Genomic DNA, 43,739 nt, shown 5'->3' on the forward strand with positions numbered 1-43,739 from the left:
AACCACATCGTATTCTTGGACTGACCTTCAGTAAAGCGGCAGCTCGCGAGATGGCGGATCGATTTTATCATTTATTCCATGAACTAATCGGAACAACAGCGGCTTTTTCGACAATCCACAGTTTTGCTTTTCAAGTCGTCCGGGACCATACGTCTCAACAACGCCTCTCCTATACGATCATCGAAGGACCGATGGATCAACGACATCCGAATGCGCCACATAAACGGATGTTACTGCGCCGTATTTTCCAGGAAATTAATCGGAGTGTCATTACCGATGATCAAATGGATGATTTGTTACGGATGATTTCCTTTGTCAAAAATCGCCTTCTTTCTTTAAAAGAAATCAAGGCAGTACCGACGACGATCAAACACTTTCCTGACATCTATGTCGCATATGAACAATTCAAGTCTCGTGATCCTGTACATCCGTTACTTGATTTCGATGATATGTTGACATATGCTAATACGATTTTGGAACAAGACCGTCGTCTATTGCAACATTACCAACGTCGCTTCGATTATATTCTGACAGATGAGAGTCAAGATACATCACTCGTTCAACATCAACTGGTTGAAAAGTTAGCCTTACCCCATAATCGCCTTTGTGTCGTCGCGGACGATGACCAGACGCTTTACAGTTGGCGTGGCGCAGATGCATCCAAGATTCTCCACTTCAAGGATACGTATCCGAATGCGACGATTCTTTACATGGAACAAAATTATCGCTCATCAAAGGACATCGTCTCAGTCGCCAATCAATTCATCCAACGTAATAAAGCACGTTATCCGAAACAGATGTTCACGGAGAATGCTGCGGTTCGTCCAATTATCTTAGAGACGCTACCGACTTATGAAGATCAGACTCGTTATTTATTGAATCAGTTACGGACGGAAACGAATTACCGCGAAGTCGCCATCTTATATCGCAACAATGCTTCTTCGATCAACGTCATGAATGCGTTAGATCAAGCAAACATTCCTTTTTACATTAAGGATGTTGATCATAAATTCTTCAGTCATTGGATTTTGAAGGATATTTTAAATTTCATGACATTCGCACAAGATCCAACAGATATCGAGGTTCTAGCAACCATCCATACGAAGTTCGCCGGATATATCTCGAAAGCTCAACTGGCTCAATTGCAACAGTTTGGTTCGGGTGAATCTGTATTTGATCTACTCATAAACAAAATCGAAATGAAGTTTTATCAAAAGAAACAACTTCAACAAATGAAGCGCACATTCGCTTCCATTCAGACCGTTCGACCGTCTGCTGCCCTCTCTTTGATTCGTCATGAACTGGGCTACGAAAAGAATTTGCGGAAAATGAGTGAGAGTCTCGGTTTTAGTCTCGACCACCTGCTTGAGACATTAAATACGATCGATAACATCGCAAGTGATGTACCGACGTTACTCGCCTTTCGTGAGCGGATCGCGCATCTCGAACAGTTGATGCGTGATGCGAAACAAAACAAAAATCAAAATGCGGTCACTCTTTCGACCTTTCACAGTGCAAAGGGACTTGAATTTGATCGCGTCTTTATGATTGATCTCGTTGCTGGTATTCTTCCATCGGCTGACACGATCAAGGCGTACAAGAATGGACAACTCGATGATATGGAAGAAGCAGCACGCTTGTTTTACGTCGGGATGACACGGGCACGACACGAACTGCATCTCCTGTCTTATCGTTTTAAATCGAAATCGTTCGATGTCTCACCATTCGTCGAAGACGTTCATCGTCTTGTTACACCGGATTCCGCAAAAAGAAAAATAGAACGCCAACGTCCTGCCATTGCAGCGCGAGCTAAAGTTCCTCCACTTCCGATCACTGAGAACATGCGTGTATCGCATACAGCATTTGGTCCCGGAACCGTCTTGCACCTGGTTGATGATGTGCTAGAAATTTCATTTGATCAAGGAATGAAAAAACAGTTTTCGTTACAAGTCTGCTCCGAAAATGCATTACTCGAAATTTTATGAGACAAAAAAGAGGCTGACTCAAAAGTCAGTCTCTACAAAGATAAGGGGGACAGATCATCAATCTGTCCCCCTTATCTCATAATAAAAAGAATGACGCGTCACACGCCACTCCTACAGGAAAAACGCATTTGTGCGTTGTCAGAGACGAACAAGACCCGCTTTCCTGTTTCAAGGAAGCAGGAAAACTGGCTTGTGTCTCGCCTGAGGAAAGGGCGTGAAAAGACGCGTCATTCTTTTTTTGAGTCAGCCCCTTTTGGTATATATCAGTTTTTAGGTGATGACTCATTTTGACGAATCAAGGCATCTCTGATTTCTGTCAATAGTTTTTCTTCTGTCGTTGGTACCGCTTCTTCTTCGACGACTTCTTCCTTCTTCCGGAACGAAGTGATTCCTTTGACGAAGATGAACAAAGCAAAGGCAATCAATAAGAATTCGATACTCGCCTGAAGGAACTGACCGTACTGTAATTTTGCATTTCCGACCATGATTGATAATCCTTTGACATCAATACCACCGATGATGATACCGATCAACGGCATGAAGACGCTGTCGACGAGTGATTTGATAATCCCGCTGAACGCAGCACCGAGAATGACTCCGACCGCTAAATCGATCACATTGCCTCGAAAAGCAAACTCCTTAAATGCCTTAAACATGAAAAATCCCCCTTACCAAGCACGGGACGCCAATTGCTGAATCGCATATCCGACGCCGTGCTCATCGTTTGTTTTCGTTACGTGATGCGCAATCGCTTTTGCTTCATCATGACCATTCCCCATCGCGATCGCCTTTCCAGCAACCTTAAACATGGGAAGATCGTTCAAATTATCACCGATGACAGCGACTTGTTCGATCGGCACACCAAGGTGGTCCGCGAGGATTTTAACTGCCGTTCCTTTATCGGCACCGACTGCCATGACTTCGATGTTATCGTGTCCTGACGACGTGACATAGACACCCTCGACTTTCTGCTCGATTTCCTGCCAGATTGTTTTCATCAATTCTTGATCAAATGAGAACGAAATGAACTTGAATACTTTTCCCGCTTGATTACGAATGTATGACCGGAATCCATCAATCATCTTGACGTCTTCGTGGACATAATAGCGATCGTGGAAGAAATCAAGCACTTGTTTTGCCCGATCACTTTCTTCACTTAATTCTTTTAACGAATCGTAGGCTGCATCAATCGTCGCTCCTTGCGCTGTCACGAGTCCTTGATCACAGAACATCTCGAAGAAGACTTCGTACTGGCTAATGATGCCGTAAATTTGCTGTGCTTGTTCTGTCGTCAGAGTCGTCGCACTCAACTCTTCTCCATCGACGGTCATCACACGTGCCCCGTTTGAAGCAATGATCGGACAATGAATTCCTGCGGCATCCGTCAATTCTTTAGCATTTAAGTAATTACGTCCTGTTGCAATTGCAAACTCGACACCTTGTTCGCGTGCTGCTTCAATTGCCTGAATCGTCTCCGGTTCTATTCGTTGTTTGCCCGAAAGAACGGTACCATCCATGTCTGATACGAGTAATTTAATTGGATTTGCCATCGTCTTCACTCTCCTCTTTTTCTATTTCCATACCACTATACCATTTTTCACATTTTGACTGGTCGTAAACACAGTTTACAAGATTGGTGACAACAAACGCGAAATACTTTCCTTGAATTTGATCATTCTTGAACGCGCAACATACGACTCGACCGTCATGAGCTTTGATACATCACAATCGGCTAAGAAGAGCCGTTCTAGTTCAATTGCTACTTCCTGATCATAGACGATTGTATTCATTTCGAAATTTAAACGGAAACTTCGTGCATCGATATTCGTCGTCCCGACTGAAGCAATCTCTCCATCAACAACAATCGTCTTCGCATGTAAAAATCCAGGTTCATACGTGTAGACTTTAGCTCCGTACGACAACAACTCTCCTACAGCAGCTGTCGTCGCCCAGTAAACGAATGGATGGTCCGGCTTATTCGGAATCATGATGCGCACCTCCACTCCAGACAGAAGGGCTGCCTTACATGCATCTAAATAACTCGTGTCTGGAATGAAATAAGGCGATTGAATGTAAATCGTCCGCCTTGCCTCATTGATCATCTTGATCAAAGCAAGCTTCAGATATTCTGAACGGGAATCCGGACCTGACGTGACGATCTGCATCGGTAATATATTCTGAACCCTGTGTGTCCCGTAGTAGAACAATGATTTTTCTGTATAGACGTCACTCGCTTGATTCCAGTCAAGAATAAAACGGTCGAGCTGATCGTGAACGACATCACCTTTCAAGCGAAAATGCGTATCCCGCCAGTAGCCGAACTTTTCGTCGATACCTAGATATTCCGTACCGACGTTAAATCCACCAATGTAGCCGATTCGACCGTCAATGATACAGGATTTACGGTGATTGCGGTTATTTAAGCGAAAATTAACGAAACCGATCGTCGACGGGAAAAAAGCGAACACTTCTCCCCCGTGTACCAGTAAATCTTTGAAATCCGTCCGTTTGAGACTACGTGATCCGACAGCATCGTATAATAGACGGACTTTGATTCCACGACGAGCACATTCGGTTAATGCATCGATCAACGCTAGCCCAAGGCGATCTTTCTGAATGATGTAGTATTGAATATTCACTTCATGTTCTGCCTGGCGGATATCTTGAATCATCCGATTGAATTTCTGTTCTCCATCCGAAAGAATCTGCAGTTGATTCGAGAGACTGAGTAACGAACCGTTCGACATCAGATTCATCCGAATCATATCCCGGTGCTTTTGAATCATCGGGTGCCGCCCCATCGTCACGAGTTCTTTTTTCTGTAAGGCAATCCGTCTATCGTGTTCTAGTTGTTCTTCTTCCGTAATACGATAAAAATTCGATTTTTTCAACAATCTTCCGAAAAACAGATAGACGAGAAACCCAACGAGTGGAACGAAATACAAGATGAACACCCATGCCCACGTCGCACCAATATCGCGCCGTTCGAGAAAAATAACCGTTAGGACCGCAAAGATATTCATGATGAGCAATCCGTAGACGATGATGATCGTGAACGTACTCCATACTTCCACCATACGATTCCCTCCCGTTTCAACGGTATTGTTCGATTTTGGTCCCTTGTCTCCTATTCCCGTTTCCTTCCGTGTCATTCTTTTGAAGACAAAAAAACCTTTTTAAAGCACGAATGGCTTCAAAAAGGTTTAGGTCTTTCATGATTCTTGACATGGTTCCGGTTGTTGTAACGCCATTTGTTCAAGTGTCGCTTTGACACCTGCTACACAGTCTGGCAATCCAACACCATCATAAGCAAGTCCGGCTAAATGAATGTGTGGATAGTGCGAAGCGATGGTTTCTCGCACTTCTTGAATCCGCTGTGCATGCCCTACCGTGTAGGCCGGTAAGCCGTCTAATAGACGACTGATGACGACACGTTCCGGTTGCAACGGACGACCACAGATGGCTTCAAGATCTTCTAAGACGACCCGTTCAATCATTTCGTCTGATTCACGAACGAGTGCATCTTTTCCGGGACGACCGATGAAGGCACGAAGCACGGTATGATTCGGTGCTGCATGATTCCACTTTTGATCAATCGCCGTACACGCCGTAATCGAATACGGTGCCTGACGGTTGACGATGAAACCTGTTCCATCGATCGGCAACGCTGTTTCCTTATCGAAAATCAACGTGACTGTCGCCGTCGAGTGTGTCGAGAGGTTCGCAAGCCCAGGCAGCGTCGCTTCTGGTAACAGGGACACGACTTGGCGATGCGGAATCGTCAACAAAATATCATCGGCATACTCTGGACCATGATCCGTTTCGAGACGATACCGCCCATCTTCTTCCCGTTTAATCGAGCGAAGTGGTGTCTCAAGACGAATTTCTGTCCGTTCAAGCACCTCTTCTAGCCGCTCGACGAGAGACTCGAGTCCAGTAGCGAGCGATAAAAATTGACCTGTCGCTTTGAGCGTCGGACCTTGTTCTTGGTCAAGCGGACGCATGAGACGCATTCCTTCAAACAAACTTCCTGCCTTTTGTTCATTTGCAACAAATTGTGGGTAGGTCGCAAACGTACTCATCCGGTCGATATCACCAGCATAAATGCCTGAAAGAAGCGGTTCGATCAGCTTCTCGACGAGCGCATCTCCAAGACGCGGACGCAAATACTCTCCTAGTGGGATATCTGTTTCTGGAATCGTCAAATCAGGAGCAGGGTGAAGCAATCGTTCTGACACTTCTGCTTTTTCTTCTTCCGTCAACAAAGAAGTCTTTGCAAATAACTCTAAATCCGTCGGGATACCCATGACGGCACCTTTTGGAATCGGGTGGAGACCTCGCGCATCCAATATATAGGCTTGCGACGTGTTATTACGAACGAGTTGCTCCCCTAATCCAATCTCTTCGATGAGATCCGTCAGTACGTGTTTTCGTGCGACATACGAATCTGGTCCCCGCTCGATCGTCAATCCTTCGTCCCGATATGTTGCCACCTTACCACCGAGACGACCTTCTGCCTCAAGTAACGTGATGTTCATTTCCGGAAACTGTTTCTCTGCATAATAGGCGGCCGCAAGTCCTGAAATACCGCCGCCCACGATGACGAGACGTTTACTGGACATAACTACCCACCTGTTTCGCGACGGCTTCCGTGACAGCTTTCATGAAAGCAGGATCCGCGTTTGGCATGACAGGTCGCGCATAATGGATTCCGAGTTCGTCGCAGACGACTTTACACTCATAGTCATTATCGAATAATACTTCTAGATGGTCCGCAACGAAGCCGACTGGCACGTAAACGAACGCTTCGTATCCTTTTTCTTCGTAAACATCACGTGTCAGATCCTGAACATCAGGGCCGAGCCATGGCTCAGGTGTTTGTCCAGCTGATTGCCAACCTGTGATCATATGCGGTACACCGGCACGTTGTGCAATCAATTCGGCAGTTTCTTTCAATTGCTCTGGGTACGGATCGCCGTTTGCGATGATTTTCTCAGGCAGACTGTGCGCCGAAACGACGAGAACGGCTTTTTCTTCAGGAACTGGTAAAGCGTCGAACGTCTTGCGGATTTCTTTCCCCCACCAATCGAGAAATGCTTCTTCTTTGTACCACGATTCAACGGATGCGAGACGAATACCGTGCTGATCTGCGACTTCCTTCGCACGACCATTATATGAACGAATACTGAACGTCGAATAGTGCGGTGCTAAAACGACCGTGACCGCTTCTGTGATGCCGTCTTTTGCCATTTGCTCGACAGCATCCTCAACGAATGGCTCGATGTGCTTTAGACCAAGATAAAGCTTAAACTCGATTTCACCGGCATATTTCTCAGACAATTGACGGTGCAGCTCTTCTGCCTGGTCAATCGTGACTTGTGCGAGTGGTGAGACTCCACCAATGGCTTCGTAGCGTTCCGTCAACTCTGCCAATGCTTCTGGAGACGGTTTGCGTCCGCGGCGGATATGCGTATAATACCGCTCGATATCTTCAGGTTTATACGGCGTACCATACGCCATGACAAGTAATCCTAACGTCTTCATTTTTCTACCTCCATTTTTTCTTTCGAATAATCATGGATAAATGCAGTCAAACGTTTCAATACTTCTGGATCAACTTCCGGGAAGATGCCGTGACCGAGGTTGAAGATGAACCCTGGTTGTTTCATTCCCATGTCGAGAATCTCCTTCGCTTTCGCTTCAAGGATATCCCATGGTGCTAACAGATAAGACGGATCGAGGTTCCCTTGGACGGGTTTCGTCAGCCCACGTTCACGTGCTTCATCGATCGATAAGCGCCAATCGAGTCCAACGACGTCTAACGGTAAGCTATGCCACTCTTCTGCCAAATGACTCGCCCCTACACCGAACATGATCATCGGCACGCCTGTATCTTTTAGTTCCGTGAAAATGCGTTCCATCGTCGGTTTGATGTAACGGACATAATCTTTCCGGCTTGTCGTTCCGACCCATGAATCAAAGATTTGGAACGCTTGAATCCCTGCATCTACTTGTGATTTGATGTAATCGATGACCATGTCACCTAGTTTCTCCATTAAGGCATGCCATACTTCAGGTTGTCCATACATCAATGCTTTCGTTTTATGGTATCCCTTTGAAGGTCCACCTTCAATCATATAGCTCGCAAGTGTAAATGGCGCCCCGGAAAAACCAATTAACGGCACTTCAAGTCGTTCCCGTAATAAACGAATTGTTTCATAAATGTACGGAATATCTTCACGGTTGAACGGTTGCAGTGCTTCGACATCTGCCATCGTGCGAATCGGATTCGCAATGACTGGACCAATGCCACTCTTGATTTCAACATCAACGCCCATCGACGGAAGTGGCGTCATGATATCTTTATATAGAATCGCTGCATCGACTCCTAGTTGTTTTACAGGTAGTTCTGTCACATATGCGCCTAGCTCCGAGTCATGCGTGATCTCGAAAAGCGTCCGTGTCTTCTTGATTTCACGATATTCCGCTTGATAACGACCTGCTTGTCGCATGTACCAGACGGGAACGTGATCAATCTGCTCGCCACGGATCGCCCGCAAAAACGTATCATTGAATTTCTTCATCATAACTACCCCTTTATACTCGTTCTAACGCCCCAAAAAACGTACGATAAGTTTGTGAACACAGAAACATTATATCTGAAATTAAGAAGTCTGTGCCAATAAATCGTTTACAAAATGACAGTTCTGTTACCAGTTCATGAAATGTTCACTGTTTCTTGTAAAGACCGAATGCAGCGTTTAACTGACCACGAATTAAGTCAGAACGTTGCTGTTCCGTTACCTTACGTTCTTTTTCTCGAATTTCGTGCGTGCGCCAACCATCCTCGATTTTTTCCGCGACTTCGACGAGTCGCTCGACATCCGTAAACGAATATTTTCGCGTCTTTCCATTTGTCCGTTCTGGAAAGATTAATTTCCGTTCCTCATAGTAACGAATCTGACGTTCTGACAAGCCGGTCAATTCACAGACGATTCCGATCGACATCACCTTTTTTTCGCGGTACTTCATCTCCGTCACTCCTTTCTACAAAAATACCATGTCAGATTTTCTGACACAACACGTTTCTTTTAAAGTATTTCCGTCTAAAGTAAACACATACTTTAAATGGATAAAGGAGGAACGATAATGAAACTGGAACAACTCGCAATTTCAGTCGATACGTTTTATGTCTTATTCGCAGCACTGCTCGTCTTTACGATGCAAATCGGATTCTTACTTCTGGAAACAGGGATGTTACGGGCAAAGAACGCGGGGCACGTCGCTGTTAAACAAATTATCAGCTTCTCAGTTGCCGCTCTAGCCTTTTGGGCTATCGGATTCGGATTGACGTTCGGTGATGGTAACTCCATTATCGGAACAGAAGGATTCTTCTTACATGGAGGATTCAGCAGTCTTGATTGGTCGAACATCACGATTGATGTAAAGTTCCTCTTCCAACTCTCGTTTGTCGCCGTCTCTCTCGCAATCGCTTGGGGCGGATTCGCAGAACGTGCTAAATTATCCGTTTACTTGTTGTTCGGAACGTTTTTCGTTGCTATCATCTATCCGATCATTGCTCGTTCCGTTTGGGCAGGTGGATTCCTTGGTTCGCTCGGAATGCAAGATTTCGCCGGGTCAACGGTCGTCCACTTACAAGGTGGGATTGCTGCACTTGTTGCTGCTTTACTGCTTAAGAAAAGAATCGGTGCTGAAAAAACACCGTTGCTTGGACACAATGTCATTTATTCTGTCGTCGGTGCCTTCATCCTCTGGTTATGTTGGTTCGGCTTCAACGCTGGTTCGACATTAACGATTGCCGACGGATTCTTTAGTTACGTTGCTTTGACGACGTTACTCGCGACTGCAGCAGGTGCCCTCGGCGCTCTTGCCATCTCGTTCTGGCACCGTCGCGTCGCAGATATTCCTTCGATCATCAACGGTGTATTAGCTGCACTCGTCGCCATTACTGCAGCCTGTGCCTTTGTGGAACCATGGGCAGCCGTCGTCATTGGTTTCCTTGCTGGTGTGATCACGTATGGAACGAGCATTCTTCTCGCAAGTCGCGTGGATGATCCACTTTGCGCCTTCTCCGTTCATGGCGTCGCTGGTATCTGGGGTACACTCGCAACTGGATTCTTCGCTTCACCACGACTCGTTGAAATCACAGGTATCGGACAAGCAGGACTCTTCTATGGGGGTGGCTTCACGCAACTCGGTGTTCAAGCTCTTGGTGTCGTCTTTGCTATCGTCATCGTCAGCGTCTTAAGTTATGCTTTCTTAAAAGTCCTCGACCTTACGATCGGACTTCGAATCACACGCGAAGATGAACTCCGTGGTCTTGACGTCGCGGAACATGGTCAAGCTTCTTACGATCTTCCTGCTCCTGTCAGCAAGGAATTGCATATGGTTGAAGAAGAAGATCTATCAAACGAACGTGTCAATTAATGGTTCATAACGAATAAGAGCCTATGCGATGAACATCCATCGCGTAGGCTCTTTCTTGTTTATTATTTTCGGGCATAGTATTCACCAATTACAAGTGCTATAGCTGCCCCACCAACGACATACATGGATCCACTTAAGAAGAATCCAAGTAGCGTCAAAACGATGCATTGACTGATTGCTGCGAAGCGGATGATTTTCCGTTTAGCATGTACGGCATTCCCAAATGGCAATAAGCGAGTCAACAGATGCTGATCGACTGCTTTCGTAAACGGCGCCAATTGAAAACTCGTTAATCCACCAAACGCAGGAATCGCAAGTGCCACGAACCAAACGTTACCGCTCGCCAACCACATGAACACAGCCCCGATCAGTGTTAAACGAACAATCAATCCGATGCCGTCCCCACTCCGGATGAACTGTTTGACATACAAATAATCGAATGTCGTCTGGGCTTGGTACGGAATCCGCTCGACCATGTTACTTAAGAGACGACGGTGTTTATACGTTGCCGATAGATGTGGGACATCGACGAACCAGTTGGCTAGTCGATAAAAACGATCACGTGATTCTCGTTCGAGCGCAATCCATTCACGTAATGGGAGATGATCCTGACGCTTCAGATGAAGGACGACCATTAACAGCAAGGCAACGACGATCGACATCCATGCCATATCGATGATGACGAGTAGTGCTGCTCCAAATGCATACAATAACACTGTTCGATGTGCGATGCCTTCAAGCTTGGATAAATTCGCAGCCGCTCCGAACAAAGCAAGTGCTGCTCCAAGTAAAACAAGTTCAAGTGGTGTCGTCTGTTCCGTTCGAACATAGAGAACAACGACAGCTAAAAACGGAATCACGGCACGGATGATACCAAAAATCGCATTATATGCGCGCACCTGTTGCATGAAACTGGATAACTTCGCTAACACGGGTAATAGAAACACTTGATCCGCCTCGACAAGAAACGTTCGACTTGTCCGGTAGAGCGGCAGAATCAGAAATAAGGCTGCCATGACGAATCGACCTGGAAACGATGGATCGAGTTGGTCGAGGAAACGACCGTAGACGACTAATGCGTATAAAATAACAAAGTAGACGGTGAATAACAGTCCACCATTCGCCATATATCGTGTATATTTCACTGTTTCCGTCATCGCCGCCTGATACCGTTCCTTCCATAAGGACTGGCTATTCATCGTTCTGCCTCCTCGATCGCAGCAACGTACAGATCATCCAGCGTTCCATCTTGTAGTCCATAACGAGCTCGTAAAGCAGCCGTTGTCCCTTCCGCTGCAATATGTCCTTCATGTAAGAGAACGAATCGGTTGCAGTGGCGCTCGGCTGTCTCCAGGATATGCGTTGACATTAAAATTCCTTTACCGTCCTGCTTCAGTTCACTAAAAATCTGAAGCAACTCTCGGATTGCCAGTGGATCAAGTCCAACGAATGGTTCATCAACGATCAACAATTCACTCCCCGTGACAAGGGCGCACAAGATCATTGCTTTTTGTTTCATCCCTTTTGAAAAGACACTCGGAAACCATTCGAGTTGTTTCGTCATTCGAAGTCGTTCAGCGTAATGTTGCGCGCGCTCTGTCGCAATCGTCTCTTCGACATCATATCCTTGCGCCATTAAACGAAGATGCTCCCGCAACGTTAACTGTTCATATAACATTGGCTGTTCCGGAATATATGCGACTTGACGACGATACTCGGTTTCATTCGTTGCTAAATCCAATCCATTGATTCGAACTGATCCCGTCTTGACTGGTAGTAATCCAAGGATGTGCTTGATCGTCGTCGATTTCCCCGCACCATTTAAACCAATTAAACCAACGAGTTCACCCCGATCGACTTCGATATTAATGTCATGAAGGACGGTTTTCGATCCATATCCGCCTGATAAACCTTTGATATCCAATAACATGTTTGCCACTCCCTTTAAGCTCATCGTAAGGTAGATCTTCTTAGACTTTCTAGCTTCGTGCCTCATTTTTTAAAATATAATGTTTTAATACTTGTTTTTTCGGCAATTACTCTAAGTGTAATCGTTACATCAATATATGAAAACGATTTACATGCAAATCGAAAGTGAAAACGATGAATCGTTCATTTAATCTCTATCAAGTGGTCTAATCTTCTAGTCCTTTCAATGAATGATTTCTTTTTTTTCACTTTCACACGTGTTTATAACTGCCTGAAAACAGGTAAAACTAATATGTAGAGGAGTTGTTTAAAAATGGGATTCTTATGGGCATTAATCGTTGGTGGTCTCATCGGTTGGATCGCAAGTTTAATCATTGGAAAAGATGTACCGGGCGGCATCATCGGTAACATCATCGCTGGTTTCATCGGTTCGATGATCGGTCAAGCCATCTTTGGTTCAATGGGACCAAAAATCGCTGGTTTCGCAGTCATTCCGGCTATTCTCGGAGCAGTCATCTTGATCTTCATCGTTTCACTTATTCTCCGGGCAGTACGCAAGTAATCATAAATTTTAAATTGAAAAGGAGTGTTTTAAATGGGATTCTTATGGGCATTAATCGTCGGCGGTATTATTGGTTGGTTAGCAAGCTTGATTTTAGGTAAAGATGTTCCAGGCGGTATCATCGGTAACATTATCGCTGGTTTCGTAGGTGCAATCATCGGTCAAGCATTATTTGGAGATTGGGGTCCAATGGTTGCCGGATTCGCAATCGTTCCTGCTTTACTCGGAGCTATCATTCTTATCCTTATCGTATCGTTCATTCTCCGTGCGGTGAATAAACGATAACCAAAAATCCTCGGACGTTCTGTCCGAGGATTTTTTTAGTCTTTTAATTGTAACCACATGCCGTCTTCTCGCTCGACGACTCGTTTTTCTGCTCGTAAGTTCAACCATTCGAACACACCTTCGAGAAAACTAGACGGATATTCCCAAACGGTACCGACTTGCTCTCGCTTCTTTCGTTCTGGTTTTCCAGCGACAGCTTCCAATTCATCCGGAGTCTTATTCAATCGGATCAACAATTCTTGCACCTGACCCGACTGATAGGTCACTTCATATCCATCGTATCGTGCTCGGTTGGCAACAGTCGAATCAGGCGTACCGAACGTATTCTCGAACGAATCACGCGAACGTCCGAGATAGCCCGTCATCGTATTGATACTTTTTCCAGTTCGCGCTTTCACTTCCGTCTCAAGTAATGTTTTGATATCGACTGCATATTCGTTTGATACAGTCGTATTGAACTGATCAGCTAATTTAAAATCAACTGCCGTATTTGGTTCATCACCGAGTTGAACGGTTTTTGAGTCCTGAACGGTCTGTCCTGATTGGTCGGCGCTCACCTGGACATCATATTCTCCTGGAGAACGCTTGATTTCTAGTGATGTTCCATCCATCGTTCCAATGACTTCCCCGTCTAATGATACTTCTGTTTTAGGGACATCACTTGAAACGATCAGTCGTTGTGGATTCAGATCGAGAGAATACCGGTCATACCAAAGCCATCCATCCTCTTTTTGTAACGTAAATAGATGTGCCTTTACTTGTTTACCAGAGTCTTGATCCTGTTTGACTTGTTTGATGACCCGATCTGTTCGTTCTGATTCAGTCGTCAACCAAGTAATGAGTCGTGTCGCCTCACTCATCGGTAATGGTTTATCGTTCATCGTGACTAGTTGTTGGAATCCACGCTGATCCTTTTCCTTCAATAGAGTAGCAAGCCGCTCGTCCGTTTTCTCCATTTTTGCCGCCTCTTGCATGTTGCGCCCAAACCAAAAGGCAACTAACAAAAACAGACATGCGATAAAGGCGCTACCAATGAGTAAACGTCGTTTTCGTTTTTTCTGTGCCGTTGAGGCTATTCGTGATGCCATGCACTTCGCTCCTTTTTCTCCATTAGCTGTATGGTCTTAAGTGTATCGGGTTCAAGTTGACTGTCAATCGTGCGGAAGGCGGAAACTTTCCGTATACTAATATTATCTTACCCAAAGGAGTGACTGTTCCATGCAAAAAGAATCATGTATCTTCTGTAAAATCGCTCGCAAAGAAGTTCCTGGTCATATCGTATTTGAGAACGAAACCGTTCTCGCCTTCCTCGACTTGTCACAAGTGACGAAAGGACATACGCTCGTCATCCCAAAACAGCATGCCGATAATATGTATGATCTCTCGCCTGAACAGGCACAGGACGTGTTTGCGACGATTCCGCAAATCAGCCGTGCGCTTCAACAAGAGACAGAGGCAGCTGGTATGAACCTTCTATCCAATACAGGAAAAGTAGCGGGTCAATCAGTCTCACACTTCCATTTGCATCTCATTCCTCGTCACGATAAGCAAGACGGATTCGGCGCGAAGTGGGAAGTCCATAACGACGAGTATACGGCAGAAGAATTGGCTGAGCTCGCAAATTCAATCGCTTCGCATATCTAAGGCTGTTCTTTTTCTTCTCTCCTTAGAAAAATATTGCCGAAATAGGTTTCTTTCATTCAATTTTCGGTAAAATAATATGAAACAAATATTTTAATATTAAAAAGGAGGTTTATCATGTCGAAGCGTCCCGCCCGTAACTGGGTCGCTTTTGGTGCTACGCTAACACTTGTGACTTTTTATGGTCTGAAGGCGCTTCGCCAAGGTACGAAAAGCGACTCTTCGAACGGTCATCAACGTCGAAATTCTTATTCTACAATCGTAACGAATGTGCAGGATTTGACCCACGAGGGCAAGAACTTAGTAGAGACAGCAAAAGCGTCTGGTATGCACTTCAAGGAAGAAGTCATGCAGAGCGTCTCGGAATACCAAACGGAAGTCCAAGCATCGCTCACGAAGATCCAGTCTCTCGCTGATGAAGCGAAACAGGAAGCAGACCAGCTTTCTCCACAAAAGTAAGATCCGTTGCTTCGATTTGTTTTTGTATAGTTTGCATTTTGCGCGTTTGAGCCATTGTCACCTTTCGAAAGGATGAGTCAGATATGGAACACGAAAAGTTATATCCTGGACAAGAAGCATTATTGTATAGCCATAAAATTGTCCAATTAAGCAAAGCACTATGGAAAACGGTAGAAAAAGATTGGCAAAATTGGATCAAGCCTTTTGATCTGAACATTAACGAACACCATATTTTATGGATTTCGCATGCCCTAGGTGGTGCCTCGATTTCTGAGATTGCGAAGTATGGTGTCATGCACGTCTCGACGGCATTCAACTTCTCGAAGAAGTTAGAGGACCGCGGATTGTTGACGTTCTCGAAAAAGGAAACTGATAAACGAAATACCTATGTCCAGTTGACACCGGCAGGCGAATCGCTTTTACTCGAGACGATCCAAGCATTCCGTCCCGAAGAAAATGGCGTCTTCCGCGCATCACTTCCTCTTCAGGAATTGTACGGTAAGTTCCCAGAACTGACGGATATTTCTGCAATCGTGCGTCGTTTGTATGGAGACAGCTTCATGGACATCTTTGCCGAGACATCGAAGATGATCACGGAAGAAGCAGATCGCCGTCCGCAAGATCCTGTCATGGACTCAATAAAAAAAGCATAAGCATACTATCATCAAAAGCGTTTTAGCCTTCAGCTAGAATGCTTTTTTTAGGTCTTATTTCCTCATGACAGGGACATTACTACTATGTCTCAAGAGTGTTATTTCCCTCACAATTTCCCATAAAAATTATCCTCACCCGACTACCTGGATGTGATAGCATGGAAAAGAGCAAGTATCTCTTGGCATGACAAGATACAGCTGTCAACCAAACGAGAATATGATATGATAAAACGGTTGAAATAAATGGTAAATTAGGGGTGTATGTATGAAAAAGAAATTGCTAGGCGCAGCAGCAGTCGCAAGTGTATTTACGTTAGCAGCATGTGGATCAAATGACGAAGCCGTCATCAATTACAAAGGTGGCGAAGTCAACAAGGCTGACGTCCAAGATGAAGCATACGAAAAAGCTGGTGCTCAAATCGCCTTCCAGCAAACGATGAACAAATTGCTTGAAAAGAAATACGGTAAGGAAGTCACGGACAAAGAAGTCGAAGCAGAAGTCAAGAAAACAAAAGACCAGTTCCCGGATAAAGAGCAGTTCAGCTCAACACTGAAATCTGCTGGAATCAAGAACGAAAAAGAATTCGAAAAAGTACTTCGCACACAAATGCTCTTAACAGAAGCAAAATCTGCGAAATCCAAAGTAACAGATAAAGAAATCCAAGAGCGTTTCGATCAAGAAAAAGTCGAAGTCAAAGCAAGCCATATCCTTGTTGCGAAAAAGTCAGAAGCAAAAGACATCAAAAAGCAATTGGATAAAGGCGCAGACTTCGCGAAACTTGCAAAAGAAAAATCAACAGATGCAGGTAGCGGTGCAAAAGGTGGAGACCTCGGGTACTTCACAAAAGGTAAGATGGTCAAGGAATTCGAAGATTACGCGTTCAAGGATGGCGTTGAAGGTAAAATCTCCGATCCGATCAAAACACAGTTCGGCTATCACATCATCAAAGTAGTCGATCGCAAAGAGAAGAAAAACTTCACGCTCGATAAAGAAAAAGCACGTATTAAAAAAGCACTTGCTGAAGAAAAAGCAGCACAAGTCAACCCGAACGATATTTATCGTTCACTCATGAAAGAATACAATGTCAAAGTCGAAAACAAAGATTTCAAAGACGCTTTCGATCTAGACAAACAAGAACAACAACAAATGCAACAACAAATGATGCAACAACAGCAATAATCAAAAAAAGGAAGCCATGACGGCTTCCTTTTTTACGTTGTTTTTCATAGAGTAAGGAATTAGCGAACCGTTCGAATCGGAGCTCGTTCATATTGCTTTGGCAAGGCGACCGTATCTCCTAGTTCGGCTGCCGCATGATAGACCCAATAAGGTTGGCGAAGAAGTTCACGTGCGAGCAGGACGATATCTGCTCGACCGTTACGGACGATCTCTTCTGCATGAGCTGCTGTCGTAATCAATCCAACCGCTCCTGTTGCCATGCCTGTCTCTCGTTTCAATTCTTCCGCATAGCTCACTTGATAGCCCGGATATACTTCCGGTACAGCATTGGCGACGACAGCACCTGAACTACAGTCGAGTAGGTCGATGTTACGTGCTGCTAGTTCTTTCGCAAGTGGAATATAATCCGCCGTCGTCATTCCACCTGTTGCGTGATCCGCTGCTGAAATTCGGACCCAAATCGAGAGCTGTGAGACTGCTTGAATTCCATCAATGATTTCTAACAACAAGCGCATCCGATTTTCAGTCGATCCGCCGTACTGGTCTTCTCGAATATTCGATAACGGAGAGAGGAACGTGTTCAATAAATAACCATGTGCGCCATGGATTTCAATGAAGTCATATCCTGCTCGTTCCGCTCTTAATGCTGCATCGATGAACTGTTGTTTGATTGTCGCGATTTCCTCAAGTGTCAATGCATGTGGATGCATATACGTATCATCAAACGGTAAAGCGCTCGGTGCGACGGGTGGTTCTGCCGTCGTGCTTTTACGCCCGGCATGGGCCAGTTGGATCCCCGCTTTTGCGCCCGCTGCTTTGACTTGCTGTGCGATTCGTTGTAATCCTTCGATATGTGCATCTGACCAGATCCCAAGGTCCCCAGCTGAAATGCGACCATCTGGCGTGACAGCACTCGCTTCTAAAATGACACCACCGACGCCTCCCATTGCACGGGTTGCATAGTGTGTGACGTGCCAATCCGTAACGAATCCATCTTCTTTTGCACTGTACATGCACATTGGCGCCATAATGACCCGATTGCGGAATGTCAACGTTCCGAGTTGAACCGTATCAAACAACTTCGTCTTCATCTTTTTTCCCCCTTATAGCTTCGGACGGTAAAAAGCACGATTATCTAGTGCGAATGATCGTTCTGAGAACTGTCCCGGTTCGACATATTCCAGAAGACGATCCATCATCGTCATTCGCGCATCGAGGTTATCGATCAAGAACAAGACTTCAGCCTCACGCATTTGTGGTGCTACAGCAGATCCCCATTCCGGTCGTCCATGATGGCTTAAGACGAGATGTTGCAAGACAGTCAGTATTTCTGCGTCAATTTGTAATTCTGCTCCGACTTTTTCGAGTTCCGCTACCATCATCGTAATATGACCGACGAGTTTACCAGGCAACGTATATTCCGGTGCAACCGGATCGGATAACTCCTTGATTTTCGCATAATCGTGTAGAATGATGCCACTGATTAGCACGTCACGGTTTAAGGTCGGATAGAGTTGAGCGATTTGATCCGCTAAGCGCAACATCGAAAGGACGTGGTATGACAGCCCCGAGTAAAAAGCATGATGGTTCTTGACCGCTGCCGGATGCGTGAAATAGGCATCAAATCGTGAAGTAATCAAATGTTTAACGAGCTTTTTCATGTCACTGTTCTGAATCGATTCTACGAACGCGAGTACTTCCGTCTCGATCTGCTCTCGCGGAATCGGTGCGGATTGGACGTAGTCCTCGACATTCGTCTCCTCTAGGACCGTGATTTGTTTGAGCTTCAGTTGTGTCCGTCCCCGATAGTCCATGACTTCTCCAGCAGCATGGACGATTGATTTCGGCGCATATTTTTCAAGATCACTCGTATCCCACATCTTCGTCTCGATTTCGCCTGTCTTATCCGTCAAGATGAGCGTCAAGTATGGTTTCCCATTTGCTGCAATTCCTTTGACTGCTTGCTTGATCATCGCTCGTTGATCGAGCGTTTCTCCAACTGCTAACTTCCCGATTCCTTTCATACTTGAAACACGTCCTTTATCTGTAAAATAGGTGTCTTTTTTATATTCCATTGACTACACTTAAGGCATATACTATTTCATTCTACTATATGGGAGTCATGAACATGGAACTGGAACCTCAATTTAATTGGTCCCGCTATCTCGATTTAGCTGACTATGAACAAACCTTTCCGACGGCTGCCGTCGACCAATCCGAAATGGACTGGATCACACAGCTGCGATCGAAAGACATGAACTTCACCCGCTCAGAAAAAGGGATTCTCTATGGCGCTGTCGTCACCTGGCAAAATCCTGTCGACAAAAGTGACCGCCGCTCGATTTACTTTTACGTAACGAAAGAAAAACTCATCACAATCGGATTGTCGGATTCAATCGTGTCCCTGGTCGCTCCCTATTCTCCCGCGCATCCATTCGCGGCTTTTTATACGATTCTTGCTTTACAGCTGAACACGTATTTCGCCGGTATCGATCAGTTTGAGACGGAACTGTTCTCAAGACAAGATGAACTGCGCGGTAGCATCAATGAAGATTCACTCGATAGCATCTTCGCTTTACGCGACACGATCGAGAACTGGTCCGATTTAATCGTTCCGTTTCAAGAGCTCGTCATGGCTGGCGAAGAATCATTTCTCGATGAGGACGCGTATCTCGAGGATCTCTCGTTGAAACTAGCTACGAAACGTGTCCGCCGTCTGTTGATGCTCATCGAACATTATCAAAAAGACATTGAGGTCCTGCTCGACTTATCGACGACCGTCTCGAACTTCCGTGGAAACGAAATCATGAAGGCATTAACGATCTTTACTGCCGTCGCGACACCAACGATGGCCCTCGGTGCGATTTGGGGGATGAACTTTAAAATCATGCCGGAATTAGAATGGAAATACGGCTACGCCATATCCCTCGGTCTAATCTTTTTATCGACCGGTGGCATCTTCTACTGGATGCGCTGGCGTGGATGGTTAGGCGCTCTTGTACGGATGCCAAAGAACAGTCGACCAAAAAAATAGATATCAGAACATAAGTTCGTTATACTAATTGTATCATATCTACTGAAAGGAGACGCTTGTCCGATGGAACGAAAAATTATTCATATTGACATGGACGCCTTTTACGCTTCCGTCGAGCAACGCGATCGTCCTCGATTAAAAGGTGTTCCCGTCGTCGTCGGTGGACCGCCTCATGCCCGTGGTGTCGTAGCGACCTGTTCCTATGAAGCACGGAAATACGGCATCCATAGCGCGATGCCGTCAAGACGCGCCTTTCAGCTGTGCCCTCGTGCGGTCTTCATTCGCCCCCGCTTTGACGTCTACCGGGCTGTCAGTGCGCAAATCATGGCGCTTTTCCGAGAAGTGACCCCCCTCGTCGAACCGCTCTCGCTTGATGAGGCGTATCTTGACGTCACGGAAAATTATTTCGATCAAAAAAGTGCGACGTATATCGCGCAATATATCCTGAAACAAATTAAAGAACGAACGGGTCTGACAGCCTCTGCCGGTGTCTCTAACTCTAAGCTCGTCGCGAAGGTCGCTTCCGGATACGAGAAACCGAACGGGATGACCGTCGTTCCACCAGAAGAAGTTTTCCGTTTCTTGTCTCCATTGAAAATTGGAGATTTACATGGCGTCGGAAAAGTCACGGAACAAGCGTTACGAAAACAAGGGATTGAAATCGTCGCAGATGTCCAAGCAATGCCGGTCGAACAATTACGAGCATTGCTCGGACGCGATCGCGGAACGGAACTGCATGCAATGGCGCATGGCATCGATGAACGTCCCGTTCGTCCGGAACGCGAGCGAAAATCAATCGGTTCTGAGACGACCTTCGAAGAAGATACGGAGGATATCGATACGATATTCGCGACGTTGATTCGAGAATCAAAATCTGTCATTGCAAGTCTTCAAAAAAAAGAACTCGTCTGCCGAACAATCACGATCAAGTGGAAGACCGATACATTCCAGTCACGTTCGAAACGGCATACATTTTCAGAAGAGACGGCGGACGAAGAACGATTACTTGAGGAAACAACGAAACTGTTCAATGGCATTACCTTCGATGGACCAATCCGCTTGATTGGTATGACGGTCAGTCACCTCACAGCTCCTCCCGCTGCGAGACAGTTGACGTGGCAGGACTTGGACTTACGCTTGTGAAATGAATAGCGATTCATTATACTGAGTACAAGACCAATCAGACAAGGGGGAACAAGTATGCAGTATACGATTACAGTCTTTTCAGATCGTGGTGAAACGTTACTCGATGACGTCTTTGAAGCAGAGACGGATGGTCAGGCACGAGAAGAAGGGATTAGACGCTTGAATGAAAGCGGTTATGCCCATCATGCAGCTCGCGTCACACGTTCAGGTCGTCTCATTCATTTCGAGCGCGCTTACTTACCACGAATCGTTCCTGCTTCATCTTAAACCATACTAAAAAAGGAAGACGCGCTATATCGGCACGCCTTCCTTTTGTTTACTTATTGCACGTCGTCTTGTTGCTCCATCATCGGCGCGTAGAGTTCTTCTAACGGCTTCATGATGATTTGTGTGACTTCCGTCAGCATCGTATGCATCCGTTGCTCTTCTTGCATCAGCTGACTGATCAATGGATTGTTTTGTACTTCAAGCATCTTTGTTTGTGCAGATGCCATATCGTCTGGTGTAATTTCTTCACCTTGCATCTGTTTTTGTTGTAATTCGAGTTGGATGTTACGGAACGACGCGAACAATTCGTTTGATTCCGGATCTGCGTTAACTTGCGTATACAAATCTTTTAATGTCGTGTACTCCGAAGTTTCGCGTAATGCACGCTCCAGCGTGTACGCGTGATCGTATAAATTTGTTTCTGCCATGAGTAAAACCTCCAATTTGTTTAGACGAGATAAAGCCCCGCCTGTATCAATCCAATTAAACCACCTAACAACCCTCCAAGCCAAGTGATAGCACGGAATTCCCGCTTGGAAATCGATAAGACGATTTCCTCGAGATACGCAGTATCAAGCAAATCAACCTCTTCTCGAACGATTGTTTCGAGATCGAGCGTCTGAAGGATCTGCCCGATTTGATTCGTCGTCCGTTCGAATAGATGATCGATGATGACAGGTACATGTTGCTCGAGTAATTGTGACTCGAGTGGATTCAACCAGACGCGTAGCGGTGTATCAAGCATCGACTCAATCGGTAAACGTGCCATGACTTGTTCTTTGACGGTCTGTCGAATCCGCAACTCCGTCTCTTCCGTCATATAGGATGAAAGCGGACGATCCAGTCCCTTTTTCCATTCCTGACGTAATAAGGCAAGAATGAACTGAGACGTCGACTCTGATTGAAGTACCCTTTTCAGCTCCGGCTGAATCATATCGACGATGTTGACATTTGCGAGCAACATCCCGAACATCCCGCCACCCAGTCGCTGTTGGATGAAACGAGCAACGGTTTCCTCGAGTTGTAGACGTCCTTCTGGTCCGTCAAAGTATGCTTCTGCTTGGTGTAATACGGATGCGACGAGTCGCGGCATGACTTCTTCGATTTTTTGTTCTCCGCTTGCTCCGATCAAGTCGCGTACGGATTGCTCCCGCCATTTATTCATCAGACGCGAAAACTCCTGCTCCAAGTGATAACTGATTTTCCCTTGGATCCGTTGTTTTGGTTCATCAATGAAGCGACTGATCCATGCTCCTGTCGTCTCTTCCGAGCGTGTCCATTTCATGACTTCTTGTTCGACAAGACGCGTGACGGCTCCACGAACAGTTGGTGATGCGAGACGTTTCCCGATCCCTTCTGGCGTCAAGAGATGCTTGACGACCGTCCGTCCGAGATTTGCTGCCAGTTCATTCCGTCGTTTTGGAATCAGACCAGGCGTGAATGGTACGCGAAATTTTCCAATGTATTTCGGTTCAAGTGGTCGAAACAACATTCGGATCGCCAAATGGTTCGTGACCGCTCCGATAAGAGCACCGATGATGACGATTCCAACAAGCTTCAACACGATTAACAAAGTGTCTGACATAAGTTATCATTCCTTCCGATTTTCGACTTATGGTAAAGTCGAGATAGTTAGTTATGTACGATTTAGGAGTGATGCCGTGTGTTACGACAACTGATGACTGTATTCAATGACCAGCTTACGACCGATCCGAATCTGTATTGCCAGGAACAGTATAGCGTATATCGTCTTACAGATGGGCTTTGTTTTGGGATCAAGACGACTGCCATATCCGACCGTGAACAACAACTGCTTGATGTATTTGCCGAGCGCATCATCACGACGTCGCGGTCAGATATCGATCTATGGCGAGAACGTCTCCAATCTGCTCATGCTGTGGAAGATCGACCATTTCGACTTGTCCACTTTTTATTTAATCCCACTGATGAACGTACGAGTGAGGAAATTCAACAGCTGCTCTCCTCTTTCTTTTCGCAGACGAGTACGCTCATTCCTTTCAGTACTCATCGTTTTACGATCATCGAACGAGAAGAATTCGTTATTGAGACAGAACTACACGATTTATTTTTAGCACTACAATCTGATTTTGTGCTCGATGGTAAGGTGCTGCTTGGTCAACAGCGTGCTACCGGCGACATTGCCGTTCAATTCCAACTCGAACAAGCAGCGCTCACCTCCGTCCCTTCCATGCAAATCGAACGTTTTTTACCTGCCATGACTCGTCTTGCAAGTCTAGATGACCAGTACCGCGCGACACTCGTCGACCAGTTCGTTCTGTCCCTCGAGCCAGAGTCTCGTGAGACGATCCTCGCTTTTTGCCGAGCTAACTTGAATGTCTCTTTGACAGCAAAACATCTATACTTACATCGGAACAGTCTCCAGTATCGACTTGACCGCTTAACGGAACAGACAGAAATCGATGTCCGGTCGTTTGAAGGAGCTACTTTCCTTTATACCTTGCTACTTGTAGCATGATGCCTAATTGAAAACGTTTGCATTTAGTCAGGTTGTCCATAGGCAGACTACCTGACTTCTTTTATACTATTTCTTGTAAGCGTTATTATTTCATCATTTACATTAGGGGGAACTACACATGGCTGAAATTCGTCTTGAACATATCGATAAAATCTACTCAGGTGATGCAAAAGCGGTTGATGATTTCAATCTGCATATTAAAGATAAGGAATTCATCGTCTTCGTTGGACCATCTGGTTGTGGGAAATCGACGACACTCCGGATGATCGCTGGACTTGAAGAAATCTCAGGTGGAGACTTTATCATCGACGGTAAACGCATGAATGATGTAGCGCCAAAAGATCGCGATATCGCGATGGTCTTCCAAAACTACGCTTTGTATCCACACATGAACGTCTTCGATAACATGGCGTTCGGATTAAAGCTTCGGAAGTTCCCGAAAGATGAAATCAAGCAACGCGTTGATAACGCAGCTCGTATCCTTGGTCTTGAAGAGTATCTCGAGCGGAAGCCAAAAGCACTCTCTGGTGGTCAGCGTCAACGGGTGGCGATTGGTCGCGCCATCGTTCGTGATGCTAAAGTCTTCTTAATGGATGAGCCGCTCTCGAACTTGGATGCTAAATTACGTGTACAAATGCGTAAGGAAATCATTCAGTTACACAAACGTCTTGAGACGACAACGATTTACGTCACGCACGATCAGACGGAAGCGATGACGCTTGCGACACGGATCGTCATCATGAAAGCCGGAATCATTCAACAAGTCGGTACGCCGAAGGAAGTCTATGATCACCCGGATAACATGTTCGTTGCTGGATTCATCGGTTCACCATCGATGAACTTCTTGACAGGTAAACTGGCAGAAGACGGTCTCTTCCAGGTTTCAGGAACAGAAGAGAAATTCGAAGTGCCAGAAGGAAAAATGAAAGTTCTCCGCGACCGCGGTTACACGAATAAAGATCTCGTCCTCGGAATTCGTCCAGAAGACATCCATGCGGAATTGATCTACCAAGACACTAAAACAGCACATCGTTTCCCAGCGCATATCGAAGTTTCTGAATTGATGGGTGCAGAGTCTTATCTCTACTCAAAAGTCGGACAACAAGCATTCACGGCACGTGTCGATTCACGTTCACATGTCGAGATGGGATCACAGCTTGATCTCTTCTTCGATATGACAAAAGCACACTTCTTCGATGCTTCAACAGAAGCAACGATTCGTTAATCACATCATCGATCAGTTATGATGTTTCAGACTGTCCATTTAAGGGCAGTCTTTTTTTATTGACAGACGTTCCTGTAACTTTGTATGATACTGCTTGTAGCTTAAAATTAATCCTATTCGAAAACTAGGAATTGAAATCATTCATTTATAAAAGGAGAGAGCGCTATGAAACACGGTTTGAAATTAGCTGTAGCAGCATTATCGACAGCGGGGGTGCTTGCAGCATGCGGCGCTTCGAACGACAACGCAGGTTCTGGTAAAGAGTCAAAAGTCATTACAGTCGGAACGGAAGCAACATACCCACCATTCACGTACAAAGAAAAAGGAAAATTGATGGGTTATGACGTAGATGTCATGAACGAAGTCGCAAAACGTGCTGGCTATAAAGTCGATTACAAAGCGATGGACTTTAAAGGACTCATCCCGGCACTCGATTCAAAACGAATCGATGTCATTGCGAACCAAATGGGTATCACACCTGAGCGTCAAGAAAAGTACGCTTTTTCTGATGCGTATACAGTCTCTGGCTCAACGATCATCGTCAACAATAAAACGAACGACATCAAAACACTCGACGACTTAAAAGGAAAGACAGTCGGTTCGACACAAGGTTCACTCTATGCCAAAACGGCTGAAGAAGCTGGCGCGAAAGTGAAATACTACAAAGGTGCGAACCAAGTCTTAAAAGATCTTGAAGCAGGTCGTGTTGATGCAGCCATGAACGATCGCCTCTTCGTTTTGACGGAGTTGAAAAAAGCGGGTTATAAAGTCAAAGCTGTCGGTGAGACGTTCGATAAGAACGAATCTGGCTTCATGATGGCGAAAAATAGCAAGTATACAAAAGACTTCAACAAAGCACTCGCTGAGATGCAAGAAGACGGCACTCTTGCAAAAATCGGTAAGAAGTACTTCAACGAGGATATCAGTAAGTGAGTGAATTACTGACGATCGTCCGAGATAACTCGGACGTCTACGCAAAGGCGATTGGCACGACCCTTCTAGCAAGTGGTCTCGCCATCGTCTTTGCGCTTATTCTCGGGTTGATTCTTGCCGTCATGCGTGATAGCCGCGTTGCCGTTTTCAGCGGTTTTGCACGTTTATACGTCTCGTTCTTCCGCGGAACGCCACTCTTGTTGCAAATCTTGATTCTTTATAATGGTCTCGTCACGCTTCAATTGACTGGATTCCAAGCGCTTGCCTTCGGTTTGTCGCTTCACTTTTCCGCATATATTTCGGAATCGTTCCGCGCTGCCATCTCCTCTGTCGATCGTGGACAATGGGAAGCTGCTGACTCACTTGGAATTCCGCGTCGCAAGACATTCAAGGACGTTATCTTGCCGCAAGCACTATCTCGGGCGATTCCACCGCTTTCGAACTCTGTCATCGATATCATCAAGTCGACATCACTTGGTACGATCGTTGCTGTCGAGGAATTAACGTACGTCTCTGACCAGATTTCAGCGACGACATACCTCGTCATGCCGCTACTTTTGTTCTCCGCTGCAATTTACTGGATCATGTCAACACTTATTCAAAGCGTCCAACATCGTTTAGAAGCACGTTTCAGCATTCCAGAATGAATTTTTCACACTTGAAACCGTTAGGATTTCAAGTGTGTTTTTTTAGATTTTTTGAGGTTTAGCACTAGTCAATCCGGGAATAATCAAGTATACTAATAAAAATCAGAATTATCTGACAAATTACAAAGGAGCGTGGCCGAGATGAAACAAGTAATTGAAGCTTTCCGTAGACAAGATGCAGAGCAGCGAATTCCAGTGCTACGTCTCGAAATCGATTATGAGCTCAGTACGCTCTTCGATGCGATTCAAGCCAATGACCAAGCTGGCATGTCAGCAAGTAAAGATCGTTTAGATAAATATCGTCAGGAGATGCTTCGCTTAGAAGCTTAACCTCATAGATCTCCCATCTCTCCTCCCCCTTGAGATGGGACTTTTTTTGTTTACTGTTACTCTATTCATAAACGAAAGAGAGGATCGTTTCCAGATCGTGTACTGGTCGATCCTCTCGCTTCATTTCTTAAACAGAAAATACTTTATGCGTTTATTTCTGTCTCACAGTCTAGATTAATCGACATCACGACCTCGTGATGCCTTCAAAATCTCAAACCATTGCTCGCGCGTCAACGACAGCTTCGTCGAACGAACAGCAGATTCGATGCGTTCAATCTTACCAGAACCAACGATCGGCATGATACGTGCTGGATGTTTAAGTAACCATGCATATGCGACTTCGTCGATTTCTTTTGCCCCGATCTTTTCAGCGATCTCAGCTAATTTTTCACGTAACGGTGCGTATCGCTCGTCCTTAAAGAGACGACCGCCCGCAAGCGGACTCCATGCCATCAATGGCATCTCATTTTCATGACACAGATCGACGGATCCATCCTCGAAATGTTTCAGTTCCGAAACCGATAACTCGAGTTGGTTCGTCACGAGCATGAACGGTAAGCGTGATTGTATAAGACTCTGTTGTGCAGGTGTATGGTTCGATAGACCGAATGTCCGTACCTTACCCGCGTCCTTCAGCTCAACGAACGCTTCTGCAATCTCGTTCGGATCCATCAATGGATCTGGACGGTGAATCAACAACGTATCGACGTACTCGACACCGAGTTCTTGCAGGGAACGATTGACCTGTTTGATAATATGCTCTTTCGTCGTATCATAGAACGATAATGACTGATCCGAGAAATGATTCCCTTTCATCTTGATGCCCGTCTTCGTGACGATCTCCATCCGGTCACGTAATTCCGGTTTTAAGGCAAGAGCTTCCCCGAATAAGCGTTCATTCGTATAATCGCCATAGATATCTGCGTGATCAAACGTCGTAATTCCTAAAGCAAGGCATGCTTCAATCAATTCAAGACGCTCTTCCTTCGTCATTTCCCATTCATTCAATCGCCACAAGCCATGAATAATGCGTGAGAATGATAAATCTTCTGTTAGCTGAATCCGTTCCATGTTTCTTCCACTCCTCTATCGTATGAACTCTATCTCGTTTACTGTACCTCGAAATGGTAACGGTTGCACGAATTTCACTTTTCAATGCTCTAAGACAAAAAACAGGATTCCGCCATCGACGGAATCCTGTTTAGGACTTATTGAATTTGCTCGACTTCCTGCATGACTTCATCTTCGATTTGCTGACGTTTTCGTGTCGTCTCAGCAGCATCTGGTGACGTGACGCTGAAATAGAACTTAATTTTTGGTTCCGTGCCCGATGGACGAAGGCAGAACCACGATCCATCACTGAGCGTAAACTTCAGTACGTTGGATTTTGGCAAGTTAATTGGTGAAGGTTGATGTGTCTTCAGATCGTGAGCGATGCTTGCATCATAATCCTCGAACAAGACGACCTGTTCTCCAGCCACTTGTTTTGGTGGATTCTCACGGAACGTATCCATGATACGACCGATCTGTGCCACGCCATCCTTCCCTTTGAGCGTCAGAGAGCGGAGTGACTCTTCAAAGTATCCGAACTGCTCGTAAATCGACTGTAATGCCTCATAGAGCGTCCGTCCTTCTTTTTTGTGATACGCAGCCATCTCAGCAGCTAACAAGCACGCTTGGACGGCATCCTTGTCGCGGCAGAAGTCCCCGATGAGATATCCATAGCTCTCTTCATAGCCGAAGAGATACTCATATTGACCCGATGCATTGTATTGTTTGATTTTTTCCCCGATGAACTTAAAGCCTGTCAACGTGTTCTCGACATGGAGATCATAATGACGTGCAATCAACGCACCTAGTTCTGAAGTAACGATCGTCTTCGCGACAAATCCGTTCGCTGGCAGTGTCCCCTGCGCCGCTTTTTGTGAAAGGATGTAGTCAAGCAACAATGCCCCCGTCTGATTCCCTGTCAAGACTGTCCATTCTCCGTCTGCATCACGTGTTGCTACTCCGACACGGTCAGCATCGGGATCCGTCGCAATCAAGATATCGGCATCTGTACGATCTCCGTATTCGATCGCCAGTTTAAAGGCAGCATGTTCTTCCGGGTTCGGTGACGTCACGGTCGGGAATGCACCGTCTGGCTCTGCTTGCTCCTTAACGACTGTCACGTGTTCGAATCCATACCGTTTCAAGCCTTCTGTTACCGGTACAAGTCCTGTTCCGTGAAGTGGAGTGAAAACGATTTTTAGTGGATCCGCTAATTCCGATTGGATTGAAGGTAAGACACGAATCGTCTGTAATTTTTCTTGATACGCTTCGTCAAGTTCTTCGCCGACACGGACGATTAAACCGTTCGCACGAAGGACTTCTTCTTGCTCAAGTTCAATCGACAGCTCGTCTTCGATTTGACTGACGTACGATACGAGTTCATCCGCTTCTTTTGGTGGAAGTTGTCCACCGTCGTCTCCGTACACTTTATATCCGTTGTATTCTGGTGGGTTGTGACTCGCTGTGATGACGATCCCGCCCGCTGCTTGTAAAGACCGAACCGCAAACGAAAGTTCTGGTGTCGGACGTAGACCGTCGAACAGATACGCTTTGATGCCATTACTTGCGAGCGTCCGTGCCGCCTCCAGCGCAAATTCTGGTGAGAAATGGCGTGAATCGTGTGCGATGACGATTCCTTTTGCTGCCGCTTCTTCTCCTGATGCTTTAATGAATGCTGCGAACCCTTGTGATGCTTTTCGAACCGTATACACATTCATCCGGTTCGTTCCGACACCAATCTCCCCGCGCATACCACCTGTTCCAAACTCGAGTTCTTTATAGAATGCTTCTTCAGCTGCTTTGTCATCCGTCGCTAGCGTGACGAGTTCTTCTTTTAATGTACTGTCAAGATCAGCGAACTGATCCCATTTTTGATAGGTTTCTTTCCATGACATGGTAAATCGACTCCTTTTTTAAATGAGGGTAAGACTTGCGATGATGCGATACCTTTCATATGATTAACACTAGAAAGGGTAAGGTGATGAGGCATGTTTCCTACGATTCAAATGGCAGATCTTCAACAGCTCGTCCGAACGGATCAGATTCGCTGGTTTGACTGCCGATATGACTTGCAACAACCTGAATATGGACGAAATGCTTTCTTGGAACAACACGTCGAAGGTGCACAGCACCTGGATTTAACGACTGACCTTTCTGGTCCAATCGATGAGGTCGGCGGTCGGCATCCGCTTCCTTCAAAAGAAGCGTGGCAACACACACTGGAACAGCATGGTGTGACACCGGAAGACTTCGTCGTTTTGTATGACGATGGTTTTCCGTATGCAGCTCGTGCGTGGTGGTTATTTAAATGGATCGGACATGAGCGTGTCGTCGTCCTTGAGGGCGGATTCTCCTCTTACCTAGCGTTCGATCTTCCGGTCACGGACGACGTTCCTACTTATGAACCTTCTCATTACGCGCCTCGTTTTCAAGATGAGATGCTCGTCTCGTTCGAAGAGCTGAAAGATCAGCTGACAGAAACGATGGTCATCGATTCCCGTGCGCCCGATCGATACCGTGGAGAAATCGAACCACTCGATCACGTCGCCGGCCACATTCCAGGTGCCGTGAATTGTTTCTTCGAACAAGCACTCTCACCAGATGGTCGCTTACGGGACGCGGAAGATTTGAAAGAATTGTACGCCGACATCCTACCGGTCACAGCACCTATCCTCTATTGTGGAAGTGGTGTGACAGCGTGTGTCAATGTCATCGCTCTCCATTCACTCGGGAAAACTGATGTCCGGCTTTATGCCGGCTCTTATAGTGATTGGGTCAGCCGTGGTGAAGATGTCTCCCGTTCGTAAGCATCAGACACTGACAGAAACATCTGTCAGTGTCTTTTTGTTCAGAGTTGAATCGGTTTGATGTTCCAGATCGCATTCGCATACTCTTTAATCGTTCGATCACTTGAGAACACACCTGACCGCGCAATATTAAGAATGACGCGTTTATACCATTCTTCTGGTTGCTGATACATCCGATCAATTCGTTCCTGCGCTTGTTGATACGACATGAAGTCTTTCAGGATCAGATACTCATCATTATACGTCAATAATGAATCGTAAATCGCTTGGAATTCACCTGGAGCAAATAAGGTTCCATCAACGAGACTATCAATAATCCGTCGTAACTCGGGTTGGGCATTGTATTGATCGTATGCACTGTAACCGCCGTATTGTTTATAATTCATGACTTCTTGTGGTGTTAAGCCGAAGATGAAGATGTTCGCATCCCCGACCTCGTCTCGAATTTCGATGTTCGCTCCGTCGAGCGTTCCGATTGTCAGTGCACCATTCATCATGAACTTCATGTTGCCGGTTCCAGAGGCTTCATAACTTGCAGTCGAAATCTGTTCACTGACGTCACTTGCCGGGAAAATCTTCTCAGCAAGCGATACACGATAGTTTTCTAGGAAGACGACTTTCAAGTATGGACTGACGTCTGGATCCTGATTGATCAAGCGAGCTAACGCATTGATATAACGAATGACTTCTTTTGCATAATGATAGCCTGGCGCCGCCTTTGCACCAAAGATGAATGTCCGTGGTGTCATCGTGAAGGAACGGTCCTCCTTCAGACGATAGTAGAGCGAATGAATGTGTAACGCATTCAAGAGTTGACGTTTGTACGCATGCAATCGCTTGACTTGAACATCAAAAATCGAGGTTGGGTCCACGACGATACCGGTTTCTTTTTCAATGAGCAACGCTAATTCTTCTTTGCGCTGAAGTTTGATCTCGGCGATGTCCTTCTGTAATGCTGAATCCTCTGCCCATTTCGTCAACTTTTGCAAATCAGACGGATGCTGAATCCAACTATCCCCGATTGCTTCCGTCACACGATTTGCCAGTGCTGGGTTTGATGAGAGGAACCAGCGACGATGTGTAATTCCGTTCGTCTTATTATTAAAGCGAAGCGGAAACATCTCATAAAATAGGCGCATCTCACGCTGCTTCAGAATCTCAGTATGAATCTGAGCGACACCATTCGTCGAATGCGTTCCGACAACAGCCAGATTCGCCATGTTGATCCGGTCATCCGCGATGATGGCGATATCTCGCATATGCGCTTCCATGTGTGGATAGTTCGCAAGCACATTCTTACAGAAGCGTCGGTTGATTTCCTCGATGATGAGGTAGATGCGTGGCAACAAGCGACGGAACAAATCAACCGGCCAACGTTCGAGTGCTTCTGATAATAACGTGTGGTTCGTAAACGACATGACACTCTTCGTGATCCGCCATGCTTCTTCCCAGCCAAACCTTTCTTCATCAACAAGAATCCGCATCAATTCCGGAATCGCGACGACCGGATGCGTATCATTGATATGAATGGCAATATGATTCCCGAGTTGCTTCAATGAATGGTTTCGTTTTTTAAAGGACGTTAAGATACTCCGTAATCCTGCAGAGACGAAGAAATATTGTTGCTTCAGACGGAGTTCTTTTCCTTCGTACGTCGTATCATCCGGATACAAGAACTCTGAAATCGTCTGAATCGATTGTTTATGTGCCAGTAAATCTTTATAGTTCCCACGGTATTGACTAAGTAATTCATCATCATCAAGTGGAGACTCAGCACTCCAGAGTCGCAGGTTATTGACAACCTTGTTTTGATAGCCAACGATCGGCATATCGTACGGAACAGCACGAACGATTTCAGCCGGTTCATGATGGACACGATACCCATCACCGACTTCTTCGAGCCAGACATGTCCACCGAATGAAACATCGACCGCTTTATCAGAACGTCTAATTTCCCACATGTTTCCGTTCTTCAGCCAGTTATCCGGTAGCTCGACTTGATAGCCGTCGATGATTTTTTGCTTAAAGAGACCATACTGGTATCGGATACCGTTCCCATGTCCCGGTAAACCAAGCGCAGCCAAGGAATCAAGAAAACAGGCTGCGAGACGACCGAGACCTCCGTTCCCAAGTCCAGGTTCCGGCTCTTCTTCTGTCAGATCACTGAGCTGATATCCGAGTTCTTCTAGTCCCCGTTCCACATCCTTTAAGACGTCAAGGCTTAATAGGTTGTTATGCAGGAAACGTCCGAGTAAAAACTCGAGTGAAAAGTAATAGACTTGCTTACTTTTTTTATGGGTATATGTTTCCTTTGTCCGTAACCAATCGGTCGTGACCGTCTCACGTACCAGATAAGCAAGCGTCTGATAGATATCGTTTTCTGTTGCTTCCGTTATTGCCTTGCCATGCATCGAAACGAATCGTTCCGTAAACCTCTCCTTGAACTTCTCTTTATCTTTGAACATGACGTAACTCCTTTTCCCAGTGATACGATCAAGTGGCGGACGGTGCAATCAAACGATATAACGCCAAGTATTCGTCGGCTGAACGCAACCAACTGAAATCCTCATTCATCGCCGTCTCAATCAAGTGCTCAAAGACCGGGCGATCATGATAGACCTCGATGGTACGTTTAATCGCTTCTAAAAACTCATGTGCATTATAATTCGCGAACGAGAATCCATTTCCTTCTAACGTAAACTGATTGAATGGCTTGACCGTATCACGAAGACCACCTGTTTCCCGGACGACTGGTAAACAGCCGTACTTCATCGAAATCAACTGACTGAGACCACATGGTTCAAAACGCGAAGGCATCAAGAAGGCGTCACTGCCTGCATAGATTCGTTGCGCGAGACCAACGTCGAACCCGATGTAAGAAGCGATTTTGTCTGGACGAATCGATGTCGCATGATGGAACAACCCTTCATATTCCGCTTCACCTGATCCAAGGATGATGAACTGCGCATCGAGTTCAAACAAATCTGGCAAGATATGCGCGAGCAAATCAATCCCCTTTTGGTCGACGAGACGAGAAACGAAACCAAACAATGGTACATCCGGATTGATGGGGAGACCTAGTTCTTCTTGTAAGGCAGCTTTGTTCTTCGCCTTTCCTTCCGTGACGGTATCGACCGAATACGTCTCAACGAGATGCGTATCATGTGCAGGATCAAATTGACGATAGTCGATTCCATTCAAGATTCCGCGTACGTCGACAGCACGATGTTGTAAGACGGGTTCAAGCGTCTCACCGTAATACGGATCCATGATCTCATCACGATATGATGGACTGACTGTCGTGATTTGATTGGAATGGACGAGTCCTGCCTTCATGTAATTGACGAGACCGTTATGAGCAATACCATCGGCTGTGAAGTGTTCATGACTCAATCCAAGTAAGTCACCGAGTACTTCCTCCGGGAAAACACCTTGATATTGTAGATTGTGAATCGTAAAGACCGTTTTAATGTCTTGATAGCGCTCTAGGTGCTGATAATGGATCCGTAGGAACGCCGGAATCACACCTGTTTGCCAATCGTGACAATGGATGACGTCCGGTACTTCTTTCCGATCGAGATGTTGAATCATCTCAAGAACGGCACGTGAAAAATACGCAAATCGTTCCGCATCATCGTAATGTCCATAAATGACACCATCGCGTTTGAAATAGTACTCATTATCGATGAAATAGAACGTCACACCATCTTGTTTTAATCGGAGGACAGCACCAAATTGCTGTCGCCAGCCAACTGGTACGATGAAGTCGAATAAAAACTCCATCTCTGATTTGTATTGTTCCTTGATTTGACCATAATTGGGTAAGACGACCGAAACGTCTGCCCCTTCCTCAGCAAGCGCTAAAGGGAGCGAGCCGACGACGTCAGCTAGCCCCCCTGTCTTGATGAAGGGTGTCGCTTCCGTGGCAGCAAACCATACCTTCATGAATGACATCTCCTTTAAACGATTGTTTGTTTTTTGATGACGATTGGTTCTTCTACCGTACCGCGAATGACTTGACCGCGTTTGACGGTCACTTCTTTGTCGAGAATCGCGTACTCAACGACCGCGCCTTCTTCAATGACCGATTTTTGCATAATGATCGAGTTTTTGACGCGAGCATGCTTTCCGACTTTAACACCACGGAACAGGATGCTATCCGTCGTCGTGCCTTCTAACTTACAGCCGTTTGCGACGAGTGAGTTCTTAATCGCTGAACCTGGCAAGTAACGTGTCGGCGGTTCATGCTTGATTTTCGTGTAGACATGCTGGAAGTCGTTGATTGCTCCCCACTGTTCAAGCAATAGCATGCTCTCACGGTAGTATGAACGAAGTGAGTGGATGACTTGTGATGTACCACGATATTCATATCCATGTACATGCAAGCGATTTAGCTGCGAGCGGATGATACTTTGTAGTAAATCGTACTCACCACGCGCAATCGCCTCATCAATCAAACGAACGAATAGGTTCTTCGATAGAACGACCGTTTCCATGTAGAACGTCTCATCAGTTGGTTGGAACCCTCGTGATCCGATTGCAGTCACGCGGTTCTGCTCGCCAAAGCGAATTGGACGGCAGTATTTGCAAGGCAGTTCACGTTTCGTATAAACGACTGTGATATCCGCATTCGATTCTTTATGTTCGCGCAAGACATCACGATAATCTACGGCTGATAAGATGTTCGAACCAGAGACGACGACATAGTTCTCCTTGCTGCGCAGGAAGAAATCGCGATGAAGGTGGAAGTTTGAGAGATCTCCCCGGAACTCATTCGCATCTTGTGATAATGCAGGCGGGAAGATGTAGAGTCCACCGTTTGAACGGTCAAGATCCCACTCTTTTCCTGAGCCGAGGTGATCCATCATCCCACGATATTTTTCAAGCGTAAAAACTCCGATGTTCGCGATATCGTTTTGTACCATGTTCGTTAATGTAAAATCGATCAATCGATAACGACCCGCAAATGGCACAGCTGCCAAGTTACGATGCTCTGTTAGTTCTTTGAAAAATCCTTCTTCACCACTTAGATTGATGACGCCTAATAAATCGACCTTCATTCGAATATCCCCCTTATTGAATTGCTTCTTTGATGACTTCGTTCTTTTTAACGAGGCTCTCTGCTTCAATGACGAAGACTTCTCCGTCCGGAGATCCAATCGTCGCACCATCTTCAACGATGACACCATCTGCTAAAATCGCCCGGTGAATCGTGACGTCTCGTCCGATTTTAACGTTCGGGAAGATGACTGAGTCTTTGACGAGTGATCCTTCCGCTACTTCTACACCATGGAAGAGGACTGAATGATTAATTTCACCTTCGATATGGCATCCTTCATTGATGATTGATGACTCGACCGTTGCAGCGTTCCCGATATATTGAGGTTGTTGGTTCGGGTTGACAGAATAGACTTTCCAAGATGGATCGTATAAATCAAATTCTGGTTCTGCCGTCAACAAATCCATGTTTGCTTCCCAGAGCGATTGAATCGTTCCGACGTCTTTCCAATATCCTTTGAATTTATACGCACGGATATTCAGATTTTCAAAGAGCATGTTCGGAATGATGTTCTTACCGAAGTCGAAGCTTGATTCCGCATCCCCTGCATCTTGAATCAAATGACGCTTCAATACATCCCAGTTAAAGACATAGATTCCCATCGATGCGAGATTCGATTTGGGATTCTCTGGCTTTTCTTCGAATTCATTGATCCGGAGATCATCGTCGGTATTGAGAATTCCGAATCGTGGTGCTTCTTCCCATGGGACTTCACGTACAGAAATCGTCACGTCAGCTCCACCAAGTCGATGCTCCTCGATCATTTTTTCATAATCCATTTTATAAATATGATCGCCTGATAGGACGAGTACATAGTCAGGGTCGAATTGGTTGATGTAACTCATGTTTCGATAAATGGCATTCGCTGTTCCTTCATACCAGTTCTTTCCGTTTTGAGCTTGGTAAGGAGGTAGAATCGTTAAACCACCGTTACGTCGATCTAAATCCCACGCACTCCCGATTCCGAGATAGCGGTTCAATTCAAGTGGTTCATATTGCGTTAACACGCCGACTGTATCGATTCCTGAGTTCGTACAGTTCGAAAGCGGGAAATCAATGATGCGGTATTTTCCTCCAAATGCAACAGCTGGTTTTGCAGTATGTTTCGTTAAAGCTCCCAGACGTTTCCCTTCTCCGCCTGCAAGTAACATCGCAACGACATTCTTTTTAGCCATTTCGTCCCCTCCATTTATGCTCTTTTTTTCAGACAATTTGAGTTATAAATTCCACAGATACTTCTATATACCCAATCTTTTCTCTTTTTAATATAACATTCCTGCAAAATAGGTTTATTAAAATACAAAAATCGAAAAAATAATCTACTGATTTCTCCATAAAAGACCGATAATAGGAATGAAATGGATTTTTGAAAGGAGTTCTCATGCGAATTACCACCGGATATCTCGTCTTATTTGGTCTTGCGACGATGCTTGTATTTTCCTTATTTTCAATTAAAGATGAGTTGAACACAGCACGTACATTTTTTTTCTGGGCCGACGAACAGACGACACGACGTCCACTGACCTCCTACCAACCGATCACTGTAACGTACGAAAATAAACAGGTCGAGCTTTATGATGGATTACGACGGGATGACTTGACGCCTCAAACATTACCCAAAAAAGTCGAGCAAGCGTTTGTAGCAATCGAAGATAAACGTTTTTATCAACATGACGGTTATGACATCACAGGAATCTTACGTGCATTTACTAAAAACCAGTCTGATTCTAAATCCCAAGGCGGAAGTACGATCACACAACAACTAGCAAGAATGACGTACCTATCAAACGAAAAAACGTATACTAGAAAAATAAAAGAGCTGTTAATCGCTGTGTCTTTAGAACAGAAATATTCTAAAAAAGAACTAATGACGGCGTATGTCAATCAAGCATATTTCGCGAATAATATTTACGGGATCGAACTGGCTGCAAAATCATATTTCAATAAGCCAGCGCGCGAGTTAAATTGGTCTGAAATCTGCTTTTTGACAGCGATTCCGAACAATCCGTCACTCTACGATCCGCTTCGTTTTCCTGAAAATACAAAAAAACGTCAGCAACGAATCGCTCAAGCATTAGTGCGCGATCGTGTACTGACGAAAGATTTTACTATTTCTCATGTGACACCTCGATCCTATAAGCCGCGGGTTCCTTATCCGGACTATATCGATGCAACCGTCCAAGCTGCCATCCGGATGACCGCTCAACAGCACGGATGGAGTGAGAAGCATGCTTCGGAATATCTACATCAACAAGGTGCGATCATTTCGACATATCTCGACTCAGCCGAGCAACAACGAGCTAAAGAAGCTCTTCGTCGTCTACCAGACCCGATTGAGGGAGCCTATGTTGGCATTGATGGACAAACACATGGGGTTACGGCTTTAGTCGGCTACAAATCAAATTTGACCGGTCAGTTCAACCGAGCAGTGCAGTCGTACCGACAACCTGGTTCAGCCATCAAACCGTTACTTGTCTATGGTCCTTATCTCGAGAAGACGAAAGCTCGATTGTCGAGTACGTTAGACGGTAGTCCTGTCTGTATCGATGGATACTGTCCATCAAATAGCGGAAATCGGATCCTTGGACAAGTGACGATTGCCGATGCGATCGCTTATTCTTATAACACACCAGCGATTCGTGCTTTTGCTGTTTCTTTCCAAGAAGGATTGAAGTCCATCCGTCCGTTCCATTTCAGTCAGTGGACACGGAAGGATGATGCCTTCACGAGCGCTTTAGGCGGTTTGCAGTACGGCATTAGTCCGTTTGAACTAACAAATGCTTATACCGTATTCGTGAATGACGGGCTCTATCGACCGGCTTCGATGATTAAAAGTATTACGTTTCGAAACGGAACGGTCGAACGACCGCAGGAAAAGGAACAACGGATTTGGTCCAGTCAGACGAACCGTGAATTACGGGCTGGTTTAAAGAATGTCATGACGTATGGAACAGGGCGCAAAGGATACGATCCTTCCGCGCGCTATATCGGAGGAAAAACAGGAACAACGAATGATAATAAGGATATGTGGTTCGTCGGTATCAAAAATCAACACATCGGGGGTATTTGGTTAGGAGCTGACCGTCCCCGCCCTTTCCCTGCTGAAGCCAATGCAACGTTACAGGTCCAGACGTGGGCGACGATTTTACGTCCTTGAGTCAACTCGGAAATAAAATTGCTTCTCCAAAGGAATTGAATAAGGTCAGACCAACCCATGATAGACTAGCGAGTAGAACGCCCCAGGCTAAGAAGGAGAAGATGATCAACCCAACAGCTCCAGCCGCACTCGTCATTTTACTAATCTGTACCGTGTAAAAGATAAAATAGATGAAGAAGGATACAAGCAATACGATCCCGACGTGCAAGAAGGACGTCATGAAAGCAAAGCTGACACATCCTCCGACGAGCAGGAGAATACTGCCCGGACGTAACATACCGAGTGTCGTTCCCTCTTGTTCTTTGATGAAAAAGGCGAAACCGAGCTGATTGATCGTGTCCGATAGTAGTTTAAGCGAACTAAAGATCATGAAATAGACGATCAAAAAACCAAGCCAAACGACGAGCTTCGTATCACGTGCCGTCAGTAGCTGGAGCAGTTCATCGTACACGCCGACTTGATCGAGCCAATGCAATGCAAGTTCCGTCGTCGCGATCGCAAGGGATGTACTAAATAACAAGATGCTGATCAGTGGGGCATAACTTAATAGGTAAACGTTCGTACGCATGTGGAGTCTCCATTCATAGAAAATTCATATGTAGCACACAATTTCACTTACAGGTATACTATAATAGATTATATCGGTTCAAGAGACTGAAGGGGGAAACAAAAATGGCATTTATCTTAATGGTCGGCGTAAGTCTTGCGTTTTTGACAGCAATCTTCACTGCAGGCTACAACAAAAAACCTGAAGGTAACGAATAACTCATAAAAGCTCCATCCTGAATCAGGATGGAGCTTTTGCTTTACAGAAGACCTGCGTATCCTTGCTGACGTAATGCTTCATAGACGATGATCGCTGCCGTGTTCGAGACGTTCAGTGAACGAACGAGATTCGATTGGGGTAAACGGATACACCGTTCTGCGTTTGCATCGATGACTTCAAGCGGCAATCCTTTTGTTTCCCGACCAAAGACGAAGAAATAGTCCTGTTCAACGTCCGATAAGTCAATCTGACTTGGGTACTGTTCCCCGTATTTCGTAATATAGTAGAAAACACCTTCCGGATGTTTTTCCCACAGTTCTTCTAACGAATCATGATAACGGACATCGACAAATTCCCAGTAGTCAAGACCCGCACGTTTAAGTTGCTTGTCGTCTGTCGAGAAGCCGAGCGGTCGGATCAAGTGAAGGACGGAATGCGTCGCTGCACATGTTCGCGAAATATTACCTGTATTTTGAGGAATTTCCGGTTGATACATAACGACATGAATAGCCATGGTTCAATTCTCTCCTATCTCATGCGCTAAAAGCGCTTCTTTATGGGCAATTCCGCTTGCGAAACCCGTCAATTTACCAGTCGCCCCGATGACACGGTGGCATGGATAAATCAATGCGATCGGATTCCGATTCAAGGCACCGCCAACAGCTCGTGCTGCCTGTGGTTTTCCAATCATTCGAGCCAGTTCACCATAACTGATCGTCTGACCGAACGGAACGGTTCGCAAAGCTTGTAACACTTTCCCTGCAAATGGTGTGACACGCAACTGACAAGGAAGCGCATCAAGCGCTTGTACCTCTCCTTGTGCATAACGATCAAACGCCATACGCCAAGCTTTCGGTAATGTACCCTCGTCTGTCTCTTTTGCTAAATAGGTCCGAGCACGATCTTTATTCAATCCAAAGTCGAGGTACACGATTTGCTCTTTTTCCCATGCGACGAGCAATGTACCGAACTCATAAGTGAGCTGTTGAAATGGCATCTGCTTCCCCCCACTCTTCAATTAACCGTCGTCCTTCTGTCTGAACATCCACTGCAGTATCCGCTAAAAGACGGGATTCGATGTACGACTTCTCATCAATTCCGCCAATCCGACCGACTGCCCAGAGTGCAAGCGCCCGCATGTCTTCGCGGGCATCTGTTTCCGTCATTAACCGTAGCGCGTCAATCGCACTCTTGTCTCGATAATGGACGAGCGCACAAATCGCATTACGTTGAATCGGCTTCTTACCACGCCATGCTCCGGATAATGTTCCGAAACGACTCTTGAACTCACGGTTACTCATTGATAAGAGTGGAACAAGGAGCGGTTTGACCTGCTCCGGATCCGGTTGTAGTTCAACATGATGTGTCGCATTCTTCTTCCGGTTATATGGACATACTTGCTGACACGTATCACACCCATACAGACGGTTCCCAAGTGCCATCCGAAACGGTTCTGGCAGTAGCGTTTTCGTCTGTGTTAAAAATGAGATACATCGTTTAGCGTCGATGACACCAGGTTCAACCAACGCATCCGTCGGACAAGCATCGATACATTTATTGCATGTTCCACATAATTCTTCGACTGGCTGATCCGGCGGCAAGACGAGGTCAGTAATCAATTCACCGAGATAAAGATACGATCCGTGCTCTTCACTGATGATCGAGCAATTTTTACCACTGAATCCAATACCTGCTCGTTCTGCTACTGCACGATCGACGAGTTCTCCTGTATCGACCATCGAGCGCGTCCTTGCACCTGGACTCAACTGTTGAATTTTTTCTTCAAGCAACGTCAAACGTTGTCGCAACGCCTGATGATAATCCAGTCCCCAGGACGATCGACAAAAAATACCTCGCCGCTCCCCTTCCTTGCCACGAGGTGCATTTTTGAGAGTACTTGGATACGCGACCGCAATGGCAATGATCGAAGCCGCATCTTCTACGAGTAACGAAGGAGTCGTTCGTAGATCGAGATCGGGCTCTTCAAAACCAGAAGCAAATCCTTTCTCCTGTTGGGCTTGAAGTCGACGTTTTAAGACAAGAAAAGGGTCAGCCGTCGTCACCTTCAGCTCATCGATTCCAATCTCAACTGCGTACTCTTGTAAAGCCAATTTCAATTGTACACCATCCATTACGACACGCTCCTTTCCTCTTAAGATTCCTTCCTAAACAAAAAGAGCAAGGTGTCAGCGAAAACGACACATTGCTCTTTTAGGTAAGCGGGTGAAGGGAATCGAACCCTCGTCATCAGCTTGGAAGGCTGAGGTTTTACCATTAAACTACACCCGCATGATCAGGTGAAACATCAGATTGTGTAAAAAGTATAAAGCGGGTGAAGGGAATCGAACCCTCGTCATCAGCTTGGAAGGCTGAGGTTTTACCATTAAACTACACCCGCAAGATACCGGTGGTCGGAATCGAACCGACACTCCAAAGGAACACGATTTTGAGTCGTGCGCGTCTACCAGTTCCGCCACACCGGCACAATCTCTTGCAAAACTATTTAATTGAGAAATAGTTGGAGGCGCCAGTCAGAATCGAACTGACGATAAAGGAGTTGCAGTCCTCTGCCTTACCACTTGGCTATGGCGCCACTCATTGGAGCGGAAGACGGGATTCGAACCCGCGACCCCGACCTTGGCAAGGTCGTATTCTACCACTGAACTACTTCCGCTTGAAAAGCTGGGCTGGAAGGGATCGAACCTTCGCGTGCTGGAATCAAAATCCAGTGCCTTACCACTTGGCTACAGCCCAATAATAAGAGGGCGACTGATGGGAATTGAACCCACGAATGCCGGAATCACAATCCGGTGCGTTAACCACTTCGCCACAATCGCCATGGTAAACAGGGGCAGCAGGAATCGAACCCGCGCTGACGGTTTTGGAGACCGTAGTTCTACCGCTAAACTATGCCCCTATGGTGGTGGGGGGGGGCGGATTCGAACCGCCGAACCCGAGGGAGCGGATTTACAGTCCGCCGCGTTTAGCCACTTCGCTACCCCCCCACAAATGGGAAAATCATGTTGTTAATAAAGATGGTGGCTTTGGACGGAATCGAACCGCCGACACAAGGATTTTCAGTCCTTTGCTCTACCAACTGAGCTACAAAGCCTTAACAATGGCGGTCCTGACGGGATTCGAACCCGCGATCTCCTGCGTGACAGGCAGGCATGTTAACCGCTACACCACAGGACCGTATGTAATTGCGGGGGCCGGATTTGAACCGACGACCTTTGGGTTATGAGCCCAACGAGCTACCAGACTGCTCCACCCCGCGACGCTATAAATGGTGACCCGTACGGGATTCGAACCCGTGTTACCGCCGTGAAAGGGCGGTGTCTTAACCGCTTGACCAACGGGCCATTCTGAATTGAAAGTGATGATGGCGGAGAGCAAGGGATTCGAACCCTTGAGACGCTTTTGACGCCTACACGATTTCCAATCGTGCTCCTTCGGCCACTCGGACAGCTCTCCATTGTACGTGGTGAAGAAGTAATAAATGGCTCCGCAAGTAGGATTTGAACCTACGACCTACCGGTTAACAGCCGGTTGCTCTACCGCTGAGCTATTGCGGAACGATCGCCTGGCAGCGTCCTATCCTCACAGGGGGAAGCCCCCAACTACTTTCGGCGTTCAAGTGCTTAACTTCCGTGTTCGGCATGGGAACGGGTGTGACCAC

At 45.9% G+C, this 43,739-nt stretch carries 42 protein-coding genes, 15 tRNA genes and 1 rRNA gene (1 of these 58 only partly in view); 18 read left to right on the forward strand and 40 right to left on the reverse strand.

The annotated features are described in order from the left end of the window. Positions 1-1,985: the 3' portion of an ATP-dependent helicase gene (locus tag HZS85_RS15145; protein WP_214856744.1), read on the forward strand. 178 nt of this gene lie to the left of the window's left edge; only the last 1,985 of its 2,163 coding nucleotides appear in the window; its start codon lies off the left edge, out of view; the stop codon is at positions 1,983-1,985. A 263-nt stretch (positions 1,986-2,248) separates the two neighbouring features. Here HZS85_RS15145 and mscL read toward each other — a convergent pair whose 3' ends face one another. From mscL to HZS85_RS15180, 7 genes are all read right to left on the reverse strand, one after another. Then, positions 2,249-2,641 (reverse strand): large-conductance mechanosensitive channel protein MscL, encoded by a 393-nt coding sequence (gene mscL / locus HZS85_RS15150; RefSeq protein WP_035409394.1) that lies wholly within the window; start codon positions 2,639-2,641, stop codon positions 2,249-2,251. Positions 2,642-2,653: 12 nt separating this feature from the next. Continuing rightward, positions 2,654-3,535: a Cof-type HAD-IIB family hydrolase gene (locus tag HZS85_RS15155; protein WP_056059977.1), complete on the reverse strand. Its 882-nt coding sequence runs from the start codon at positions 3,533-3,535 to the stop codon at positions 2,654-2,656. Between the two features lie 75 nt (positions 3,536-3,610). After that, on the reverse strand, positions 3,611-5,062 hold the full coding sequence (gene cls, locus HZS85_RS15160; RefSeq protein ID WP_214856745.1) for a cardiolipin synthase: 1,452 nt from the start codon (positions 5,060-5,062) through the stop codon (positions 3,611-3,613). A 135-nt stretch (positions 5,063-5,197) separates the two neighbouring features. Then, complete coding sequence (gene hemG, locus HZS85_RS15165) at positions 5,198-6,607, reverse strand: protoporphyrinogen oxidase (RefSeq protein WP_214856746.1); 1,410 nt, start codon at positions 6,605-6,607, stop codon at positions 5,198-5,200. Further along, positions 6,597-7,529, reverse strand: a complete 933-nt coding sequence (gene hemH, locus HZS85_RS15170) for a ferrochelatase (RefSeq protein ID WP_023467355.1) — start codon at positions 7,527-7,529, stop codon at positions 6,597-6,599. Before hemH ends, hemG begins: the two co-directional genes overlap by 11 nt. Then, positions 7,526-8,572, reverse strand: a complete 1,047-nt coding sequence (gene hemE / locus HZS85_RS15175; protein WP_035409400.1) for a uroporphyrinogen decarboxylase — start codon at positions 8,570-8,572, stop codon at positions 7,526-7,528. The genes hemH and hemE overlap by 4 nt, the downstream gene beginning before the upstream one ends. Before the next feature lie 142 nt (positions 8,573-8,714). After that, complete coding sequence (locus HZS85_RS15180; protein ID WP_035409401.1) at positions 8,715-9,017, reverse strand: MerR family transcriptional regulator; 303 nt, start codon at positions 9,015-9,017, stop codon at positions 8,715-8,717. Between the two features lie 117 nt (positions 9,018-9,134). Between HZS85_RS15180 and HZS85_RS15185 the strand changes: the two genes are divergently transcribed. After that, a complete protein-coding gene (locus tag HZS85_RS15185; protein WP_035409402.1) occupies positions 9,135-10,433 on the forward strand; it encodes an ammonium transporter in 1,299 nt (432 codons plus the stop codon). 62 nt (positions 10,434-10,495) lie between these two features. Here the strand turns inward: HZS85_RS15185 and HZS85_RS15190 are convergent, their stop codons facing one another. Next, a complete protein-coding gene (locus tag HZS85_RS15190; RefSeq protein ID WP_214856748.1) occupies positions 10,496-11,632 on the reverse strand; it encodes an ABC transporter permease in 1,137 nt (378 codons plus the stop codon). Beyond that, a complete protein-coding gene (locus HZS85_RS15195; RefSeq protein ID WP_214856750.1) occupies positions 11,629-12,363 on the reverse strand; it encodes an ABC transporter ATP-binding protein in 735 nt (244 codons plus the stop codon). The genes HZS85_RS15190 and HZS85_RS15195 overlap by 4 nt, the downstream gene beginning before the upstream one ends. Before the next feature lie 312 nt (positions 12,364-12,675). Here HZS85_RS15195 and HZS85_RS15200 point away from each other — a divergent pair, with 312 nt between their 5' ends. Both HZS85_RS15200 and HZS85_RS15205 read left to right on the forward strand, forming a co-directional pair. Then, on the forward strand, positions 12,676-12,924 hold the full coding sequence (locus tag HZS85_RS15200) for a GlsB/YeaQ/YmgE family stress response membrane protein (RefSeq protein ID WP_087679753.1): 249 nt from the start codon (positions 12,676-12,678) through the stop codon (positions 12,922-12,924). Between the two features lie 33 nt (positions 12,925-12,957). Then, positions 12,958-13,209, forward strand: coding sequence for a GlsB/YeaQ/YmgE family stress response membrane protein (locus HZS85_RS15205; protein ID WP_087679752.1), 252 nt, complete (start codon positions 12,958-12,960; stop codon positions 13,207-13,209). 35 nt (positions 13,210-13,244) lie between these two features. Here HZS85_RS15205 and HZS85_RS15210 read toward each other — a convergent pair whose 3' ends face one another. Then, positions 13,245-14,297 (reverse strand): TcaA second domain-containing protein, encoded by a 1,053-nt coding sequence (locus tag HZS85_RS15210; RefSeq protein WP_214856752.1) that lies wholly within the window; start codon positions 14,295-14,297, stop codon positions 13,245-13,247. A 130-nt stretch (positions 14,298-14,427) separates the two neighbouring features. Between HZS85_RS15210 and HZS85_RS15215 the strand changes: the two genes are divergently transcribed. The 4 genes from HZS85_RS15215 (at position 14,428) to HZS85_RS15230 (ending at position 17,142) form a co-directional block, all read left to right on the forward strand. Continuing rightward, on the forward strand, positions 14,428-14,853 hold the full coding sequence (locus HZS85_RS15215; RefSeq protein WP_214856754.1) for an HIT family protein: 426 nt from the start codon (positions 14,428-14,430) through the stop codon (positions 14,851-14,853). A 114-nt stretch (positions 14,854-14,967) separates the two neighbouring features. Then, positions 14,968-15,309: a hypothetical protein gene (locus tag HZS85_RS15220; protein ID WP_214856756.1), complete on the forward strand. Its 342-nt coding sequence runs from the start codon at positions 14,968-14,970 to the stop codon at positions 15,307-15,309. Positions 15,310-15,392: 83 nt separating this feature from the next. Continuing rightward, positions 15,393-15,962, forward strand: coding sequence for an HTH-type transcriptional regulator Hpr (locus HZS85_RS15225; protein WP_035409411.1), 570 nt, complete (start codon positions 15,393-15,395; stop codon positions 15,960-15,962). Positions 15,963-16,227: 265 nt separating this feature from the next. Further along, positions 16,228-17,142 (forward strand): peptidylprolyl isomerase, encoded by a 915-nt coding sequence (locus HZS85_RS15230; RefSeq protein WP_214856758.1) that lies wholly within the window; start codon positions 16,228-16,230, stop codon positions 17,140-17,142. A gap of 59 nt (positions 17,143-17,201) precedes the next feature. Here HZS85_RS15230 and namA read toward each other — a convergent pair whose 3' ends face one another. Together namA and HZS85_RS15240 are read right to left on the reverse strand one after the other, a co-directional pair. Beyond that, a complete protein-coding gene (gene namA / locus HZS85_RS15235) occupies positions 17,202-18,233 on the reverse strand; it encodes an NADPH dehydrogenase NamA (protein WP_214856762.1) in 1,032 nt (343 codons plus the stop codon). 12 nt (positions 18,234-18,245) lie between these two features. Further along, positions 18,246-19,166 (reverse strand): HD domain-containing protein, encoded by a 921-nt coding sequence (locus HZS85_RS15240; protein WP_214856763.1) that lies wholly within the window; start codon positions 19,164-19,166, stop codon positions 18,246-18,248. Positions 19,167-19,270: 104 nt separating this feature from the next. On the opposite strand from HZS85_RS15240, the gene HZS85_RS15245 reads away from it, so the two are divergent. The 3 genes from HZS85_RS15245 to HZS85_RS15255 all read left to right on the forward strand — a co-directional run bounded on the left by HZS85_RS15245 (position 19,271) and on the right by HZS85_RS15255 (position 21,589). Continuing rightward, positions 19,271-20,176, forward strand: a complete 906-nt coding sequence (locus HZS85_RS15245; protein ID WP_214856764.1) for a magnesium transporter CorA family protein — start codon at positions 19,271-19,273, stop codon at positions 20,174-20,176. A 63-nt stretch (positions 20,177-20,239) separates the two neighbouring features. Continuing rightward, positions 20,240-21,319, forward strand: coding sequence for a DNA polymerase IV (gene dinB / locus HZS85_RS15250; protein ID WP_214856765.1), 1,080 nt, complete (start codon positions 20,240-20,242; stop codon positions 21,317-21,319). A 57-nt stretch (positions 21,320-21,376) separates the two neighbouring features. Continuing rightward, the gene (locus HZS85_RS15255; RefSeq protein ID WP_056059948.1) at positions 21,377-21,589 is read left to right on the forward strand and encodes a YhzD family protein; all 213 of its coding nucleotides are present in this window, start codon (positions 21,377-21,379) and stop codon (positions 21,587-21,589) included. Between the two features lie 53 nt (positions 21,590-21,642). On the opposite strand, the gene HZS85_RS15260 is transcribed toward HZS85_RS15255, so the two are convergent. Both HZS85_RS15260 and HZS85_RS15265 read right to left on the reverse strand, forming a co-directional pair. Next, the gene (locus HZS85_RS15260; protein WP_023467337.1) at positions 21,643-22,017 is read right to left on the reverse strand and encodes a YlbF/YmcA family competence regulator; all 375 of its coding nucleotides are present in this window, start codon (positions 22,015-22,017) and stop codon (positions 21,643-21,645) included. A 20-nt stretch (positions 22,018-22,037) separates the two neighbouring features. Then, positions 22,038-23,174: a DUF445 family protein gene (locus HZS85_RS15265; RefSeq protein WP_214856766.1), complete on the reverse strand. Its 1,137-nt coding sequence runs from the start codon at positions 23,172-23,174 to the stop codon at positions 22,038-22,040. A gap of 78 nt (positions 23,175-23,252) precedes the next feature. Here HZS85_RS15265 and HZS85_RS15270 point away from each other — a divergent pair, with 78 nt between their 5' ends. The 5 genes from HZS85_RS15270 to HZS85_RS15290 all read left to right on the forward strand — a co-directional run bounded on the left by HZS85_RS15270 (position 23,253) and on the right by HZS85_RS15290 (position 27,221). Continuing rightward, the gene (locus HZS85_RS15270; protein WP_214856768.1) at positions 23,253-24,086 is read left to right on the forward strand and encodes a helix-turn-helix domain-containing protein; all 834 of its coding nucleotides are present in this window, start codon (positions 23,253-23,255) and stop codon (positions 24,084-24,086) included. Between the two features lie 118 nt (positions 24,087-24,204). Further along, positions 24,205-25,311 (forward strand): ABC transporter ATP-binding protein, encoded by a 1,107-nt coding sequence (locus tag HZS85_RS15275; RefSeq protein WP_214856770.1) that lies wholly within the window; start codon positions 24,205-24,207, stop codon positions 25,309-25,311. A gap of 165 nt (positions 25,312-25,476) precedes the next feature. After that, a complete protein-coding gene (locus HZS85_RS15280) occupies positions 25,477-26,244 on the forward strand; it encodes a transporter substrate-binding domain-containing protein (RefSeq protein WP_214856772.1) in 768 nt (255 codons plus the stop codon). Continuing rightward, on the forward strand, positions 26,241-26,891 hold the full coding sequence (locus tag HZS85_RS15285; protein WP_035409432.1) for an amino acid ABC transporter permease: 651 nt from the start codon (positions 26,241-26,243) through the stop codon (positions 26,889-26,891). Before HZS85_RS15280 ends, HZS85_RS15285 begins: the two co-directional genes overlap by 4 nt. Before the next feature lie 141 nt (positions 26,892-27,032). Further along, entirely contained in the window at positions 27,033-27,221 is a 189-nt protein-coding gene (locus HZS85_RS15290) for a hypothetical protein (protein WP_035409434.1), read from the forward strand. 174 nt (positions 27,222-27,395) lie between these two features. Here the strand turns inward: HZS85_RS15290 and HZS85_RS15295 are convergent, their stop codons facing one another. Continuing rightward, a complete protein-coding gene (locus HZS85_RS15295; protein ID WP_035409436.1) occupies positions 27,396-28,292 on the reverse strand; it encodes an aldo/keto reductase in 897 nt (298 codons plus the stop codon). A gap of 137 nt (positions 28,293-28,429) precedes the next feature. After that, positions 28,430-30,166 carry a phospho-sugar mutase gene (locus tag HZS85_RS15300; RefSeq protein ID WP_214856774.1) on the reverse strand — a complete coding sequence of 579 codons (1,737 nt, stop codon included), beginning with the start codon at positions 30,164-30,166 and terminating at the stop codon, positions 28,430-28,432. Positions 30,167-30,259: 93 nt separating this feature from the next. Between HZS85_RS15300 and HZS85_RS15305 the strand changes: the two genes are divergently transcribed. Further along, positions 30,260-31,078, forward strand: a complete 819-nt coding sequence (locus HZS85_RS15305; protein ID WP_214856776.1) for a sulfurtransferase — start codon at positions 30,260-30,262, stop codon at positions 31,076-31,078. Between the two features lie 41 nt (positions 31,079-31,119). Here the strand turns inward: HZS85_RS15305 and HZS85_RS15310 are convergent, their stop codons facing one another. The 4 genes from HZS85_RS15310 to HZS85_RS15325 are packed head-to-tail and all read right to left on the reverse strand — an operon-like array spanning position 31,120 to position 37,312. After that, the gene (locus HZS85_RS15310) at positions 31,120-33,543 is read right to left on the reverse strand and encodes a glycogen/starch/alpha-glucan phosphorylase (protein WP_214856777.1); all 2,424 of its coding nucleotides are present in this window, start codon (positions 33,541-33,543) and stop codon (positions 31,120-31,122) included. A gap of 28 nt (positions 33,544-33,571) precedes the next feature. Beyond that, positions 33,572-35,023 (reverse strand): glycogen synthase GlgA, encoded by a 1,452-nt coding sequence (glgA, locus tag HZS85_RS15315; RefSeq protein ID WP_029340919.1) that lies wholly within the window; start codon positions 35,021-35,023, stop codon positions 33,572-33,574. A gap of 14 nt (positions 35,024-35,037) precedes the next feature. Continuing rightward, positions 35,038-36,138 (reverse strand): glucose-1-phosphate adenylyltransferase subunit GlgD, encoded by a 1,101-nt coding sequence (glgD, locus tag HZS85_RS15320; protein ID WP_214856778.1) that lies wholly within the window; start codon positions 36,136-36,138, stop codon positions 35,038-35,040. Positions 36,139-36,151: 13 nt separating this feature from the next. After that, positions 36,152-37,312, reverse strand: a complete 1,161-nt coding sequence (locus HZS85_RS15325; RefSeq protein WP_214856779.1) for a glucose-1-phosphate adenylyltransferase — start codon at positions 37,310-37,312, stop codon at positions 36,152-36,154. A gap of 206 nt (positions 37,313-37,518) precedes the next feature. Between HZS85_RS15325 and HZS85_RS15330 the strand changes: the two genes are divergently transcribed. After that, a complete protein-coding gene (locus tag HZS85_RS15330; RefSeq protein ID WP_214856780.1) occupies positions 37,519-39,294 on the forward strand; it encodes a transglycosylase domain-containing protein in 1,776 nt (591 codons plus the stop codon). Between the two features lies 1 nt (position 39,295). Here the strand turns inward: HZS85_RS15330 and HZS85_RS15335 are convergent, their stop codons facing one another. From HZS85_RS15335 to rrf, 20 genes are all read right to left on the reverse strand, one after another. Next, complete coding sequence (locus HZS85_RS15335; RefSeq protein WP_214856781.1) at positions 39,296-39,862, reverse strand: DUF5366 family protein; 567 nt, start codon at positions 39,860-39,862, stop codon at positions 39,296-39,298. Positions 39,863-40,100: 238 nt separating this feature from the next. Next, positions 40,101-40,574: a tRNA (uridine(34)/cytosine(34)/5-carboxymethylaminomethyluridine(34)-2'-O)-methyltransferase TrmL gene (gene trmL, locus HZS85_RS15340; protein ID WP_214856782.1), complete on the reverse strand. Its 474-nt coding sequence runs from the start codon at positions 40,572-40,574 to the stop codon at positions 40,101-40,103. Between the two features lie 3 nt (positions 40,575-40,577). Next, positions 40,578-41,057, reverse strand: coding sequence for a methylated-DNA--[protein]-cysteine S-methyltransferase (locus HZS85_RS16915; RefSeq protein ID WP_214856784.1), 480 nt, complete (start codon positions 41,055-41,057; stop codon positions 40,578-40,580). Then, positions 41,032-42,192, reverse strand: a complete 1,161-nt coding sequence (queG, locus tag HZS85_RS15350; RefSeq protein WP_214856786.1) for a tRNA epoxyqueuosine(34) reductase QueG — start codon at positions 42,190-42,192, stop codon at positions 41,032-41,034. The genes HZS85_RS16915 and queG overlap by 26 nt, the downstream gene beginning before the upstream one ends. An 86-nt stretch (positions 42,193-42,278) precedes the next feature. Then, a tRNA-Gly gene (locus HZS85_RS15355) sits at positions 42,279-42,349 on the reverse strand. 38 nt (positions 42,350-42,387) lie between these two features. After that, positions 42,388-42,458 (reverse strand) — tRNA-Gly (locus HZS85_RS15360). A gap of 4 nt (positions 42,459-42,462) precedes the next feature. Further along, positions 42,463-42,543, reverse strand: a tRNA-Leu gene (locus HZS85_RS15365). A gap of 36 nt (positions 42,544-42,579) precedes the next feature. After that, positions 42,580-42,653 (reverse strand) — tRNA-Cys (locus HZS85_RS15370). Positions 42,654-42,659: 6 nt separating this feature from the next. Continuing rightward, positions 42,660-42,734, reverse strand: a tRNA-Gly gene (locus HZS85_RS15375). 8 nt (positions 42,735-42,742) lie between these two features. Next, a tRNA-Gln gene (locus tag HZS85_RS15380) sits at positions 42,743-42,814 on the reverse strand. Positions 42,815-42,824: 10 nt separating this feature from the next. Beyond that, positions 42,825-42,897: transfer RNA gene (locus tag HZS85_RS15385), tRNA-His, on the reverse strand. Between the two features lie 9 nt (positions 42,898-42,906). Further along, positions 42,907-42,977 (reverse strand) — tRNA-Trp (locus HZS85_RS15390). A gap of 4 nt (positions 42,978-42,981) precedes the next feature. Continuing rightward, positions 42,982-43,065: transfer RNA gene (locus tag HZS85_RS15395), tRNA-Tyr, on the reverse strand. Positions 43,066-43,096: 31 nt separating this feature from the next. Continuing rightward, positions 43,097-43,172, reverse strand: a tRNA-Phe gene (locus HZS85_RS15400). Positions 43,173-43,179: 7 nt separating this feature from the next. Further along, positions 43,180-43,255: transfer RNA gene (locus HZS85_RS15405), tRNA-Asp, on the reverse strand. A gap of 8 nt (positions 43,256-43,263) precedes the next feature. After that, positions 43,264-43,337: transfer RNA gene (locus tag HZS85_RS15410), tRNA-Met, on the reverse strand. A 10-nt stretch (positions 43,338-43,347) separates the two neighbouring features. Then, positions 43,348-43,422 (reverse strand) — tRNA-Glu (locus HZS85_RS15415). Positions 43,423-43,443: 21 nt separating this feature from the next. After that, a tRNA-Ser gene (locus tag HZS85_RS15420) sits at positions 43,444-43,534 on the reverse strand. Between the two features lie 26 nt (positions 43,535-43,560). Further along, positions 43,561-43,635, reverse strand: a tRNA-Asn gene (locus HZS85_RS15425). Between the two features lie 6 nt (positions 43,636-43,641). Further along, a 5S ribosomal RNA gene (gene rrf, locus HZS85_RS15430) occupies positions 43,642-43,739 on the reverse strand; the annotation flags it as partial.

This window comes from Exiguobacterium sp. s130, from assembly GCF_018619055.1.
GTDB lineage: Bacteria > Bacillota > Bacilli > Exiguobacteriales > Exiguobacteriaceae > Exiguobacterium_A.

What these genes read in the sequence shown, in the direction of transcription:
- hemG (WP_214856746.1), bottom strand. Translation starts at nt 6,607, where the DNA reads ATGTCCAGTAAACGTCTCGTCATCGTGGGCGGCGGTATTTCAGGACTT.
- HZS85_RS15155 (WP_056059977.1), bottom strand. Translation starts at nt 3,535, where the DNA reads ATGGCAAATCCAATTAAATTACTCGTATCAGACATGGATGGTACCGTT.
- HZS85_RS15205 (WP_087679752.1), top strand. Translation starts at nt 12,958, where the DNA reads ATGGGATTCTTATGGGCATTAATCGTCGGCGGTATTATTGGTTGGTTA.
- HZS85_RS15190 (WP_214856748.1), bottom strand. Translation starts at nt 11,632, where the DNA reads ATGAATAGCCAGTCCTTATGGAAGGAACGGTATCAGGCGGCGATGACG.
- HZS85_RS15310 (WP_214856777.1), bottom strand. Translation starts at nt 33,543, where the DNA reads ATGTTCAAAGATAAAGAGAAGTTCAAGGAGAGGTTTACGGAACGATTC.
- mscL (WP_035409394.1), bottom strand. Translation starts at nt 2,641, where the DNA reads ATGTTTAAGGCATTTAAGGAGTTTGCTTTTCGAGGCAATGTGATCGAT.
- HZS85_RS15180 (WP_035409401.1), bottom strand. Translation starts at nt 9,017, where the DNA reads ATGAAGTACCGCGAAAAAAAGGTGATGTCGATCGGAATCGTCTGTGAA.
- HZS85_RS15230 (WP_214856758.1), top strand. Translation starts at nt 16,228, where the DNA reads ATGAAAAAGAAATTGCTAGGCGCAGCAGCAGTCGCAAGTGTATTTACG.
- HZS85_RS15300 (WP_214856774.1), bottom strand. Translation starts at nt 30,166, where the DNA reads ATGTCATGGAAAGAAACCTATCAAAAATGGGATCAGTTCGCTGATCTT.
- queG (WP_214856786.1), bottom strand. Translation starts at nt 42,192, where the DNA reads ATGGATGGTGTACAATTGAAATTGGCTTTACAAGAGTACGCAGTTGAG.
- HZS85_RS15260 (WP_023467337.1), bottom strand. Translation starts at nt 22,017, where the DNA reads ATGGCAGAAACAAATTTATACGATCACGCGTACACGCTGGAGCGTGCA.
- HZS85_RS15185 (WP_035409402.1), top strand. Translation starts at nt 9,135, where the DNA reads ATGAAACTGGAACAACTCGCAATTTCAGTCGATACGTTTTATGTCTTA.
- namA (WP_214856762.1), bottom strand. Translation starts at nt 18,233, where the DNA reads ATGAAGACGAAGTTGTTTGATACGGTTCAACTCGGAACGTTGACATTC.
- HZS85_RS15295 (WP_035409436.1), bottom strand. Translation starts at nt 28,292, where the DNA reads ATGGAACGGATTCAGCTAACAGAAGATTTATCATTCTCACGCATTATT.
- HZS85_RS15280 (WP_214856772.1), top strand. Translation starts at nt 25,477, where the DNA reads ATGAAACACGGTTTGAAATTAGCTGTAGCAGCATTATCGACAGCGGGG.
- HZS85_RS15325 (WP_214856779.1), bottom strand. Translation starts at nt 37,312, where the DNA reads ATGGCTAAAAAGAATGTCGTTGCGATGTTACTTGCAGGCGGAGAAGGG.
- cls (WP_214856745.1), bottom strand. Translation starts at nt 5,062, where the DNA reads ATGGTGGAAGTATGGAGTACGTTCACGATCATCATCGTCTACGGATTG.
- hemE (WP_035409400.1), bottom strand. Translation starts at nt 8,572, where the DNA reads ATGATGAAGAAATTCAATGATACGTTTTTGCGGGCGATCCGTGGCGAG.
- HZS85_RS15220 (WP_214856756.1), top strand. Translation starts at nt 14,968, where the DNA reads ATGTCGAAGCGTCCCGCCCGTAACTGGGTCGCTTTTGGTGCTACGCTA.
- HZS85_RS15335 (WP_214856781.1), bottom strand. Translation starts at nt 39,862, where the DNA reads ATGCGTACGAACGTTTACCTATTAAGTTATGCCCCACTGATCAGCATC.
- HZS85_RS15225 (WP_035409411.1), top strand. Translation starts at nt 15,393, where the DNA reads ATGGAACACGAAAAGTTATATCCTGGACAAGAAGCATTATTGTATAGC.
- HZS85_RS15210 (WP_214856752.1), bottom strand. Translation starts at nt 14,297, where the DNA reads ATGGCATCACGAATAGCCTCAACGGCACAGAAAAAACGAAAACGACGT.
- HZS85_RS15215 (WP_214856754.1), top strand. Translation starts at nt 14,428, where the DNA reads ATGCAAAAAGAATCATGTATCTTCTGTAAAATCGCTCGCAAAGAAGTT.
- HZS85_RS15195 (WP_214856750.1), bottom strand. Translation starts at nt 12,363, where the DNA reads ATGTTATTGGATATCAAAGGTTTATCAGGCGGATATGGATCGAAAACC.
- HZS85_RS15305 (WP_214856776.1), top strand. Translation starts at nt 30,260, where the DNA reads ATGTTTCCTACGATTCAAATGGCAGATCTTCAACAGCTCGTCCGAACG.
- HZS85_RS15265 (WP_214856766.1), bottom strand. Translation starts at nt 23,174, where the DNA reads ATGTCAGACACTTTGTTAATCGTGTTGAAGCTTGTTGGAATCGTCATC.
- HZS85_RS15245 (WP_214856764.1), top strand. Translation starts at nt 19,271, where the DNA reads ATGGAACTGGAACCTCAATTTAATTGGTCCCGCTATCTCGATTTAGCT.
- HZS85_RS15255 (WP_056059948.1), top strand. Translation starts at nt 21,377, where the DNA reads ATGCAGTATACGATTACAGTCTTTTCAGATCGTGGTGAAACGTTACTC.
- HZS85_RS15330 (WP_214856780.1), top strand. Translation starts at nt 37,519, where the DNA reads ATGCGAATTACCACCGGATATCTCGTCTTATTTGGTCTTGCGACGATG.
- hemH (WP_023467355.1), bottom strand. Translation starts at nt 7,529, where the DNA reads ATGAAGACGTTAGGATTACTTGTCATGGCGTATGGTACGCCGTATAAA.
- glgD (WP_214856778.1), bottom strand. Translation starts at nt 36,138, where the DNA reads ATGAAGGTCGATTTATTAGGCGTCATCAATCTAAGTGGTGAAGAAGGA.
- HZS85_RS15200 (WP_087679753.1), top strand. Translation starts at nt 12,676, where the DNA reads ATGGGATTCTTATGGGCATTAATCGTTGGTGGTCTCATCGGTTGGATC.
- glgA (WP_029340919.1), bottom strand. Translation starts at nt 35,023, where the DNA reads ATGAAGGTATGGTTTGCTGCCACGGAAGCGACACCCTTCATCAAGACA.
- HZS85_RS15290 (WP_035409434.1), top strand. Translation starts at nt 27,033, where the DNA reads ATGAAACAAGTAATTGAAGCTTTCCGTAGACAAGATGCAGAGCAGCGA.
- trmL (WP_214856782.1), bottom strand. Translation starts at nt 40,574, where the DNA reads ATGGCTATTCATGTCGTTATGTATCAACCGGAAATTCCTCAAAATACA.
- HZS85_RS15275 (WP_214856770.1), top strand. Translation starts at nt 24,205, where the DNA reads ATGGCTGAAATTCGTCTTGAACATATCGATAAAATCTACTCAGGTGAT.
- HZS85_RS16915 (WP_214856784.1), bottom strand. Translation starts at nt 41,057, where the DNA reads ATGCCATTTCAACAGCTCACTTATGAGTTCGGTACATTGCTCGTCGCA.
- dinB (WP_214856765.1), top strand. Translation starts at nt 20,240, where the DNA reads ATGGAACGAAAAATTATTCATATTGACATGGACGCCTTTTACGCTTCC.
- HZS85_RS15240 (WP_214856763.1), bottom strand. Translation starts at nt 19,166, where the DNA reads ATGAAAGGAATCGGGAAGTTAGCAGTTGGAGAAACGCTCGATCAACGA.